Origin of the sequence: Subtercola boreus, assembly GCF_003399635.1 — a bacterium.
Taxonomy (GTDB): Bacteria; Actinomycetota; Actinomycetes; order Actinomycetales; family Microbacteriaceae; genus Subtercola; species Subtercola boreus_B.
The window spans coordinates 287,074-344,145 of the sequence record NZ_NBXB01000011.1; the positions used below are offsets into that span (position 1 = coordinate 287,074).

At 69.5% G+C, this 57,072-nt stretch carries 50 protein-coding genes and 3 pseudogenes (2 of these 53 cut by a window edge); 27 read left to right on the forward strand and 26 right to left on the reverse strand.

Going from position 1 to position 57,072, the window contains the following annotated elements:
* The 4 genes in view from B7R22_RS03875 to B7R22_RS03890 are tightly spaced (at most 50 nt apart) and all read right to left on the reverse strand, a layout consistent with a single transcriptional unit that may run on beyond the window.
* Positions 1-304: the 5' end (the start) of a sulfate/molybdate ABC transporter ATP-binding protein gene (locus tag B7R22_RS03875; protein WP_116410474.1), read on the reverse strand. It extends 737 nt beyond the left edge of the window; only the first 304 of its 1,041 coding nucleotides appear in the window; the start codon lies at positions 302-304; the stop codon falls past the left edge of the window.
* Positions 301-1,119 (reverse strand): ABC transporter permease, encoded by an 819-nt coding sequence (locus B7R22_RS03880; RefSeq protein WP_216363380.1) that lies wholly within the window; start codon positions 1,117-1,119, stop codon positions 301-303. The genes B7R22_RS03875 and B7R22_RS03880 overlap by 4 nt, the downstream gene beginning before the upstream one ends.
* 9 nt (positions 1,120-1,128) lie before the next feature.
* Positions 1,129-1,917 carry a molybdate ABC transporter substrate-binding protein gene (gene modA / locus B7R22_RS03885; RefSeq protein WP_116410475.1) on the reverse strand — a complete coding sequence of 263 codons (789 nt, stop codon included), beginning with the start codon at positions 1,915-1,917 and terminating at the stop codon, positions 1,129-1,131.
* Between the two features lie 50 nt (positions 1,918-1,967).
* A complete protein-coding gene (locus tag B7R22_RS03890) occupies positions 1,968-2,381 on the reverse strand; it encodes a TOBE domain-containing protein (protein ID WP_116410476.1) in 414 nt (137 codons plus the stop codon).
* A 193-nt stretch (positions 2,382-2,574) separates the two neighbouring features.
* On the opposite strand from B7R22_RS03890, the gene B7R22_RS03895 reads away from it, so the two are divergent.
* The 3 genes and pseudogenes from B7R22_RS03895 to B7R22_RS03905 all read left to right on the forward strand — a co-directional run.
* Positions 2,575-2,913: a DUF7882 family protein gene (locus B7R22_RS03895; RefSeq protein WP_116410477.1), complete on the forward strand. Its 339-nt coding sequence runs from the start codon at positions 2,575-2,577 to the stop codon at positions 2,911-2,913.
* The gene (locus B7R22_RS03900; RefSeq protein WP_116410478.1) at positions 2,913-3,173 is read left to right on the forward strand and encodes a hypothetical protein; all 261 of its coding nucleotides are present in this window, start codon (positions 2,913-2,915) and stop codon (positions 3,171-3,173) included. The genes B7R22_RS03895 and B7R22_RS03900 overlap by 1 nt, the downstream gene beginning before the upstream one ends.
* Before the next feature lie 94 nt (positions 3,174-3,267).
* Positions 3,268-3,660, forward strand: a pseudogene (locus tag B7R22_RS03905) (SDR family NAD(P)-dependent oxidoreductase); the annotation flags it as partial.
* A gap of 148 nt (positions 3,661-3,808) precedes the next feature.
* On the opposite strand, the gene B7R22_RS03910 reads toward B7R22_RS03905, so the two are convergent.
* From B7R22_RS03910 to B7R22_RS03925, 3 genes are read right to left on the reverse strand one after another with little or no spacing between them, the layout of a single operon-like run.
* Positions 3,809-5,119 carry a GNAT family N-acetyltransferase gene (locus B7R22_RS03910; RefSeq protein WP_116410480.1) on the reverse strand — a complete coding sequence of 437 codons (1,311 nt, stop codon included), beginning with the start codon at positions 5,117-5,119 and terminating at the stop codon, positions 3,809-3,811.
* 9 nt (positions 5,120-5,128) lie between these two features.
* A complete protein-coding gene (locus B7R22_RS19085) occupies positions 5,129-6,556 on the reverse strand; it encodes a hypothetical protein (RefSeq protein WP_172582193.1) in 1,428 nt (475 codons plus the stop codon).
* On the reverse strand, positions 6,553-7,113 hold the full coding sequence (locus B7R22_RS03925; RefSeq protein WP_147305290.1) for a hypothetical protein: 561 nt from the start codon (positions 7,111-7,113) through the stop codon (positions 6,553-6,555). Before B7R22_RS03925 ends, B7R22_RS19085 begins: the two co-directional genes overlap by 4 nt.
* Positions 7,114-7,355: 242 nt before the next feature.
* Here B7R22_RS03925 and B7R22_RS03930 point away from each other — a divergent pair, with 242 nt between their 5' ends.
* Positions 7,356-7,628 (forward strand): hypothetical protein, encoded by a 273-nt coding sequence (locus B7R22_RS03930; protein WP_116410483.1) that lies wholly within the window; start codon positions 7,356-7,358, stop codon positions 7,626-7,628.
* A 140-nt stretch (positions 7,629-7,768) separates the two neighbouring features.
* On the opposite strand, the gene B7R22_RS03935 is transcribed toward B7R22_RS03930, so the two are convergent.
* Genes B7R22_RS03935 through kdpF form a run of 6 tightly spaced genes read right to left on the reverse strand, consistent with a single transcriptional unit; the run spans position 7,769 to position 15,703 of the window.
* A complete protein-coding gene (locus B7R22_RS03935) occupies positions 7,769-8,557 on the reverse strand; it encodes a response regulator (protein ID WP_116410484.1) in 789 nt (262 codons plus the stop codon).
* Positions 8,554-11,091, reverse strand: coding sequence for a DUF4118 domain-containing protein (locus B7R22_RS03940; RefSeq protein WP_116410485.1), 2,538 nt, complete (start codon positions 11,089-11,091; stop codon positions 8,554-8,556). The genes B7R22_RS03935 and B7R22_RS03940 overlap by 4 nt, the downstream gene beginning before the upstream one ends.
* Before the next feature lie 12 nt (positions 11,092-11,103).
* On the reverse strand, positions 11,104-11,754 hold the full coding sequence (kdpC, locus tag B7R22_RS03945) for a potassium-transporting ATPase subunit KdpC (protein WP_116410486.1): 651 nt from the start codon (positions 11,752-11,754) through the stop codon (positions 11,104-11,106).
* A gap of 11 nt (positions 11,755-11,765) precedes the next feature.
* The gene (gene kdpB / locus B7R22_RS03950) at positions 11,766-13,928 is read right to left on the reverse strand and encodes a potassium-transporting ATPase subunit KdpB (protein WP_116410487.1); all 2,163 of its coding nucleotides are present in this window, start codon (positions 13,926-13,928) and stop codon (positions 11,766-11,768) included.
* Between the two features lie 5 nt (positions 13,929-13,933).
* Positions 13,934-15,607 carry a potassium-transporting ATPase subunit KdpA gene (kdpA, locus tag B7R22_RS03955; RefSeq protein ID WP_116410488.1) on the reverse strand — a complete coding sequence of 558 codons (1,674 nt, stop codon included), beginning with the start codon at positions 15,605-15,607 and terminating at the stop codon, positions 13,934-13,936.
* Positions 15,608-15,613: 6 nt separating this feature from the next.
* Positions 15,614-15,703 (reverse strand): K(+)-transporting ATPase subunit F, encoded by a 90-nt coding sequence (kdpF, locus tag B7R22_RS03960; RefSeq protein ID WP_116410489.1) that lies wholly within the window; start codon positions 15,701-15,703, stop codon positions 15,614-15,616.
* Positions 15,704-16,027: 324 nt separating this feature from the next.
* On the opposite strand from kdpF, the gene B7R22_RS03965 reads away from it, so the two are divergent.
* From B7R22_RS03965 to B7R22_RS04030, 14 genes and pseudogenes are all read left to right on the forward strand, one after another.
* Positions 16,028-16,669, forward strand: a complete 642-nt coding sequence (locus B7R22_RS03965; protein WP_147305291.1) for a hypothetical protein — start codon at positions 16,028-16,030, stop codon at positions 16,667-16,669.
* Between the two features lie 82 nt (positions 16,670-16,751).
* Positions 16,752-17,477: a YcnI family copper-binding membrane protein gene (locus B7R22_RS03970; RefSeq protein ID WP_116410491.1), complete on the forward strand. Its 726-nt coding sequence runs from the start codon at positions 16,752-16,754 to the stop codon at positions 17,475-17,477.
* Between the two features lie 192 nt (positions 17,478-17,669).
* Positions 17,670-18,276 (forward strand): annotated as a pseudogene (locus B7R22_RS03975) (cytochrome c oxidase assembly protein).
* Between the two features lie 101 nt (positions 18,277-18,377).
* Positions 18,378-18,803, forward strand: a complete 426-nt coding sequence (locus B7R22_RS03980; RefSeq protein ID WP_116410492.1) for a YciI family protein — start codon at positions 18,378-18,380, stop codon at positions 18,801-18,803.
* A gap of 3 nt (positions 18,804-18,806) precedes the next feature.
* Entirely contained in the window at positions 18,807-20,228 is a 1,422-nt protein-coding gene (locus B7R22_RS03985) for an RNA polymerase sigma factor (protein ID WP_116410493.1), read from the forward strand.
* Between the two features lie 282 nt (positions 20,229-20,510).
* Positions 20,511-21,035 carry a hypothetical protein gene (locus tag B7R22_RS03990; protein WP_116410494.1) on the forward strand — a complete coding sequence of 175 codons (525 nt, stop codon included), beginning with the start codon at positions 20,511-20,513 and terminating at the stop codon, positions 21,033-21,035.
* 223 nt (positions 21,036-21,258) lie between these two features.
* The gene (locus tag B7R22_RS03995; RefSeq protein WP_172582194.1) at positions 21,259-23,631 is read left to right on the forward strand and encodes a penicillin-binding protein; all 2,373 of its coding nucleotides are present in this window, start codon (positions 21,259-21,261) and stop codon (positions 23,629-23,631) included.
* Positions 23,632-23,718: 87 nt separating this feature from the next.
* Complete coding sequence (locus B7R22_RS04000; RefSeq protein ID WP_116410496.1) at positions 23,719-24,306, forward strand: ArsR/SmtB family transcription factor; 588 nt, start codon at positions 23,719-23,721, stop codon at positions 24,304-24,306.
* Positions 24,306-25,694, forward strand: a complete 1,389-nt coding sequence (locus B7R22_RS04005; protein ID WP_253258861.1) for an MFS transporter — start codon at positions 24,306-24,308, stop codon at positions 25,692-25,694. Before B7R22_RS04000 ends, B7R22_RS04005 begins: the two co-directional genes overlap by 1 nt.
* A 110-nt stretch (positions 25,695-25,804) precedes the next feature.
* On the forward strand, positions 25,805-27,391 hold the full coding sequence (locus B7R22_RS04010) for an ABC transporter substrate-binding protein (protein WP_116410498.1): 1,587 nt from the start codon (positions 25,805-25,807) through the stop codon (positions 27,389-27,391).
* A gap of 86 nt (positions 27,392-27,477) precedes the next feature.
* The gene (locus tag B7R22_RS04015) at positions 27,478-28,530 is read left to right on the forward strand and encodes an ABC transporter permease (protein ID WP_116410499.1); all 1,053 of its coding nucleotides are present in this window, start codon (positions 27,478-27,480) and stop codon (positions 28,528-28,530) included.
* On the forward strand, positions 28,527-29,471 hold the full coding sequence (locus tag B7R22_RS04020) for an ABC transporter permease (RefSeq protein WP_116410500.1): 945 nt from the start codon (positions 28,527-28,529) through the stop codon (positions 29,469-29,471). Before B7R22_RS04015 ends, B7R22_RS04020 begins: the two co-directional genes overlap by 4 nt.
* The gene (locus B7R22_RS04025; RefSeq protein WP_116410501.1) at positions 29,468-30,337 is read left to right on the forward strand and encodes an ABC transporter ATP-binding protein; all 870 of its coding nucleotides are present in this window, start codon (positions 29,468-29,470) and stop codon (positions 30,335-30,337) included. Before B7R22_RS04020 ends, B7R22_RS04025 begins: the two co-directional genes overlap by 4 nt.
* Positions 30,337-31,119 carry an ABC transporter ATP-binding protein gene (locus tag B7R22_RS04030; RefSeq protein WP_116410502.1) on the forward strand — a complete coding sequence of 261 codons (783 nt, stop codon included), beginning with the start codon at positions 30,337-30,339 and terminating at the stop codon, positions 31,117-31,119. The genes B7R22_RS04025 and B7R22_RS04030 overlap by 1 nt, the downstream gene beginning before the upstream one ends.
* Positions 31,120-31,212: 93 nt before the next feature.
* Here B7R22_RS04030 and B7R22_RS04035 read toward each other — a convergent pair whose 3' ends face one another.
* The 3 genes and pseudogenes from B7R22_RS04035 to B7R22_RS04045 all read right to left on the reverse strand — a co-directional run.
* Entirely contained in the window at positions 31,213-32,208 is a 996-nt protein-coding gene (locus B7R22_RS04035; RefSeq protein WP_116410503.1) for an endonuclease domain-containing protein, read from the reverse strand.
* A 169-nt stretch (positions 32,209-32,377) separates the two neighbouring features.
* Positions 32,378-33,532 (reverse strand): dipeptidase, encoded by a 1,155-nt coding sequence (locus B7R22_RS04040; RefSeq protein ID WP_116410504.1) that lies wholly within the window; start codon positions 33,530-33,532, stop codon positions 32,378-32,380.
* A gap of 82 nt (positions 33,533-33,614) precedes the next feature.
* Positions 33,615-33,945: pseudogene (locus B7R22_RS04045) on the reverse strand (DedA family protein); the annotation flags it as partial.
* Between the two features lie 301 nt (positions 33,946-34,246).
* Between B7R22_RS04045 and B7R22_RS04050 the strand changes: the two are divergent.
* The 3 genes from B7R22_RS04050 to B7R22_RS04060 are packed head-to-tail and all read left to right on the forward strand — an operon-like array spanning position 34,247 to position 37,227.
* The gene (locus tag B7R22_RS04050) at positions 34,247-34,516 is read left to right on the forward strand and encodes a GlsB/YeaQ/YmgE family stress response membrane protein (protein WP_116410505.1); all 270 of its coding nucleotides are present in this window, start codon (positions 34,247-34,249) and stop codon (positions 34,514-34,516) included.
* Between the two features lie 51 nt (positions 34,517-34,567).
* On the forward strand, positions 34,568-35,137 hold the full coding sequence (locus B7R22_RS04055) for a nucleoside deaminase (protein WP_116410506.1): 570 nt from the start codon (positions 34,568-34,570) through the stop codon (positions 35,135-35,137).
* Complete coding sequence (locus tag B7R22_RS04060) at positions 35,137-37,227, forward strand: ABC1 kinase family protein (RefSeq protein WP_116410507.1); 2,091 nt, start codon at positions 35,137-35,139, stop codon at positions 37,225-37,227. The genes B7R22_RS04055 and B7R22_RS04060 overlap by 1 nt, the downstream gene beginning before the upstream one ends.
* Here B7R22_RS04060 and B7R22_RS04065 read toward each other — a convergent pair.
* Complete coding sequence (locus B7R22_RS04065; RefSeq protein ID WP_116410508.1) at positions 37,224-38,111, reverse strand: helix-turn-helix transcriptional regulator; 888 nt, start codon at positions 38,109-38,111, stop codon at positions 37,224-37,226. The genes B7R22_RS04060 and B7R22_RS04065 overlap by 4 nt on opposite strands.
* A gap of 122 nt (positions 38,112-38,233) precedes the next feature.
* Here B7R22_RS04065 and B7R22_RS04070 point away from each other — a divergent pair, with 122 nt between their 5' ends.
* On the forward strand, positions 38,234-38,926 hold the full coding sequence (locus B7R22_RS04070; RefSeq protein WP_116410509.1) for an SDR family NAD(P)-dependent oxidoreductase: 693 nt from the start codon (positions 38,234-38,236) through the stop codon (positions 38,924-38,926).
* 83 nt (positions 38,927-39,009) lie between these two features.
* Here the strand turns inward: B7R22_RS04070 and B7R22_RS04075 are convergent, their stop codons facing one another.
* The 4 genes from B7R22_RS04075 to B7R22_RS04090 all read right to left on the reverse strand — a co-directional run bounded on the left by B7R22_RS04075 (position 39,010) and on the right by B7R22_RS04090 (position 42,393).
* Entirely contained in the window at positions 39,010-39,405 is a 396-nt protein-coding gene (locus B7R22_RS04075) for a hypothetical protein (RefSeq protein ID WP_147305292.1), read from the reverse strand.
* Positions 39,406-39,426: 21 nt separating this feature from the next.
* Positions 39,427-40,872 carry an HNH endonuclease signature motif containing protein gene (locus B7R22_RS04080; protein WP_116410511.1) on the reverse strand — a complete coding sequence of 482 codons (1,446 nt, stop codon included), beginning with the start codon at positions 40,870-40,872 and terminating at the stop codon, positions 39,427-39,429.
* 110 nt (positions 40,873-40,982) lie between these two features.
* Positions 40,983-41,540 (reverse strand): RNase H family protein, encoded by a 558-nt coding sequence (locus B7R22_RS04085; RefSeq protein WP_116410512.1) that lies wholly within the window; start codon positions 41,538-41,540, stop codon positions 40,983-40,985.
* Between the two features lie 58 nt (positions 41,541-41,598).
* Positions 41,599-42,393, reverse strand: coding sequence for an alpha/beta hydrolase (locus tag B7R22_RS04090; RefSeq protein WP_253258862.1), 795 nt, complete (start codon positions 42,391-42,393; stop codon positions 41,599-41,601).
* Between the two features lie 124 nt (positions 42,394-42,517).
* Here B7R22_RS04090 and B7R22_RS04095 point away from each other — a divergent pair, with 124 nt between their 5' ends.
* Together B7R22_RS04095 and B7R22_RS04100 are read left to right on the forward strand one after the other, a co-directional pair.
* Positions 42,518-42,991 (forward strand): DNA methylase, encoded by a 474-nt coding sequence (locus tag B7R22_RS04095; protein ID WP_116410514.1) that lies wholly within the window; start codon positions 42,518-42,520, stop codon positions 42,989-42,991.
* Positions 42,992-43,023: 32 nt separating this feature from the next.
* Positions 43,024-43,878: an NAD(P)-dependent oxidoreductase gene (locus B7R22_RS04100; RefSeq protein WP_116410515.1), complete on the forward strand. Its 855-nt coding sequence runs from the start codon at positions 43,024-43,026 to the stop codon at positions 43,876-43,878.
* Positions 43,879-43,963: 85 nt separating this feature from the next.
* Here B7R22_RS04100 and B7R22_RS04105 read toward each other — a convergent pair whose 3' ends face one another.
* The 4 genes from B7R22_RS04105 to nirD are packed head-to-tail and all read right to left on the reverse strand — an operon-like array spanning position 43,964 to position 50,360.
* On the reverse strand, positions 43,964-45,661 hold the full coding sequence (locus B7R22_RS04105) for an FAD-dependent oxidoreductase (protein WP_116410516.1): 1,698 nt from the start codon (positions 45,659-45,661) through the stop codon (positions 43,964-43,966).
* Positions 45,658-47,763: a molybdopterin oxidoreductase family protein gene (locus B7R22_RS04110; RefSeq protein ID WP_116410517.1), complete on the reverse strand. Its 2,106-nt coding sequence runs from the start codon at positions 47,761-47,763 to the stop codon at positions 45,658-45,660. The genes B7R22_RS04105 and B7R22_RS04110 overlap by 4 nt, the downstream gene beginning before the upstream one ends.
* Entirely contained in the window at positions 47,763-49,223 is a 1,461-nt protein-coding gene (locus tag B7R22_RS04115; protein ID WP_116410518.1) for an MFS transporter, read from the reverse strand. Before B7R22_RS04115 ends, B7R22_RS04110 begins: the two co-directional genes overlap by 1 nt.
* A 51-nt stretch (positions 49,224-49,274) precedes the next feature.
* The gene (gene nirD, locus B7R22_RS04120) at positions 49,275-50,360 is read right to left on the reverse strand and encodes a nitrite reductase small subunit NirD (protein ID WP_116410519.1); all 1,086 of its coding nucleotides are present in this window, start codon (positions 50,358-50,360) and stop codon (positions 49,275-49,277) included.
* 200 nt (positions 50,361-50,560) lie between these two features.
* Here nirD and nirB point away from each other — a divergent pair, with 200 nt between their 5' ends.
* From nirB to B7R22_RS04135, 3 genes are read left to right on the forward strand one after another with little or no spacing between them, the layout of a single operon-like run.
* Complete coding sequence (gene nirB / locus B7R22_RS04125) at positions 50,561-53,212, forward strand: nitrite reductase large subunit NirB (protein WP_116410520.1); 2,652 nt, start codon at positions 50,561-50,563, stop codon at positions 53,210-53,212.
* The gene (cobA, locus tag B7R22_RS04130; protein WP_116410521.1) at positions 53,209-54,255 is read left to right on the forward strand and encodes a uroporphyrinogen-III C-methyltransferase; all 1,047 of its coding nucleotides are present in this window, start codon (positions 53,209-53,211) and stop codon (positions 54,253-54,255) included. The genes nirB and cobA overlap by 4 nt, the downstream gene beginning before the upstream one ends.
* Before the next feature lie 45 nt (positions 54,256-54,300).
* The gene (locus B7R22_RS04135) at positions 54,301-55,443 is read left to right on the forward strand and encodes a uroporphyrinogen-III synthase (RefSeq protein WP_253258863.1); all 1,143 of its coding nucleotides are present in this window, start codon (positions 54,301-54,303) and stop codon (positions 55,441-55,443) included.
* A gap of 18 nt (positions 55,444-55,461) precedes the next feature.
* On the opposite strand, the gene B7R22_RS04140 is transcribed toward B7R22_RS04135, so the two are convergent.
* Positions 55,462-57,072, reverse strand: the 3' portion of a protein-coding gene (locus B7R22_RS04140) for a thiamine pyrophosphate-requiring protein (protein WP_116410522.1). 246 nt of this gene lie beyond the right edge of the window; the window shows 1,611 of its 1,857 coding nt (coding positions 247-1,857); its start codon lies beyond the right edge, outside the window; the stop codon is at positions 55,462-55,464.

Sequence of the window (57,072 nt, forward strand, 5' to 3'; positions counted from 1 at the left end):
CGGCGCTGGTCGGGCCAAATGCCACGTTGTTCAGCACGCTGAGATGCGGGAAGAGAAGGGCCTCCTGGGCGAGCAGCGAGATGCCTCGCGCGTGCGGCGGGGTGAAGACGCGACCCCGGAACAGCGTCTCGCCGCCCAGCACCGCCTCGCCAGCATCCGGCGTGATCAGTCCCGCGATGAGGTTCAGCAGCGTCGACTTGCCGGCCCCGTTCGGGCCGAGCACCGCGAGCGTCTCGCCTTCTGCCAGCTCGAACGAGACGTCGAATCCGCGGCGGGCGACGGTCGCGCTGAAGGTGAACCTCACAGCAGCCCACCTCCCGCGCGGGTGCGGGAGCCCGCCTGGTGGGCGAGGCCGACGACGAGAACGGCGACGGCGACCAGCACGAGGGCGAGGGCGACGGCGGTGTCCGGATCGGTCTCCCGCTGCAGATAGATCTCGAGTGGCAGGGTGCGGGTGACGCCCTGCAGGCTGCCGGCGAAGGTGAGGGTGGCCCCGAACTCACCCAGGGCCCGGGCGAACGAGAGCACCGATCCTGAGACGAGCGCGGGCAGCACGAGGGGGAGCGTGATGCGCCGCAGTACCGTCGTCGGGCCGGCCCCGAGCGTGGCAGCGACGGCTTCGTACCGCGTGCCGACCGTACGGAGCGCCCCTTCGAGGCTGAGCACGAGAAAGGGCAGGGCGACGAAGGTCTGGGCGAGCACCACGGCAGTCGTCGAGAAGGCGATCTGGATGCCGAGAACGTTCATCGGCTCACGCAGCAGCCCCTGGCGGCCGAAGGTGTAGAGCAGCGCGATGCCGCCCACCACGGGAGGCAGCACGAGGGGCAGGAGCACCAGGGAGCGCGCGATCCGCTGCCCCGGGAAGGAGGTGCGGGCCAGCACCAGTGCCATCGGCACGCCGAAGACGATGCAGAGTGCTGTCGCGGCCGCGCTCGTCCGGAGGCTGAGCAGCAGGGCATCCACTGACGACTCGGAGGTGATCAGCGGGATGAACTCACCCCAGTTGACACGCACGACCATCGCCACCAGCGGCAGCACCACGAAGAGGGCGCCGATGATGGCGATGGCGAGGATCCAGCGGGGAACGGACCCCGGGCCCGAGGATGCGATGCGCGGCACGGGCAGCCGTTACGGCTTGCCGAACCCGGCAGTGGTGAGCACGGCCTGGCCGTCGGTGCCGGTCACGTAGTCGATGAACGCCTGGGCGAGCTCGGGGCTCTTCGTGGCGCTGAGAGCAGCGATCGGGTACGTGTTCACGGCTGTGCTCGACTCGGCGAAGGGGACGCCCTCGACGGTGTTGCCAGCGCCCTGCACATCGGTCGCGTAGACGAGACCGGCATCGGCCTCGCCCGAGCTGACCTTGCCGAGCACGTCGGTGACGGCCGACTCCTCGCTCACAGCGGGGATGGTGACGCCGGTCGCGGTCTCGATGGTGACCGTCGCCGCACCGCACGGCACGGCCGGAGCGCAGATCACGGTCGTGATGTCGGGGTTCGCAAGATCCTGGAACGTCTTCACCCCGGCCGGGTTGCCGGGTGGGGTCGCGATCTCGAGGATGTTCGTGGCGAAGTTCACCGGGGTGCCGCTCACCAGCGTGGTGGTGGTGAGCTTGGTCATGTTCTTGGTGTCGGCCGAGGCGAACACGTCGGCTGGGGCGCCGCCGGTGATCTGCGTGACGAGGTCGGAGGAGCCGGCGAAGCTGAAGGTCACCGTCGTGCCCGGGTTCGCGGCCTCGAAGTCGGTGCCGAGCTTCGTGAAGGTCGCCTTCAGCGAGGCGGCGGCGAAGACCGTGATGGTGCCGGCGGGTGCGGTCGTCGCGGCGGCGCTCGCCGAAGCACCCGGTGTGCTCGTGCCGGCTGCGGTTCCCGCGGACGTGCCGGCGCAGGCCGCTTCACCTGTCAGAACGGCTGCCGCCATCACGAGGGCTGCGAGGTTTCGCAGGGAGCTTCTTCTCGTCGCTGTGCTTCTCACGTGTTCTGAACCTTCCCTGAGGGGGTTTCAACGATCACCGTGGTGGCTTTCACCACGGCTACAGCAATGGAGCCGAGTTCGAGACCCAATTCCCGGACGGCCTCGCTCGACATGAGCGAGACCACCCGGTGGGGCCCGCACTGGAGCTCCACCTGGGCCATCACCCTGTCCATGGTGATCTCGGTGACGAGACCCACGAAGCGGTTGCGGGCCGAGCGGCCGATGTCGGAGGGGTCTTCGGGCAGCACCGCGTTCTTCCGGGCGAGCTGCGCCAGCTCGAAGCCGTCGACGACGGTGCGCGCCGACTCGTCCCTGCTGCTGGTGAGAACCCCGTTCTCGATCCAGCGGCGAACAGTGTCATCGCTCACCCCGAGGTAGTGGGCGGCATCCCGTATCCGTATCTGCGACATAGAAACCATTCTATTTCCGCAAAGACGGATGGCGGGCCACTTCTCGGGCACGTCTACCGGTCGGCGCCGATCGTGTACACCCCGTGCGCGGATATACGCCCGAACAAAGGACGCAGCTATACTTCTACCGCTCAGCGAACACAACCTGTCTGGGTCATCCGGACGCAGCCGGCACCGTCGAAATGGAGCGTTCATGGGAACCTTCACCTACAACACAGGCCTCAAGGTCGACTTTGACGACCGCGTGCTGGCGCACATCCAGATCGTCGTCGGGGCGAAGCTCCGCCGGGGTGAGCCGCTCTACTTCAGCTGGCGGGATGACGACGGGGTCGGCGACGGACGCACGACGGTGTGGCTCCACCCGTCGATGCCGCTCGTCTACAAGTACTTCGGCAGCAAGATGCCGCGCATCAATCCGTCCTGGGTCGAGATACTCGCGGAATCCGCGAACACCGCAGGCGGGCTGCGGCTGCTGCCCGAACCCGAGGTTCCCTCCGCGGCCGCCTCGCCCCTGAAGGTGCACGCTTCCTGATGAAACGCATCAACATCATCTACGGCGGCGAGACCTACAGCATCGGCGACCGCGAACTCGACGATGTGCTCGCCGACATCGCTTCCGGCCTCGCCGCAACCGAACCCCAGTGGCTGTCAGTGAACTATGGCGAGGGCGTGCCCCGCAAGGCGCTGCTGCTGCTCACGGCGGGCGTCGACATCGCGGTCATCCCGGTTCCCGGGTTCAACGAGGATGCGAACCAGGTCTCCGACGAGCCGCCGCCGCCGCGCGCCCGCTGAGCCCCCCTTCGCTCCTCTCTTACCGCTCCTCTCTTACCGCTCCTCTCTCACTCCTTCTCTTTCTCCCTGTCTCACCCTGTGAGAAGCGCTCGTCGCATTGGCGGTCGAGGCCGGCGGCCAGCTCGACGCCTTCATCGCGAACGCCGGCATCGCCCAGGTCGAGTCGCTGCTCGACTACAGAAGCTCCGACTTCGACACGATCTTCGACGTGAACGTGAAGGGCGCGTTCAACAGCTACCGCGCGGCGGCCCGTCAGCTCATCGCGCAGGGTTCCAGCGGCAAGATCGTGGGCGCGGCATCCATCGTCGCGTTCCGTCCGTTCGCGTTCCTGGGGCCGTACTCGGCCACCAAGTGGGCCGTGCGCGGCCTGACGCAGGCGGCCGCCATGGAGTGGGCCGAGCACAGGATCACGGTGAACGCCTACAGCCCGGGCATCGTCGGTACGGCCATGTGGGACCTCATCGACGGCGGGATCCAGTTCTCGTAGCCGCCCGCCACCTCTTACACGCCCGCCACCTCCTCTTGTGAGACAGTTGCGGACACGTGAGACTCATGTGCGAGTCTCACGTGTCCGCAGCTGTCTCACGAAGGGGGCGAGGGCGAGGGCGGGGGCGGAGGGAGGGGAGCGGCAGGGATCAGAAGTGGGTGATGCCGTAGACGGGGGCGACCGGGGCGAGCAGGGTGCCGAGGCGGCGGGCGGCGCCGGGGGTGTGCTCGGTGAGGCGTCCGGCCGCGAGGAGCGTGAGAGGGTCGACCCCGCCGAGGTACAGCGAGCCGAGTTCCGGGGCGTCGAGCGTGAGGTCGGGGTCGGGGTCGGGGCCGGCGACCCGCGTGACCTCGGCCCGGGCATCCGCGACCCGCAGGCGGAATGTGCCCGCCGCGTACCCGAGCGCATCCGTGACCCGCAGCACGACCTCGCCTGAGGCGCTGGGCAGGTAGCCGCGCGCTTCGAAGGCGGCGGGAACGTCGAGCACGCGGAGCCAGAGCCAGTCCTCGACGAAGGTCTGCGTGACCGAACGCCAGTCGGCGAGGGCCCAGCGGAGGGGATCGTTGGCGGGGGCGGTCTCCCAGTCGACGCGGCCGGAGAGGTCGATGGAGGCGAGGAAGTCCCAGAGGCCGAGGTAGGCGCTGTCGGTGGTCGCGACGAGGTCGAGAACCTCGAGCGTGCGCGGGCTGCCGTTCTCGCGCGACCGGTAGGAGACGTAGCCGTCGGGGTTGCCGGAGTCGTCGTAGTGCGCGGCGGCGTAGACGGAGAGGTCGGGCTGGCCGCTGTCGGTGAGTTCTCCGGAGTTCCGCGGCCAGGTGGCGGCGTGACGGTCGACAGAGCCCGGGTTTGCGGCGTGGAAGCGGGCGAAGACCGCGGGGGCGAGGCGGGCGAGCTCGGGCAGGTCGATGTACTCCGAGCGTCCTGCCGGGGGAACGAGCATCCGGAACCGCTCGTCGGTGCTCACGGTCACGTGGGAGACGGTCGAGGCCACGCCGAAACCGAAACGGCGGTAGATGGTGGCCTCGGAGACGGTGAGCGCGGCGAGCGGGAAGCCGGCGTCGGATGCCCGGCGGAGGTTCTCGGTCATCATCGCGCGCAGCAGGCCGCGGCGGCGGTGCGTCGGCCGCACGGTCACGTTCGAGATGAGGTGGGTGGGCAGCAGGTCGGCCGCGCCGACGTTGAGGGTCGCGGTGTAGGAGGCGAAGGTGGCGACAGGCGAGGGGGTGGCCGCGGCTTCCGTCAGGTCGGCCGGGTGTCCAGCCAGGTACGCGCCGGTGAGCTGTCGCCCGTCGGCCACCAGGCGGGCCGCGGCGGCCGAGGTGCCCGCCGAATCGAGCCTGTTGTCGTGGAAGCCCCGGCGCTCGGCGTCGAGCCAGACAGCCGTGTCGGGTTCGGCCGATCCGTCGGCGGCGACAGCGGCGGGGAAGGTGCGGAACGTGTACTCGTCGGTGGTGCCCATCTCTTCAGGCTAGCGCGCGGGCTTCGCCGCTTTCTGCCCTTCGGCGCGCGTCCGCCGGGTCAGCACGAGCCCGGCCGTGCCCGCCACCGCGGCGACGAGGGCCGAGATACCGAGTTTCGCGAAGTCGGGATGGTCGGCCGGCATGTCGATCGTCATCCAGATGAACAGGATGATCGTGGCCAGGGCCGCGGCCGGCGCGAGCCAGCGCACGAGGTCGCGGAGGATGCCCGGGGTGAACACCCGCGGCCGGCGCGCGATGCCGAACCAGGTGCCCAGTGCGCCGAAGACGAGCGCGAGCGCGGCGAGGAGGAGCACCACGAGCACCGGCACGACCGCGGCGAGCTGGGCCTGGCGGAGGGCGCCGGAATCGGGGCCGGCGAATGTTCCGGCGGGAAAGTCGAGGGTCGCCCCGGTGCCGTCGACGGTGAGGTCGAAGGGGTAGCCGCCCTCGTCGTCTCCGCCCCGCAGGTCGAGGACGTGCGAGACGGTGCCGTCGGCGGCCGTGGTGGTGATGCTCGTCGTGTCGCGAGCGGTGCTGCCTGTGCGGCCTGCGCCGGTTCCGGCGCCAGTTCCGGCCCCGGATGCCGCACCGCCGCCTCCCGCACCAGCACCACCCGCGTACTCCGCCGCATCGAACGGCACCACCGCCGGCGGCCACTCGCGAGGACTGTCGGAGGCATCGGTGTCGAGCGTGTTCCAGCCCGCCGTCGCCGCCAGCGAGGCGAGCTCCCCGGGCACACGCAGCTCGATCCGCAGCGGATCCGGCGCGGGCGCATCACCCCACGCGGAGTCGTAGTCCCAGCCGTCGAGCAGGGTCGTCCAGCGGATCCGGTCGACGACAGCACCGCCACCGCCACCGCCACCGCCACCGCCACCGCCACCGCCACCGCCAGTCCCCGTCTCCGCCCGAACCCCCGCCACGTCGGCCGCCACCGCCGCAGATTCGAGCGCGTAGTTCACCTGCAGGTCGTGCTCGCCGCTCAACACGTCGCCGAGGGTCGTCTTCAGCAGAACGGTCTCCGCCAGCTCCTGGGTGGCGAACGGCACGTCGGCCCCGTCGATCGTGATCGACTGCACGGTGAGCCCGAGGCTCTGCCCGTTCAGGATGCTCGGCCACTCCTGCACGAACTGGGGCACCCGCGAGCCTTCGTCACCGAACATGACCGTGAGCTTCTCGGTCACGGCCAGGCGCGCGTGGCCGTCGGCGGTGCGGGAGACGTCGGCGACAGCATCCAGAGCCGTCACCTTGGTGAAGAGCGTGCCCGGCACGTCGCCCGAGAACGAGAGGAAGTCATTGCCGCGTTCGTACGGATTGGGCAGCACGGCGACCGCCACGATCGTGCCGACGACGAGCAGCACCGAGAGCGCCCGCAGCATCAGTCGCGGCCAGGTGAGGAACGACGGGGTGCGCCAGTCGCCGCCTTCGGCACCCGTCACCCCGCCCTGTTCACCGGAAGCCAGCTCGACGATCTGTTCACCCGCAGCACGGGGCGGGGCGACGGATCCAGTGCGTGGCCCCGGTACTCGGTGGCGAGCACGCGTTGAATGCCCGGCTCGTCGGTTCCGCTCGGGAAGAGCGCGCCGATCCTCTCCTCCACATGCGCCACCAGGGTGCCGTCGGTGGCGCGTTCGACGTGGTAATCGACGGCGAAGCTGCGGGCGATCCAACGGTCGGTCGCCGTGTCGGACGAGCTCGTGATGTCGTCGAGAGTGAGCGGCGGGTTGATCACGGGGCCGAACAGCAGCACGGCGCCGCCGCGGGCGACGATGGCCCAGAAGGCGCGGAGGCCGAGGCGGAGGCGCCTGCCGCCGTGCGAACGGAGCCACACCTCGAGGCCGAGGAGCCAGCGCGACAACCACACCCAGAGCGGCGACGGCGTCGGGTACGGGGCGGGGATCCGATCAGGCCCGCCCGGCCTGCCCGGGCGCGCCCGATCCGTCGCCGCTGCCCGCGCCGCCCACACCCTCTGTACCCATCCAAACCCCCTGCCCATGATAAGTCCCCGTGTTCTCGTCCGCGCAGCGCATCGAGAGGACGCAAAATGCGGCCCCGGCGCCGTCATTCCCGCAGATTGCGTCCTCTCGGCGGCGGCGGCGGCGGGGCGGGCGTGGGGGCGCGGGCGTGGGGCGCGGGCGGCGCGGGGCGCGGGCGGCGCGGGGCAGGCGGCGCGGGCGCGACACCCGGCGTGCGGCTGCGCGCCACCTGCCGTTCGCCTTGGGCGCCTAGCGTGGGGGTGTGCTGAACGGGAATCCCACGCTTTCTGACATCGACCTGCCCGCCGACCTCGACGCCCGGGTCGACTTCTGGACGAACCACCGCAAGTACACCCTGCTGCACCACCGGCAGGACACCTGGTGCCTCTTCGCCGTCGAGAAATCGAGGCCGCAGATGACGCATGTGTTGGATGCCCGCGGCACGGAGTGGGTGGCGTCGCCGATCGATCTCGGCGGCGGCCGCGCCGTGCACGCGCCGGACTGGCGGGGCGCCCTCCGCCGCGTCGTCGTCTGATCCGCAGCCCTGTCGTCGCCCGGGCGCGCCGCGGGCCCCTCACCGGCGGCCAGAGCCCGATCCCGACACCGAATCGGCGGCCACAGGCCGATCCGACGCGAGGAGCACGGCGGATCAGCCGAGGGCCGCCGATTCGGCGATCACGGGGCGGCCGGCGCGGGCGGGGCGGCCGGCGCGGGCGGGGCGGGCGGGGCGGGCGGGGCGGGCGAGGTGGCGTCGTCGCCGGGTGCGGCCGAGGCGACGCGGTCGGGGTTGAAACGGTAGCCCATCCCCGATTCCGTGAGCAGGTAGCGGGGCTGCGAGGGGGAGGGTTCGAGCTTCTTCCGCAGCTGCGCGATGTAGACACGCAGGTAGCCGGTGTCGTTGGTGTGGAAGGGCCCCCACACCTCGGTCAGCAGTGCATCGCGGGTGACGAGCCGGCCGGGGTTCCGCAGCAGCACCTCGAGGATCGCCCACTCGGTGGGCGTGAGCCGGATCGTCTGCGGTTCGGCGGCCGTGCCGTGGTACACGTGTTTGCCGACCAGGTCGACGGTGACCGTTCCGAAGCTGATCACCGGGGCGTCGTCCACGGTGAGCACCCGGCGGGTGAGGGCCCGGATGCGCGCCAGCAGTTCGTCGATGCTGAACGGTTTCGTGACGTAGTCGTCGGCGCCGGCATCCAGAGCCTCGACCTTGTCGGCCTCACCGGTGCGGCCGGAGACCACGAGGATCGGCACCTCGCTCCAGCCGCGGATGCCGTGGATCACGTCGATGCCGTCGAGGTTCGGCATGCCGAGGTCGAGCATCACCAGATCGGGGTGGTGCTCGATGGCCTGGTTCAGGGCTCCCGCACCGTCGGCCGCGGTGACGATGTCGTAGCCCCTGGCGCGGAGGGTGACGGTGAGGGCGCGGATGATCTGGGGATCGTCGTCGGCGACGAGAATCTTCACGGGGCTGTCTCCGGCATCGGTTCGGGGGTGGGGGAGGGTTCGGGGATGGATGCTGCGGGAAGCGCGATGACCATGGTCAGGCCGCCGCCGGGGGTGTCGTCGGCCTCAAGGGTGCCGCCCATGCCTTCGACGAACCCCTTCGAGAGGGCGAGCCCGAGGCCGAGGCCGGTGAGGTTGTCGGTGTCGCCGAGGCGCTGGAAGGGCACGAAGATCTCTTCGCGGCGGCCTGGGGCGACACCGGGGCCCCGGTCGGCGATGCGGATCTCGACGGTGCCCGCGAATTCGCTCGTGGAGATCAGCACGCGGGCACCGGGGGGTGAGAAGCGCACGGCGTTCGAGAGCAGGTTGACGATGACCCGTTCGAGCAGGCCGTGGTCTGCCGTGACCGGGCGGGTCGACTCCGGCAGGTCGAGTTCGATGGTGTCGGGGCCGAGTCCGAGCTCATCGATGGCCGGCAGCACGATGTCCTCCACGTCGACGGGGCTGAGGAAGACGGCCAGGGCGCCGGCCTGCAACCGGGTGACGTCGAGCAGGTTCGTGACCAGTAGGGAGAGGGTGTCGAGGCTCTCGCCGGCGGTGGCCAGAAGCTCATCGCGGTCGGCCGCCGAGAGGGTGACGTCGGTGGCGCGGAGCCCGCCGACGGCGGCCGTGGCAGCGGTGAGGGGTCGCCGGAGGTCGTGGCCGACCGCGGCGAGCAGGGCGCTCCGCACCCGGTCGGCCTGGGCGAGCGGCCCGACCTCCCCCGCGGTCTCGGCGAGGTCGCTGTACTCGAGGGCGGCGTCGAGCTGGCTGGCGATGACGGCGAGCAGCCGGCGCTCCGAGGCGGCGAGGTCGCCGCCGTGCAGCTCGAGTTCGGCATGATCGCCCACGGGGATGCGCGTGATGCGCTCGGACGAGGAAGGGGAGGAGTCATCCACGGCCCCGGCGGTGTTCGTCACTGCGCCATCGACGACCAGCCGCACCGCCGACAGCGTGAACGCCTCACGCGTGCGGTCGACGAGCGCCTGCAGGGCATCCTGGCCGCGCACCACGCTGCCCGCGACCGTGGCGAGCAGCTCCGACTCGCCGGTGGCGCGGGCCGCCCGGCGCGAACGCCTCGCCGCCTGGTCGACGACCACGCTGACGAGCACGGCGTTCAGAACGTAGAGCCCCAGCGCGAAGAGGTGGATGGGCTCCGTCACCGTGATCGTGTAGAAGGGGGCCACGAAGAAGAAGTCGAGCGTGAGCCCGGAGAGGAGGGCGGCGAACAGCGCCGGCCCGAAACCGCCGATCAGGGCCACGACCACCACGAGCAGCTGGTAGGTCAGCACGTCAGTGGTGATCGAGTCGTCGGAGCGCAGCGCGACGAGCAGCCAGGTGACGAGGGGGCCGCCGACGAGCGCTACGGCGAGGCCGAGCATCCGGCGCCGGAGCGAGAGCGCCCCGCCGAGTCTCGGCAGCGCGAACCGGCCGCCGGCCGCGGCATGGGTGACGATGTGCACGTCGATGTCACCGGATTCACGGATGACCGTGGCACCGATTCCCGGTCCGGTGAGTGCCGCGCTCAACCGGCTGCGGCGACTGACACCGATCACCAGCTGGGTGGCGTTCTCGGCACGGGCGAACTCGACGAGCCCGTGCGGGATGTCGTCGCTGATGACCTGGTGGTACGAGCCACCGAGCGAGTCGACGAGTTTCCGCTGGGCGAGGAGTGCCCCGGGGTTGGCATTCCGCAGCCCGTCGTTGCTCGAGACGTGCACGGCCAGCAGCTGGCCGCCGGACGATCGCGCGGCGATGCGGGCCCCGCGGCGGATGAGCGTCTCGCCCTCGGAGCCCCCGGTCAGGGCGACGACGACCCTTTCCCGGGCCTCCCACTTGTTCTGGATGCCGTGCTCACGCCGGTAGTCCTTCAGGGCGCTGTCGACCTCGTCGGCCAGCCAGAGCAGCGCGAGTTCCCGGAGCGCAGTGAGGTTTCCGAGGCGGAAGTAGTTCGAGAGGGCCGCGTCGATGCGCGTCGCCGGGTAGACGAACCCGCCCGCAAGACGGTCGCGGAGGGCCTGCGGAGCGAGGTCGACGACCTCTATCTGCTCGGCGGAGCGGAGCACGCTGTCGGGCACGGTCTCCCGTTGGGGTGCGCCGGTGATCTGTTCGACCACATCGGTGAGGGAGTCGATGTGCTGGATGTTGACGGTCGAGATGACGCTGATGCCGGCATCCAGCAGCGTCTCGACGTCCTGCCAGCGCTTCTCGTTCTGCGAGCCGGGGGCGTTGGTGTGGGCGAGCTCGTCGACCAGGGCGATCATCGGGCGCCGGGCGAGAACGGCGGCGAGATCCATCTCCTCCAGCTCGACCCCGCGGTGCACGGTGACAGTGCGGGGAACGGTCTCGAGACCCAGCAGCATGCTCGCCGTACCGCGCCGACCGTGGGTCTCGACGACCGCGACGACAACGTCTTTGCCCTCACCCTTCAGCCGGCGGCCCTCTTCGAGCATGGTGTAGGTCTTGCCGACCCCGGGCGCTGCACCCAGCAGCACCCGGAACGTTCCCCGCTTCATCCGGTGCGTCGCCTATCCGGCAGCCGGGGACGACCCGGCAGCCGCGGCACCCGACGAGCCCAGCCCGGCCAGCGCGATGTTCAGCTGCAGTACGTTCACCGTCGGTTCGCCGAGGTAGCCGAGGTCACGCGACTGCGTGGCGTTGTCGACCAATCTCTGTACCTCTTCTGTGGAGAGCCCGCGGGTCGTGGCGATCCGTTCGACCTGAAGCTGAGCGTACTCGGGACCGATGTGCGGATCGAGTCCCGACGCAGAGGCGGTGACGGCATCGGCCGGGATCTGGTCGGGGCTCACGCCGTCGGATTCCGCGATGGCGGCCTTCCGCTCGTCGATCGCGGCGAGCAGGTCGGCGTTCTCCGGCCCCCAGTTGCTGCCGCTGGAGGCCGCAGCGTCGTACCCGTCGCCCGCCGCGGAGGGCCGCGACTGGAACCACTCGGGCAGGGCATTGCCGTCGGCATCGGTGAACGACTGGCCGATGAGGGCCGAACCGACCACGGCATCGCCGGACTTCACCAGCGAGCCGTTCGCCTGGGCGGGGAAGGCGAGCTGCCCGATCCCGGTGATGAGCAGGGTGTAGGCGACGCCGAGAACGGCGGTGAAGACGATCATCGCGCGGAGGGCGACCCAGTACTGGCGCCCTGCGGTGCGTGAGGTGGTTGTCATGATGGGCCTTTCTAGAAACCGGGGATGAGCGTGACGAACAGGTCGATGATCTTGATGCCGATGAACGGAGCGATGACGCCGCCGAGCCCGTAGACGAGCAGGTTGCGGCTCAGTACCTTCGACGCGCTGAGCGGGCGGTACTTCACCCCGCGGAGGGCGAGCGGGATCAGGATCACGATGATGATCGCGTTGAAGATGATGGCCGACAGGATGGCCGAGGCCGGCGAGTGCAGCTGCATGATGTTCAGCACCTGCAGCCCCGGGAAGATCCCGGCGAACATCGCCGGGATGATCGCGAAGTACTTCGCCACGTCGTTGGCGATCGAGAACGTGGTGAGCGCACCGCGGGTGATGAGCAGCTGCTTGCCGATCCGCACGATGTCGATCAGCTTCGTCGGGTCGCTGTCGAGGTCGACCATGTTGCCGGCCTCCTTCGCGGCCGACGTTCCGGTGTTCATCGCCACGCCGACGTCGGCCTGCGCGAGCGCCGGAGCGTCGTTCGTGCCGTCGCCGGTCATGGCGACGAGGTTGCCGCCCTCCTGCTCCCGCTTGATCAGCGCGAGCTTCTGCTCGGGGGTCGCCTCGGCGAGGAAGTCGTCGACGCCGGCTTCGGCCGCGATGGCCGCGGCGGTCAGCGGGTTGTCACCGGTCACCATGACGGTGCGGATGCCCATCGAGCGGAGCTCGGCGAAGCGGTCGGCGATGCCCTCCTTGACGACGTCTTTGAGGTAGATGACGCCGAGCACCCGGGCGACTCCGCCTGAGTTCTTGCCGGCCACGACCAGCGGAGTGCCGCCGGCCTTCGAGATGCGTTCGATGCTCTCTTCGAGCTCGGCGTGCTCGGTGCTGGCGATCCGCCCCGACTCCTCGACCCAGGCGGTCACCGACGAGCCGGCACCCTTGCGGATCTGCGAGCCGTCGGGCAGGTCGAGCCCCGACATGCGGGTCTGGGCGGTGAAGGGCACGATCTCGCCCGCGACCGTGATGTTGCGGTTGAACCCGTGCTTCACGGCGAGGTCGACGATCGACTTGCCCTCGGGGGTCGGGTCGGCGAGGGAGGACACAGCGGCGGAGTACCGCAGGTCATCCGTCGACACACCCGTCAGGGGCGTGAACTCGGCGGCCTGGCGATTGCCGTAGGTGATGGTGCCGGTCTTGTCGAGCAGCAGGGTGGTGACGTCTCCGGCGGCCTCGACGGCACGGCCCGACATGGCGAGCACATTCCGTTGCACGAGGCGGTCCATGCCGGCGATGCCGATGGCCGAGAGGAGGCCGCCGATGGTCGTCGGGATGAGGCAGACCAGCAGGGCGATCAGCACGGGCAGGCTCACCTGCGCGGCCGCATAGCTCGCGATCGGATTGAGCGTGAGGCAGACGATCACGAAGACGATGGTGAGGCTGGCAAGCAGGATGTTCAGGGCGATCTCGTTCGGCGTCTTCTGCCTCGACGCGCCTTCGACCAGTGCGATCATCCGGTCGACGAACGTCTCGCCGGGCTTCGACGTGATCTTCACGATGATGCGGTCGGAGAGCACCCGCGTGCCACCGGTGACGGCGCTGCGGTCGCCGCCGGATTCCCGCACGACCGGGGCGGACTCGCCCGTGATCGCCGATTCGTCGACCGAAGCGATGCCGTCGACGATGTCGCCGTCACCCGGGATGAGCTCCCCGGCGGTGACCACGACCACGTCGCCGAGGGTCAGGTCGGCCGAGGAGACGACGGTCACCGAGCTGTTGTCGGCGCTCGGGTCGGCCTTCGCATCGTAGCTGTCGACCCGGTTGGCGGACGTGCTGGTGCGCGTCTTCCGCAGACTGTCGGCCTGCGCCTTGCCGCGGCCCTCGGCAACGGACTCGGCGAGGTTCGCGAAGACGACGGTCAGCCAGAGCCAGACGGCGATGCCCGCCGTGAAAGAGGCGGGGACGGCGGCCCCGCCGGACTCTTCAGCGCCTCCGATGAAGGGCTCGGCGATGGCGAGGGCCGTCGTGAGCACGGCGCCGATCTCGACGACGAACATGACGGGATTCCGCCACATCTCGCGCGGGTCAAGCTTGCGGAACGCGCCGGGTGTGGCGGCGACGAGCTGGCCGAGGCTGAACGCCCCGCCCTTCTTCGGCGTGGCCTGGGTCTCAGTGGGCTGGGGTTCTGACGGTCTGGTGGGTGTGAGTGTGGACATGAGTGTTACTGCAGCCCTTCGGCGAGCGGCCCGAGCGTGATGACCGGGAAGTAGGTGAGCGCGGTGATGATGACGGTGACGCCGACCAGCAGCCCGATGAACTGCGGGCGGTGGGTGGGCAGCGTGCCGGCGGTGGCGGGGATCTTGTCCTGGGCGGCGAGCGAGCCGGCGAGGGCCAGCACGAGCACGATCGGCAGGAACCGGCCGAGCAGCATGGCGACGCCGAGCGCGGTGTTCAGCCAGGGGGTGTTCGCGGTGATGCCGGCGAAGGCCGATCCGTTGTTGTTCGCCGCGGAGGTGAACGCGTAGAGCACCTCGCTGAGGCCGTGCACGCCCGGGTTCCAGATCGACGTGGTCGTCACGTCGTCACGGATGCCCGGAATCGCGAAGCTCGCGGCGATGCCGAGCAGCACGATCGTCGGCGTGACGAGGATGTAGAGGCTCGCCAGCTTGATCTCCCGCGGCCCGAGCTTCTTACCGAGGTACTCGGGCGTACGGCCCACCAGGAGACCGGCGATGAAGACGGCGATCACGGCGAGGATCAGCATTCCGTAGAGACCCGATCCGACGCCTCCCGGGGCGACCTCGCCGAGCATCATGTTCAGCATCGGCATCATGCCGCCGAGGGCGGTGAACGAGTCGTGCATCGAGTTGACGGCGCCCGTCGAGGTGAGCGTGGAGGTCGTGGCGAACAGCGTCGATCCGAAGATCCCGAACCGGTCCTCTTTGCCTTCCATCGCCGAGCCCGCCGCCTGCGCGGCGGAACCGGCACCCGAGCTCTCGAAGAGCGTCAGGGCGGTGAACGACACGACGAAGATGGTCGACATGACCGCCAGGATCGCGTAACCCTGGCGGTTGTCGCCGACCATGCGGCCGAAGGTGCGGGGCAGGCTGAACGGGATGGCGAGCATCAGCACGATCTCGATCAGGTTCGTCCAGGCGGTCGGGTTCTCGAACGGATGCGACGAGTTCGCGTTGAAGAAGCCGCCACCGTTCGTGCCGAGCATCTTGATGGCCTCCTGCGAGGCGACCGGCCCGCCCGGGATCGACTGCGTGCCACCGGTGAGGGTGGTTACGTCGGTGAAGCCGTTGAAGTTCTGGATGACGCCGCCGGCGATGAGGACGATCGCGGTGAGGATCGCGAACGGAAGGAGCAGACGGAGGATGCCGCGGGTGAGGTCGACCCAGAAGTTGCCGATCGTGCCCTCACGACGGCGGGCGAAGCCGCGCACCAGCGCGATGGCGACAGCGATGCCGACGGCGGCAGACACGAAGTTCTGCACGGCGAGGCCGGCCAGCTGCACGCTGTAGCCCATCGTCACGTCGGGGGAGTACGACTGCCAGTTCGTGTTGGTGACGAACGAGATCGCCGTGTTGAAGCTCAGGCCCTCGGGGATGGCGGGCATGCCGAGCGACTGGGGCAGCACCGCCTGCAGGCGCTGGATGGCATACAGGATGAGCACGCCGACGAGGGAGAACGCGAGCACGCTCCGGAGGTAGGCGCGCCAGGTCTGCTCGCTCTGGGAGTCGACCCCGATGACGCGGTAGAAGCCGCGTTCGACGCGGAGGTCTCGCTTCCCGGTGTAGATCATGGCCATGTAGTCGCCGAGCGGGCGGTGGATGAGCACGAGCAGAAGCACCAGGGAGGCGACCTGGAGGATGGCGAGGAAAGTGTCCATGGGGGGTTAGAAACGCTCCGGTTTCACGAGGGCGTACACGAGGTAGCCGAGGGCGGCGACGGCGAGGACAGCCGCGATGATGCTGAAGACGATCACAGTTTCTCGACCCCCCTGGCCACGAGGGCAACGATCGCGAACAGCACGATGATGCCGGCTACGTAAAAGACGTCAAGCACGGGAGGCTCCATCCGGGTGGTGGTGATGTGAGGTGGTGGCAGGACTGCTACAGCACACGATTAGACACCTCGGAATGCGTCGTCTTCACGCTCTTCACGGTTCCCTAACGCTCCGGAGCGGGATCCTTACGCTTCTCCTACGCCACGGCAGAATTGCCCCGTCGACGGCGGGCTGCGGGCGGCGCGGCGCGCCTGTTCTACGCTCTGTAGACTGACCACCGGCGGACGATCTGCGGGAGGCCCCATGAGCGACAGGATGGCGCGCACACTGCGCGGCCTCGTCGCGGCCTGCTTCGCGACCTTCGTCGCCGCCTTCTCGCACGTCGCCGTCGGTGGAACCGCCCCCGGCATCGTCGGCCTCGCACTCGGGATCGCCTTCGCGGTGCTGGCCTGTGTCGCTCTGGCCGGCCGCACGCTCTCCGTGCTGAGGATCAGCGTCGCCGTCGGCCTCAGCCAGCTCGTGTTCCACCTCGTGTTCAGCCTCGGCGGGCCGTCGGCCACGACCGCGGTGATGTCGGGCCACCACGGGGGCGCGGTGTCTTTCGTCACCGACTCCTCTGCGTCGCTGGCTGGCGGCGGCAGCGTCTCCATGGCCGGCGACGCTCTGATGCAGGGCCACTCGTGGATGTGGGCGGCGCACGCTGCGGCCGCGCTCCTCACCGTGCTGGCGCTCGTGCGCGGGGAGTCGAGCGTCCGCGGGCTCATCCGGAGTGCGACGCTCCGGCTCAGGATGCTCGTTGCCCTGCCTTTCGCCGAACCCCGCCCGGCGGGCGCCTCCGTCGAAGGGCGCATCCTGCCGGAGCCCTCGCACCTCCGCGATCTCGGCGTCTTCCTCGGTGCGATGCGGCACCGGGGGCCGCCGGCCCTGATCCCCGCCCCGGCCTGACGCTCCGCTTCGTGCGTTCGGTGTCGGTGGCGGTCTTTCTCACACCTGTTTCTTCACCCCCACCGTCAAGGACACCTTCACCATGCAGAAACGCACCCTCATCCGCTACGCCACCGCTCTCACCGCGGCCGGCCTGCTCGCCCTCACCGCACCGCTCTCGGCCAGCGCGCACGTCAGGGTCACCCCCGACCAGGCCGTCGCCGGCAGCTACTCCACGCTCACCTTCAAGGTTCCGACCGAGTCGGCGACGGCATCCACCACCAAGCTCGAAGTCGACCTGCCGACCAACACCCCGTTCGGCAGCGTCTCCTACCAGCCCCTCCCGGGCTGGAGCGTCGAGGTCATCACCTCGACCCTGCCGACCCCGGTCGTGACCGACGACGGAACCGTGACGGAGGCTCCCACGAAGATCGTGTGGACGGCAGACGCCGGCTCGGCCGTCTCACCGGGCGCCTTCCAGGTGTTCTCGATCTCGGCGGGCCCCGTTCCCGACACGGGCAGCATCGTGCTGCCGGCCCACCAGACGTACTCCGACGGGAGTGTCGTCGACTGGACAGAGGCGACACCGGCGTCGGGCGTGGAGCCGGAGTCGCCGGCCCCGACGCTCTACATCAACGACGCGCCGCCGGCCGAGACGGGTGCGGCAGGGGCGTCGGTGTCGGCGACCTCCGTGCCCACAACCGACGCGGCATCCGGCAGCACCGTGGCCATCGCGACCGGTGTCGGCATCGGCGGGCTCGCGGTCGGCGCGATCGCCCTCGTCGTGGCCGTCGTGGCGCTGACCCGCAAGCGCCCCGCCGGCCGGTAGCCGCCCGACTCCCGACGCACCACGGTGAGCGGGCGTGCATCCCTCGACGCCCGCGCACCCTGCGCGCCCCTCTGTGAATCCGTACCCCGGTTCGGGAAGAAGGACCCGCGTGACCCACCGCGCCGACCCCGAGTTCCCCGAACAGCGACACCTCACCTTCACCACCCACATGATCCAGCACAGGGGCTGATGATGTTCGTGCCTCCGCTGCTCGTGCTGGGGGCGCCGATCCTGCTCGCCCTCCGTGCCCTGCCGAAGCGGCACGACCACAGCAGAGGGCTTCGCGAATGGATGCTCGTCGTCGTGCACTCCCGGTTCTTCAAGGTGATCTCCTTTCCCGCACGTCTTCATGTGCCTGCACTTCCTGGCCACCGGGTACCTGTTCTTCTGGGTGATCATCGGAGTCGACCCCGGACCCCAGCGGCCGAGCTACCCGCTCCGCATCATCCTGCTGCTGGCGACGCTGGCCTTCCACGCCTTCTTCGGGCTCGCCATCATGTCGTCGGACACGATCTTCGCCATCGACTGGTGGCACGCCCTCGGCTACACCGACGACGCGGCCCTCCTCGCCGACCAGCACGTCGGCGGCGGCATCGCCTGGGGCGCGGGGGAGCTGCCGGTGCTCTTCGTGACGCTCGCCGTCGTGCGGCAGTGGATCACCTCGGAGGAACGCGAGGCGAAACGCTACGACCGGAACGCCGCACGCACCGGCGATGCCGAGCTGCTCGCGTACAACGAGCGCCTCAGCATCCTTGCGGCGCGGGACCGCGAGCGTGACGTCGAGCGCGACGTGTCCTGAGGCGACGACCACCTTTCCGGCCCGTGTCGATTTCGCCGCAAGCCGTTCGACGTCATAGTAGGAGGACGCATACTGCGGCCCGCACCGAAACGGAGAACCCCATGAAGTACATGCTGATTATGCGAGCGACGGACGAAGCCAAGGCCGCCTACGAGCAGGTCGACTTCGCTCAGGTCATCGAGAAGATGGGCGCCTACAACGAGACGCTCATCAAGGCGGGCGTGCTGCTCGCCGGCGAGGGTCTCGCCGACAGCATGGCCGACAATTTCGTCGTCGACTTCGCTGGTGAGACCCCCGTCGTGACCGATGGTCCGTACGGCGAGACCCACGAACTGTTCAGCGGTTTCTGGATCCTGGAGGTCGGCTCGAAGGAAGAGGCCGCGGCGTGGGCGTCCCGGGCACCACTCGGCGAGGGCTCGAAGCTCGAGGTGCGCCGGGTGACCGACATGAGCGACTTCGCCGAGTTCGCCGACACCGACGCGATGAAGAACGAGGCGGCCTGGCGCGAAGTGAACGGCCAGGCCTGAACCATGCCGCGGGCTGAGGCGCGGCCGGCGGCCGGCGGGGCCGTGGATGCCGCAGCCGCGACCGCCGCCGCACAGCCAGCGCCCGGCGGCCCCGTCGACGCTGCTGCTGCCTCTTCCGCTGCCGCTGCCGCCGCGGCCCGCACGATCGATGCCGTGTGGCGCATCGAGAGCGCCCACATCGTGGGAACCCTCGCCCGCCTCACCGGCGACATCGGGCTCGCCGAAGACCTCGCGCATGAGGCAGTGGTCGACGCACTGTCCCAGTGGCCGGCGGCGGGCATCCCCGTGAATCCCGCCGCCTGGCTCACAGCGGTAGCGAAGCGCAAGGCGATCGACAGCTGGCGCCGACGGGAACGGTTGGATGACCGCTACCAGGCGATCGCCCACGACCTCCGTTCCGGGACCACTGCCGCATCCGGCGTCGCAACCGGTGCCGGTGCTGGCGGCGATCCCTCCGCTGGTGATCCGGCCGACGATCCCGCGTGGCAGCCGATCGGCGACGACGTGCTGCGCCTCGTCTTCACCGCCTGCCACCCCGTGCTCGGGCGTGAGGCGCAGATCGCCTTGACCCTCCGCCTCGTCGGCGGTCTCACGACAGCGGAGATCGCGCGGCTGTTCCTCGTGCCGGTCGCGACCGTGCAGGCGCGCATCACCCGCGCCAAGAAGACCCTCTCGGCGGCACGGGTACCGTTCGAGGTTCCCGATCAGAGCGAATGGAAAGAGCGCCTCGGCTCGGTGCTCACCGTGCTGTACCTCATCTTCAGCGAAGGATATGCGGCGACATCCGGAGAGCACTGGATGCGCGTCGACCTCGCCAACGAGGCCCTCCGCCTCGGCCGTGTGCTCGCCGGTCTCGTGCCTCGGGAGCCCGAGGTACTGGCCCTCCTCGCGCTGATGGAACTGCAGGCCTCGCGCTTCGGGTCGCGGGTTCGCCGGGACGGCACTCCGGTGCTGCTCGCCGACCAGGACCGCGGCCGCTGGGACCGCACCCAGATCACACGGGGTCGGGCTGCGCTGGCGCGGTCGGATGCCCTCGGCCGGAGTCGTGGCAGCTACGCCCTGCAGGCCGCCATCGCTGAGTGCCACGCCACGGCGCCGAGCGTCTCCGACACGGACTGGTCCGGAATCGTGCTGCTGTACGAGGCGCTCGGGCAGCTCGCCCCGAACCCGGTTGTCGAGCTGAACCGCGCGGTCGCGGTCTCGATGGCGACCGGACCGGCGTCCGCGCTGCTGATCGTCGACGGGCTCGCCCGGGCCGGGGCGCTTGCCGGTTCGCATCTGCTGCCGAGCGTGCGCGGCGAGCTCCTCTCCCAGCTCGGACGCACCGACGAGGCCCACGCAGAGCTCACCGCGGCGGCGGCGCTCGCCACCAACACGCGCGAGCGCGCCGTCCTCCTGGCGAAGGCCGCCGCTCTCGCCCCCTGACCCCTCCCGCCCCTCGCCCTCGCCCCACCCCCACGCCCCCCACCCCCCACCCGCGAACCGAATCGATAGGACGCAAACTGCTGCACCAGCGCGGTATTCCCGCAGTTCGGGTCCCATCGAATCCGTTCGATGCAGCGGCGGGGGTCGGCAGGGGTGCGGAGCGCGGGAGGGGAGGGCGACGCGGGAGTGTTCCGCACCGGATTCCCATGTTCGGATGGTTTGCTGGGCAGAGCGTGTGCCACCGCAGAGCGCACACCGAACGGCGACTGCCGGGGGGAGACCGTGAACGCCTCGAGCCAGCAAGCGCTCCGCCGGCCGGCGCCACGCCGCGTCGTCGTGCTGTTGGTGATGCTCGTCGCGTTCCTGTTCGCGGGGCTGATGGCGCGGCCGGCGGGTAGTGCACTGCAGCTTCCGGATGCCGCGACCTCCGCCGCAGCCGTCTCCAGCGCCGCGGCCACCGCGGCCGTCTCCGCAGCCGCCGCCGCACCCGTCTCCAGCGCCGAAACCTCCGACCGCTCGCTGACCGCAGCGCCCGATCGCGCGGCAAGCCCGACCCCAGACCACACCGTCCGCGCCGCGGCCGACCGCACCCACGTGCAGTCGCCGTGGCTCCGCGACGCGCGGGCCCGCCACCCCGCCGGCCCGGAGGCCGCCGCTGCCGCACCCGCGATCGCATCGGGCACGGTGTCAACCCTCGACGCGCACGCGGCTCTCCGAGCATCCGCCGCCGCAGCCGCAGCCAACACCGATGGCGAGCGCCCCGCGGGCCGCACCGTCACACTCCTCCTCTCGATCAACCGCACCTGACCCGGGCACGGGGCCGCCCAGCGGCCGGAACGGAGCGGCCGCCGAGCGGCCGGCATCCGTCACCCCCCACTCACCCCAGCACCGATGCATCCGAGAGTCCGAGCACATGTCAGTGAACCCCAGTCCAGTGAACCCCAGGCCAGAGAACCCCAGGCCAGAGCACCGCGGGAACACGGCCCCCCGCACCTCCCCGACCTCCCGCGGCTCGGAGATCGGCCGCGCCGTGGGCACGAAAATCGGCGCCGCCGTCGGCCTCGTCGGCCTCAGTGCGATCGCCGGCCTGCTCGTGACCGCCATGGTCACGCCGGTGGTCGCCGTCGCGGGGGTGGGCGCGACCAGCACGCTGGGGGTGTTCGCGAGCCTGCCCGACTACATCCGGCCCGACCAGCTTCCGCAGAAGAGCAACATCTACGCGGTCGACGGCACCGGGGCGAACGTGCTGCTCGCCTCCGTCTTCGAGCAGGACAGGGAGGAGGTCGCCTGGACCCAGATCTCCCCGTTCGCGAAGGATGCCGTGGTCTCCACCGAGGATCCGCGCTTCTACCAGCACGGCGGCGTCGACGCGGCGGCGACCGTGCGAGCGGCGCTCGGCAACGCGGCATCCGGCGGCGTCGAATCGGGGGCGTCGACGATCTCGATGCAGTACGTGAAGAACATCCTGGTGCAGCGCGCGGAGGCGATCACCGACGAGGCCGAGCGTACCCTCGCCTACCAGCAGGCCACGCAGACCTCGATCGACCGCAAGCTCAAGGAGATGAAGCTCGCGATCGGCCTCGAGAAACAGTTCTCGAAGAGCGACATCCTGCTCGGCTACCTGAACATCGCGAGCTTCGGCGGGGTGACGTACGGCATCCAGTCCGCCGCGAAACGCTACTACGGTGTGGATGCCGCGAACCTCAGCCTCGCGCAGGCCGCCAGCCTCATCGCCATCGTGAACGAGCCGAACGGGTTGCGGCTCGACGACCCCGACAACATCGCCTCGAACCAGGCGCGTCGGGACCTCGACATCCTGCCGGCGATGCTGAAGGCCAACACGATCACCCAGGCACAGTACGAGGAGGCTCTCGCCACGCCGGTCGCGCCGCAGATCACGGAGGTGTCGACCGGATGCTCGACCGCCAACAGCCTCGGAGCCGGTTTCTTCTGCGACTATGTCGGCCGCCAGATCGTCAACAAAGCCCTGCTCGGAACAGACGAGGCGGGCGTCGCCAAGAACCTCGACCGCGGCGGTTACGACGTGTACACCACGCTCGATGTGGACCTGCAGACCGCCGCCCACGCGCAGCTCGACGAATACGTTCCGCGCTCGAGCGGCACGCTCGACCTCGGGGCCTCGCTGGTGACCGTCGAGCCCGGCACCGGCAAGGTGCTCGCGATGGCCCAGAACAAGGAGTACAACACCGACCCCGGCGCGGCGACTCCCGAGAGCACGGCAGTGAACTACGGCACCCGGTTCGACGACGGCGGATCAACCGGCTTCCAGGTCGGCTCGACCTACAAGATCTTCACGCTCGCCGAGTGGCTGAAGCAGGGCAACGCTCTGAACGACCGGGTCAACGGCAATCAGCGCACGTTCACCATCTCGGACTTCGAGAACAGTTGCCAGGGCCCCGGGCCCGGCACCTATTCGTCGAAGAACGACGGCGGCGGCAACCCGGGCACGATCAGCGTGCTGAGCGCGACCGCGTCGAGTGTGAACAACGCCTACCTGACGATGGCCGAGCGCCTCGACCAGTGCGAGATCCGCAAGACCGCTGAGGCGTTCGGGGTGGCGCGGGCCGACGGCGACGAGCTGACCTCGTACCCCTCGGATGTGCTCGGCACCAACGAGATCGCCCCGCTCGACATGGCGGCGGCGTTCGCTGCCGTCGCCAACGAGGGCGTCTACTGCGCGCCCGTCCCGATCGCCCGCATCGTGGACTCCACGGGCGCCGAGCTCACGCTCCCGCCGGCCGCCTGCACCCCGGCCGTCTCGCCCGAGATCGCCGCGACCATGGCCTACGCGCTCACCAGCGTCGTCACGAGTGGCACGGCCACGGCATCCAACCCTCGGAACGGCATCCCGCACTTCGGCAAGACGGGAACCACCAACTCGGAGAAGGACACCTGGTTCGTCGGCTCGACGACCAACCTGACGACGGCGGTCTGGGTGGGCAACGTGGTCGGTGAGGTGTCGCTTCGCAACACGTCGATCGACGGCACCAACGGGGCCAGCCTCCGGCACCTCGTCTGGCGCGGATACATGCTCGCCGCCGACGGCAAGTACGGCGGCGACGCGTTCCCGGCTCCCGACCGCGCCCTGATGCAGGGCGTGCAGGTGTCGATCCCGTCGGTCGTCGGCCAGTCGTTCTCTGCGGCGCGCGCGGCCATCGAGGGTGCGGGCTTCGAGTTCCAGGACGGTGGATCCACGGCCTCCGACCAGCGTGCCGGCGCCGTCGCGCGCACCAACCCCTCGGGTTCGGCGGGCCACGGTTCGACGGTCACGGTCTACACGAGCGACGGCAGCCAGGTGCCGGCCCCCGCGCCGGCCCCCGCCCCCGGCCAGGCGGCAGCGCCCCGCCCGGGCGCCACGGCGGGCCCAGCCCCCGCCGACTGACGCCGACGTGCACCGCCCGGCGCACGGATCTCGCAAACTGCGTGCAGAATAGTTGTGCATAGGAAGTGTGCATGCGATACTCGGGGCATGACGCCTGAAGCCCCGTACACCGGCATGCAGCTCGACGAGCGGGCGGTGCGGGTGCTCGCGCATCCGCTCCGCTCGCGGATCCTCGGGCGCCTGCGCGTCGACGGGCCGCTCACCGCGACCGAGCTGGCGGGCATCCTCACGACCAACACGGGCGCCACGAGCTACCATCTCCGCGCGCTCGAGTCGGTCGGACTGGTCGCCGACACCGGGGAGGGCGCGGGCCGGAGGCGGCTCTGGCGGGCATCCACCGACTTCCACAGCTGGAACAACTCCGATTTCGAGGGGAATGAGGATGCCCGCACAGCTCTCGGCTGGCTGCAGCGCGACTACGTGCGCCAGTTCGCGGCCCGGGCTGAGCAGTGGCTCGATGCCTCTGAGGGCTGGCCCGCTGAATGGGTCGACCAGCTGGGCCTTGCCGACACCTTCGTCGAGGCGACGCCCGAGCAGGCTGCCGCGCTGAAGGCCGACCTCGACGCCCTGTTCGAGCGGTACCGCATGATCGGCCGGGGCGATCCGCGGGCCCGCCGCATTCATCTGCACACGTTCGCGAGCCCCGTCGACCTGGCGGCTCCGGGCGCGGACTGATGGATGCCCGGCTGATGGATGCCCGGCCGTTGTCGGCTCGGCAGGCCGAACGTAGATTCGTGCTGCTCACCGCCACGCGCTGGCTGCCGGTCGGAGTCGTCTTCGGACTCACCGTGCTGCTGCCGCTCGAACGCGGGCTCAGTGTGGCCGAGGTCGGGGTGCTGCTCTCGATCCAGGGCTTCGTCGTGCTCGGCCTCGAGCTGCCGACCGGCGGGCTCGCCGACACCATCGGACGGCGGCCGCTCCTCATCGTGTCGGGCCTTCTCGCCGTGGCGTCAACCGGACTGATGGTCGTCGCCAGCGGGTTCGGGATGTTCGCGCTCGCGCTCGCGCTGCAGGGGGTGTTCCGCGCACTCGACTCCGGCCCGCTCGAGGCCTGGTACGTCGACACGGTGCACGGTCACGACGCAGCGCACGACACAGTGCACGGTCACGACGCAGTGCACGCGGCCGACGGCCGGAACATCGAGCACGGCCTCGCCCGCGCCGCCACCACCCTCGGGGTCGCTATCGCAGCGGGCGCCGTCGTCTCGGGGCTGCTGGTCGCGTGGCATCCACTCGGCTCGGGCTCCGCCCTCGTGCTGCCATTCGTGGTCGCGGGAACCCTGTACGCGGTGCACACCGTGCTGCTCTCCGCGCTAGTGCGCGAACGGCGGCCTGCACGCCCGGATCGGCCTGAACGCTCCGAGCCGTCTGCACGCCCGGAGCGCTCGCCCGCTCACCCGTTCCGCCGCGATCTCCGCGACGTGCCTCGCACGATCATCCAGAGCGTCGCCCTCCTCCGCACCCGCCCGGTGCTCCGTTCCCTCGTGCTCGTCGAGGTGTTCTGGAGCGTCGCGATGATCGCGTTCGAGACGCTCACGCCGGTTCAGCTCTCCGACACGCTGGGCGGTGAGGATGCCGCGGCGGCGGTGTTCGGGCCGGCCTCCGCCGCCGCGTGGGCACTGTTCGCCCTCGGCGCCGTGGTGGCGGGCCGGACGAGCCGGCGTTTCGGGGTGGTGCCGGTCGCCATCGCCGCGCGCCTCGCCAACGGCGCGTTCGTCGTGCTGATGGGCATCCTGGCCGGCCCTGTCGGCCTACTGGTCGGATACGGCTTCGCCTACCTGACCCACGGCGCTGCCGGGCCGATGCACAACGCTCTGCTGCACCGCGAGGCGGAGCCGGGCAACCGGGCTGCTGTGCTGTCGATCAACTCGATGGTGTCGGGGGGCAGCTACAGCCTCGGGCTCCTCGCGCTCGGGCCTCTCGCTTCGGCCACCTCCCCGGCGGTCGCGTTCATCGTGGCGGGCGCCTTCAGTCTGGTGGGCGCACTGTTCTACTTGCCGGCACGGCGTTCGACTCCACGGCGCGGTTCGGCTGCGACGCGCCAATCGAAACGCAAGTGCTGACCGAAGAAATACAATCGAAATGTCCGAGGCGTATAACGGGTAATACAGCACGCACCACAGCACGCACCACACCATCACATCACCTGCACTCTGCACGAGAGGTTCTCCCCGTGAAACTACCCACCAGGCCCGCCAGGGTCACCGCTCTCGTGGCCATCGGCCTCGCCTCGGTGCTCGCCGTCTCGGCCTGCACCGACAACTCGGTGTCGACGTCGTCGACGGGCGCCGCCGACAAGACGCTCGTCATCGACAAGTCGTTCGACCTCAAGACGAGTGACCCGGCCCGGGCGTTCGAACTCACCGGCAGCATCGTCGACAAGGCGATCTACGAGACGGTTCTCGACTTCAACGGCAGCGACGTCACAAAGGTCGTCCCCGGCATCGCCACGTTCGAGGAGAACGCCGACAACACGGTGCTCACCCTCACAATGGATGGCACCCACACCTTCTCCGACGGCACCCCCGTCACGGCCGACGACATCGTCTTCTCGCTGCAGCGTGTGCAGGGCATCGCGGGCAACCCGTCGTTCCTGCTCGACGGCGTCACCGTCGCCAAGGTCGACGACAAGACCATCACGCTCACCAGCGCCACCTCGAACCCGGCCCTGCCGTTCATCCTGCCGAATCCGTCGCTCGGAATCGTGAACTCGAAGGTCCTGAAGGCCAACGGTGGTACGACCGGAGCGGATGACGCGGCCGAAGCCTTTCTCAACACGACGTCGGCCGGGTCGGGCCCGTACCAGCTCGAGTCGTACGACGTCACGACGAAGGTCGCGTTCGCGCTGAACCCGAACTACGCAGGCACCAAGCCGGCCTACAGCCGCGTCGTGCTCGAGAACGTCGAAGGCCCCACGCAGAAGATCAACGTGCAGGCCGGTTCGGCTCAGGTCGCCCTCGACCTGAACGCCGACCAGGTGCAGGGCATGGACAGCTCCGTCAAGGTGCTGAAGAACGCCTCGCCGTACCTGATCTACAGCTGGTACAACCAGGACCCGGCCGTCGGTGCCGGTGTCACGGACAATGCCGACTTCGTGAAGGCCGTCCGCCAGGGCATCGACTACAGCAAGCTGCTGTCGATCGCCGGTGAAGGTTCGACGCAGCCCGGCGGCATGGTTCCGTCGATGTTCCTCGGCGCGATCACGAGCGACCCGGCCAACGTGTTCGACCTCACGGCAGCCAAGGCGTCGCTGGCGGCATCCGGATACTCGGGCGAGCCGGTCACGTTCTCGTACCCGAACGACATCACGGTCAACGGCCTGCAGATGCAGACCCTCGCCGAGGCCATCCAGTCGCAGCTGAAGGATGTCGGCATCACGCTGACGCTCGCTCCGTCGCCGATCTCGACCTTCCTCGACGCGTTCCGCGCGGGCAAGCTCCAGTCGGGCATCATGTACTGGGGCCCGGACTACCCGGACCCGGCCGACTACCTCGTCTTCAACCCGGGTGAGTCGCTCGGCCTCCGCGCCGGCTGGGCTGCGGGAAGCGACGCCACCGTCACGGCTGCCGCCGACGCCGCTTCGGCTGCGAGCGGTGACGACGCACGCAAGACCGCATACGAGGCCTGGCAGAACGCCGCGAACGCAACGGGACCGTTCATCCCGGTCATCCAGCCCGGGCAGTACGCCGTCACGACCTCGGAGATCAGCACCCTCGATCTCAACCCGGTCTGGACCGTCGACATCGCCGACATCAAGTAACCGCCGAGATCAAATAACCGCCGACACACGCAATCCCCGACACAGTAAGAGAACAGCTCATCAGCACCACAACACCCAGCGCCCAGGTGCTGGTCACGCTCCGTCGTGGCCCGCGCCTGGGGCCGCTGGCCCGCTACATCCTGATCCGGTTCGGCATCAGCGTCCTGCTCATCTTCGGCGTCACGCTGGTGACGTTCACGCTCGCCAACCTCGTGCCCGCCGACCCGGCGCAGGCCGCGCTCGGTGAGCGCGCGGCATCCGATCCGGCGATCGTGGCCGCATTCCGCGAGGCGCAGGGGCTCGACAAGCCGGTCGTCACGCAGTACCTCGTCTACATCGGGCACCTCTTCCAGGGCAACCTCGGCACGTCGACGCAGTCACACAACCCGGTCACCCAGGATCTTTCGGTCGCCTTCCCGGCGACCGCGGAGCTTGCGCTGTTCGTCATCGTCTTCTCGATCATCATCGGTGTGGGGCTCGGAACGTGGGCAGCCCTTCGGCAGAACCGTTTCGTCGACCAGCTCTTCCGGGTGGTGAGCCTGATCGGCATCTCGATTCCGACGTTCTGGCTCGCGCTCGCCGCGTTCTACGTCTTCTTCTACCAACTGCACTGGGCGCCGGGAACCGGCCGTCTCAGCGCCTCGCTCCAGGCGCCGCCGAAGGTCACCGGCCTGTACACGATCGACGCGCTGGTCGCCGGCCAGTACACGACGTTCTGGAATGCGCTCTCGCACCTGATCCTGCCGGGGCTCGTGCTCGTGCTCTTCACGGTCGGCCTCCTCGTGCGGTTCTCCCGCTCGGCGGTGCTCGACGTTCTGAACCAGGAGTACGTGCTCGCCGCCCGGGCCAAGGGGCTGAGTCCGGCGGGCGTGATCTTCCGCTATGTGCTCCGCGGGGCATCCCTGCCGATCCTCACGATCGTGGGCCTCGCCTTCGGCTCGCTGCTCTCGGGCACGGTGCTCACCGAGCAGGTGTTCGGCTGGGGCGGCATCGGCCAGTACGCCTACAAGTCGGCGACGACTCTGGATCTGCCCGCCGTCATGGGCGTCGGGCTCGTGGTCGGTGTCGTGTACATTCTGACCAACTTCATCATCGACGTCGTCTACGGCGTCATCGACCCCCGGGTGCGTGTGCAATGACCAGCCCTGACCTTCGAGATCCCGCCCTTCGAGATCCAGCTCTGGATGCTCCCACCGCCGGTGCCGCGACGCGCCTCCGTTTCGCGGCCGTCCGCTCCAGGCTCCGCCTGCCCTCTGCCTATCGCCGGCCGATGGCGATCGTCGGTTTCACGATCATCGCGCTCTGGTTCATCGTCGCGATCTTCGTGCCGTGGATCGCGCCCTTCGATCCGCTCGCCCAGCAGTTCGACAGGCTGCAGCCGCCCGGGCCGGTCAACTGGTTCGGCACGGACTCGCTCGGCCGCGATGTGCTCAGCCGCACCCTCTACGGAGCCCGGATCTCGCTGCCGCTGGCACTCATCCTCGTCGTTGCGTCGGCCATCATCGGGTCCGTGCTCGGCGCCATCGCGGGGTACTTCGGCCGCGCTGTCGATGAGGTCATCATGCGGGTCGCAGACCTGGTGTTCGCGTTTCCCACGATCATCCTGGCCATGATCGTGACGGCCGCCCTCGGGCCGAGCCTCACGAATGCGGTAATCGCGCTGCTGTTCGTGTCGTGGCCGAGCTACGCCCGCGTGATGCGGTCGATGGTGCTCGGGGCGCGCTCGCGCGAATACGTGGTCGCCGGGCGGCTGCTCGGGTTCAGCCCGTTCCGGTCGTTGCAGCGCGACATCCTGCCGAACGTCGCGGCGCCCGTGCTGGTGCTCGCGACGCTCGACTTCGGCAACGCCATCCTGCTGCTGTCGGGGCTGTCGTTCCTCGGGCTCGGGGCGACGCCGCCGACTCCAGAGTGGGGCGCGATGGTCGCCGACGGCGTGCAGAACTTCAGCGACTGGTGGCTTGCAGCCTTTCCCGGGCTCGCGATCTTCACCGTTGTCGTCGCGTTCAATCTCGTGGGCGACGCGCTCCGCGATTCGCTCGACCCGCGCACCGCGGGCGCTGTGCAGGGGGTGAAGATTTGAGCGACACCACGCCGCACGGGCTCAGCCTCCGCGGCCTGACCCTCGAACTCGGCTCGAAGGGGTCTGCCACGCAGATCCTCCGCGGAATCGACCTCGACATTCCGGCCGGCTCGATCACGGGGCTTGCCGGTGAGTCGGGTTCGGGCAAGACGATGACGGGCCTCGCGATCTGCGGACTGCAGCCGGCCGGATCCCGTCTCGGCGGCACCATCTCCTACACAGGTCCCCGCGGCTCGGCACCGAACCTGCTCGCGCTGAAGCCGCGGGCGATGAACGCGCTCCGGGGTCGCGAGATCGCGATGATCTTCCAGGACCCGACAGCGAGCCTGCACCCGATGATCACCATCGAGGCGCAACTCACCGACGGGATGCGGCACCACCTCCACGTTTCGCGGTCGGAGGCGCGCACGCGGGCTCTTGCGCTGCTGTCCCGTGTCCGTGTTCCCGACCCGGAGACGGCGCTGAAGAAGTACCCGCACCAGTTCTCGGGTGGACAGCTGCAGCGCATCGCGATCGCCATCGCCCTGGCCTCGGAGCCCAGCGTGCTCATCGCGGACGAACCCACGACGGCGCTCGACGTGACCGTACAGGCGGGCATCCTTCGCCTGCTGCGGGAACTCTGCGACACCCTCGACCTCGCGATCCTGCTGGTGACGCACGACCTCGGCGTGATGAGCGCACTCGCCGACACCGTGACCGTGATGCGGTACGGCGAGGTCGTGGAGCACGGCTCGCGCTACCAGGTGATCCGCGAGCCGCAGAGCGCGTACACGAAGTCGCTCATCGATGCGCTCCCGCACCCGCCGGCTGCTGTTCCGGATGCCGCAGCCGCAGCCGCACCCGTTCTCGGAAAGGACGCCCTCTGATGGCCGGCCACCTCACCGTGCGCGACGCCCACGTCACCTACAAGCTCCCCGGGCGGCGCCTGCTCGCGGCCGTTGACGGCGTGAGTTTCGACCTCGCACCCGGCGAAGTGCTCGGGCTCGTGGGGGAGTCGGGGTGCGGAAAGTCCACCCTCGCCCGCGCCATCTGCGGCCTCGAGCCGCTCTCGTCGGGAACGGTCACCTTCGACGGGCAGTCGATTCCGACGCTCGGGCTTCGGCGACGCCCGGCGCACCTGCTCCGCATCCAGATGGTGTTCCAGAACCCGTACAGCTCACTGAACCCGCGCCGCCGGGTCGGGGACCAGATCGCGGATGGCCTCGCCATCGCTCCGGCTTCGGAACGGTCATCCGTCGCCCAGCTGCTCGACGACGTCGAACTCGACCGGAACGCCGCGGGGATGTTCCCGCACCAGTTCTCGGGCGGACAACGGCAGCGCATCGCGATCGCCCGCGCGATGGGCGCACGGCCGGACATCCTCGTCGGCGACGAACCCATCGCCTCCCTCGACGCCTCCCTGCAGGCCAAGGTGGCGACGTTGATGCGGGACGTCGCGCTGAAGAACGGCGCCTCGCTGCTGTTCATCAGTCACGACCTGTCGGTCGTGCGCGTCGTGGCCGACCGGGTGGCCGTCATGCAGGCCGGCCGGATCGTCGAGACCGGCCCCGTCGCGTCCGTCTGGTCGGCCCCCGCCGACCCGTACACGCAGCGCCTGCTCGCCGCCATCCCCACAGCCGACGGCCTCGGCCGCCTCCCCGCCGCCTGACCGGACCCGCTGCCCCCGCCCGCCCCCTGCCCCCGCCCGCGCCTGCCCCCCGCCCCGCAGCGCCACGGAATGCCCTGAGCGGATCCGCTACCACTACCGTGTTGGTTCGGCTGGGCGCATTCCGCGTGCGCCCGTGCTCTCAGACCAGGTGTTCTCGAATCCGCAGCCGTCCCGGCGTTGCCGGCTGCTCCAACGGTGCTCGCGTCGGCGAACGTGGCCGCGGATGACCGCCTCGATACGATCCCATTCGTACATAACCTGCGCGTAGCTGTAGCGCATCGGGAGATATGCGGCTTCATGGAGGGTGAGATTCCGACCGCGATCGCGTGTGAACGCCTGCTCCGAGCTGTGCCACTTCCTGCCGTCGAGTTCGATCACCAACCGGTCGCCGATCAGCAGATCCACACGGCCGACGCCCCGGATCGGGACCTGGCTGCGAAAGGGAATACCGAGTGCTCTGAGACGCAGTCGCGCTTTGGTCTCGAGTCCGGATTCCGAGTTCGCATCCGACAGGGCGACCGCTTCCCGGTGCTTCAGTGTGAGGCTCTCCGCCATGGTTTCCAGGCGGTGCCGAGTCACCAGCTTCTTCACGAGCGCTGAATCGATTGCGGCGATGGCGTGATCCCTGGGCTGGCAGGTGATCATCTGCATGAGGGCAACCGCCACCGAATCCGAGGCTCGTAACGCGGGCTGGGCTGCCTGTGACCGAGTATCAGGCGACGGTATGAGGCCAGACAGCGTCCTGTGGATCTTCACCCGGTGTACTTCGCGGTCGAGAGGAACCCGGCGCGACTGCGGCGATGCGAAGTGGCTCGTGTTGCGATCGGCGCGAACGTGAAGATCTCCGTCTTCTGCGCACCACACGGAACGGGCTCGCAGGAGCGAGAGACACGTCAGGCTGCCGCCCACACGCACCGCGGCCACGGCGTCCGAGTCGTTGCCAGTCCTGGCCACCCAGCTCTTGCGGATTCGCATGAGCCGCCCGGCGGAGACAGCCGCACGGGCATCCACCGGGGTGAAGCCGAGTTCTGCCAGAGCGGTCTGGTGGGCCACACCACCGAGCCTGTCGATCGCGCGTTCGATATTCATGCGGAACAGTCTCGCGCCGCCCGTGGATCGGGAATGGCTCCCAGACGAATCTGTGGATAACCTCGGGCGGTATGCGGATGGAATGCAGGGGGACGATCCGCTGTCCTGGGAGCGGGGCTTTGGCTCAGCGCATTCCGTTGGGCCGGGGGCGGCGGGGGGCTGGCAGCGGCTACAGCTCGAGGGCGGGCGTGCCCGCGCCGCCGGCCAGGTGGGCGGCGTCGGTCTCCCGCAGCACGCGCAGGATGTTGCCGCCGGCCAGTGCCGCGAGGGATGCCGCGCTCCAGCCGCGGCGGGCGAGTTCCTCGAGCAGCACGGGGTAGCCGTCGACGCCCTCGAGTCCCGCCGGGAACTCGTCGGTGCCGTCGAAGTCGCCGCCGAGGCCGATGTGCAGTGGCCCCGCGACATCCCGGGCATGCTCGACGTGGTCCGCGACATCCGAGACCGTCACCCGAGGCGCCGGCCCCGTGCGCGGCCCGTCGAACCAGTCCGAGTAGGCGGCGCTCAGGAACTGCGGCACGAACGTCACCATCAGCACGCCGCCGTTCGCCGCGAGCCGCGCGAGCACGTCGTCGGGCACGTTCCGCGGGTGCGGCGAGAGCGCCTGGCAGGAGCTGTGGCTGAAGATCACGGGGGCGGATGTCGCGTCGAGCGCCTGGTGCATCGTCGCCGGTGAGACGTGCGAGAGGTCGACGAGCATCCCGAGCCGGTTCATTTCGCGGATGTACTCGACACCCCGTGGTGACAGCCCGTCGTGCTCCGGGATGTCCGTTCCCGAGTCAGACCAGCTCGTGTTGTGCACGTGCGTGAGTGTCAGGTAACGCACCCCCAGCCGAGCGAGCATCCGAAGCACGGCGGGCGAGTCGTTCAGGCTGTGGGCGCCCTCGGCTCCGAGGAGCGACGCGATGCGGCCGGAGGCCACGGCGGCCTCGACCTCTTCGGCGGTGCGGACGACCCGGAAGTCGTCGGGGTAGCGGGCGGCAAGCCGGTACACCCAGTCGATCTGCTCGAGGGTGGCCTGCACGGCGGCGGCGCTTCCCGCGACGGAACCGGCGCCCTCACCGGTGCCGCCCTCACCGGCACCCCTCTCCGCGAGACCTGTCGAGTCCTCGACGTACACCGACCAGAACTGGCCGCCCACGCCGCCCGCGCGGAGCCGTGCGATGTCGGTGTCGGTGGCGAGCCCCGCCTCGAGACCGTCGACCGAGTACCCGCGGTGCAGTCGGCACTCGTAGGCCCAGTCGTTGTGCCCGTCGATCACCGGAGTGAGAGCGAGAGCCTCCCGCACAGTCGCGCGGGCAGTGGCCAGGGTGTCAGGCTCGGTCATGTTCCAACGCTACGGCATCCGCCCGGCGCGCTCAGCGCCCTCGAGCCGACCCCGCCGCACCCGCCGCGCCCGCAGCCTCACGCAGCCCGTTCCAGAGCAGGCTGCCGGCCAGCGTGAAGGCGCTGAACGTGGCGAGCGGCATCCGTTCGGCGCCCGCCGGCAGCGAGATCAGGCTCCGGATGCCCGGTACGGGCCGCCCGAAGAACACCGACGTGCGGCCGTGCCTGCCAAACCACTCGGCCGCCTTTGTGAAGTCCGCGGTCGACGAGAGGCAGTCTCGACAGCCACCGGATTGAGCGTTCCAGCCCGAGCGCCGCCCCGAGCGCATAGAGCAGCAGTGCTCCGAGGTAGGCACCGAGCGTGCTGAGCGCCACCACGAGCACCATGTTCAGGCGCCCGAGCTGCGCGGGGTACGTCCGCCCTTTCGCCCTCGTGGGCGATCGGCTCGGTTACGTGCACATCGGCGAGAACCACCGTGACTCTCGACAGATCTCTCGATCTGGCGCAGCCTCTGGAACGACGGGCCCGCGCTCGCGAAGCACGCCCACACCTTCATCACGAATGCGCTGGAATCGAACGAAGTCCACTGAGAATCCACTGCTTCTAAGCATGTTTTCGGGTGCATCGCCAGTCCCCGCACAGAAAACACCGAACTTCTAGGCTGGGTGCGCGCTCCACAACAGGTGCGCGCATTCACAGCAAAGGAAGCACACAATGCTCGGTCTCATCATCAGCCTCATCGTCATCGGCCTCATCGCCGGTGCCCTCGCCCGCCTGATCATCCCTGGCAAGCAGAGCATGTCGATCCTCATGACGATCGTCCTCGGCATCGTCGGATCGTTCGTGGGCGGGTTCCTCGGATTCCTGATCTTCCAGCACGACCCGATGGACGGCTTCTTCCAGCCCGCAGGCATCATCGGCTCCATCATCGGCGCGATCATCGTGCTGTTCATCTACACCCGCGTGAAGGCCCGTCGCGCGTAGTCCCTCTCAGACGGCCCGCGCGGCATGCCGGGTTCTCGCTATTCTGGCGGAATGACCTCGCTTCCCGAGCCGTCCCAGGGCGACCCGTCCCAGCCCGACCCGTCCGTCACCGGTGTCGATCTCGATCTGCTGCACCGCACGATCGCGATCGCCTCCGATGCCGTGGCCCACGGCAACCATCCGTTCGGCGCCCTGCTGACCGATGCGGATGGTGCCGTGGTGCTGACCGCCGAGAACTCGGCGACCACGGATTCGGATGTCACGGCCCACGCCGAGATGAACCTGGTGCGCTTGGCGAGCACCGCCTTCTCCGCTGCCGAGCTTTCCGCGTACACCCTCTACACGAGCTGTGAGCCGTGCGCGATGTGCTCGGGCGCGATCTTCTGGTCGGGCATCGGCCGCGTCGTGTTCGCCCTCGACGAGATCGGCCTGCTCGCTGTGGTCGGCCCGGAGTCGGATGCCCCCACGCTCCTGCTCCCGTGCCGCGAGGTCTTCGCGCGCGGCAATCGGGCGGTGGATGTCGCGGGCCCGGCCCTCCTCGATGAGGCCCGCCGCCCCCACGTAGGCTTCTGGGCCCCGCTCGCTGCCTCGCCCCCCGCCTCGCCGGTCGTCGACGGCTGATGTCGACCATGCTTGCAGACGTCGTCATCGTCCTTGTCGGAATCGTCTCCGCAGTGCTCGTCGGGCTCGTCTCGAGACGGGTGCTCGGCGGGCCGGTCGGCTGGCCGCGGAGCATCATCGTGGGCATCCTCGTCTTCGTCTCGGGGCTCCCGTTCGCCTTCTGGGTTGGCGAGCGCACCGGCACGGTGACCGGAGACAGCCACACGTTCCAGACGTCGAACACGGTCGGCATCATCGTGCTCGTCCTGAGTGTCGCGTGGATCTTCGCACTCGGCGTCGCCGTGCTGGTCGGCCTCGAGGCCCTGGTGCCCACCAGGCCGATGGCCAACCCGATCGACGTCGTGCGCGGTGCCCTCGCGCAGCGGCGCCGAACCCGTCGCTACCTCCAGATCCTCGAGATCGCGTCTCGGCACGGAGCCGGCTTCATCTTCTCGGGCCGGGCTCGCCGGTCATCCGATCTCAGCACGGCCCAGCAGCGCGCGAACGCCGTGATCTCGACGATCAACGCTTCGGGCGTCACGTTCGTGAAGATCGGGCAGGTGCTCTCCACCCGGCGCGACCTCATTCCCGAGCCATATCTCAGCGCCCTCGCCTCGCTGCAGTCGGGCGCGACGACCCTGCCATGGCCGGAGATCCGCACCGCCATCGAGAGCGACCTCGGCCGCCCGATCGACGCGGTCTTCGCGCACATCGACCCCACCCCGCTCGCCGCAGCCTCCGTCGCCCAGGTGCACACGGCGACCCTGCTCGACGGCACCAAGGTGGTCGTCAAAGTGCAGCGCCCGACCGCCCGCGCGCAGGTCGAAGCAGATGTCGACATCATTCTGCGCCTCGCCCGCCGCGCCGAACTGCAGACCCAGCAGGGCCGGGACCTGCGTGCCGAGTCGGTGGCGCGAGGCTTCACGACCACACTGCTCGACGAGCTCGACTACACGATCGAGTACAACAACACCGAGATGATCCGATCGACGCTGCGACGGATCGCGGAGGCCGGCTCGCACCCGCAGCCCGGCTCGGAGACGGCTCCACTCAGCGTTCCCGTGGTCTACCCCGACGCGAGCAGCCGGCGCATGATCACGATGGACCTCGTCGACGGCACGCCGCTCAGCCGGTCATCCGATCGCCTCGCCCTGCTGAGTGCCGACGAACGGAACACGCTCGCGACCGGGCTGATGAACACAGTGCTCGAGCAGATCCTCGCGTATGGGGTGTTCCACGCAGACCTCCACCCCGGCAACGTCATCCTGAGGGAGGACGGATCGCTCGGACTGATCGACTTCGGTGCCATCGGCATCATTGAGCGGAGCCAGCGCGAGCGTCTCGCCACCCTGCTGCTCGCAGCGTCGAACGAAGACGACATCGCGGCGACGGATGCCCTGCTGCTCATCGTCGATGTGCCGCCGGAGACCGACATCGACTCGTTCCGGCACGACATCGGGATCATGCTGACGACCGTGCGGCACCGGAACGGTGGGGCGGGCGGATCCATCTTCACGCTGATGCTCGACGTGATCCGGCAGCATCACATCGCCCTGCCGTCCACCCTCGCGTCGGCGTTCCGGAGTTTCGCCACCCTCGAGGGTTGCGTGCACGTGCTGGTGCCCGACTTCGACATGATGGGGGCGGCGCTCGACCGGGTGCCGAACCTCCTCCTCCGCATGCTCAGCCTGAAACGTCTCGCCGCCTCGGCCCAGGCCGAAGCCTCGAATTCGGCCGCCATCCTCCGCACGCTGCCTCGGCGCGCCGATGCTCTCCTCACGCAACTCGAGAAGGGCACGCTCGGCGTGAAGGTGCGGCACTTCGCGGCAGCGGATGACCGGGGGTTCATCGACGGGATCGTCGGGGAGATCGTAGGGGCCTTCGTGTCGATCGCCGCCGTCGTCGTGGCGATCGTTCTCATCGTCGCCGGCACGGGGCCTCTGCTCGCCCCGAACCTGCACCTGTTCGACCTGCTCGGTGCCGTCATCGGGTTCTTCGGATTCCTCGGGGTGATGCGCGTCGTGCGGAACGCGCTCGTGCGCCGCGGGGGTGGCGGGGCCGACCGCGGCCCGGGCGGCCGGGGTGGGCCGGGTGGTCCGGCCGGCACCTAGCGCGTCGCGGCCCCGACCGCCGACACCCGCAGGAAGTCGAGCTTCGCTGCGGCGTCCGATCCCGTGGCCGCTGTGTAGGCGACGATGCGCACATCACTGCCGGCCACGCTGAACACATCGCAGTCGAGTTCCACGTCACCCACGACAGCGTTGTGCACGACTTTCCGCTCAGACTGGTGCTCGCCCACCGCTCCGCTCTCCCAGAGTCGACGGAACTCGGGGCTCGCGCCGAGCAGTTCGGTGACGAGCGCGCTGACGCCCCGATCATCCGGATACCGGCCGTGCACCCTGCGGAGGTCGCCGACGAGCGAGGCGCCGAAACGCGCGAGGCTGCCGGACCGGCTGACGATGCCGTTCTCTCCCTCGTGGAGGGGCTCGCCGGTGAAGAGCGAGCGGATCAGGTTGGGCCGGGAACCCGAACCGCGAGCCGGACCCGAACCCCGACCCGGAACCGGCTCGCCGAGCAGCGCAGCCCAGAGCGGGCTCCAGGAGATCAGGTCCCACGACGCGGTGAAGACGGCCAGAGGCACTTCGCCGAGGCGGGCGACGAGGCGCTGCACCCCCGGCGGGATATGGGCGGGCACCTCGCGCGGCGAGGGGGGAAGGAGCCCCGCCACGATGAACAGGTGGTCGCGCTCCGCCTCGCTCAGCTGGAGGGCCCGGGCAAGGGCCGCGGCGACCTGTCCCGAAGGCCGTCGGGCCCGGCCCTGTTCGAGTCGCACCACATAGTCGACGCTCAACCCTGCGAGGGCGGCGAGCTCTTCGCGCCGGAGCCCCGCCGCCCGGCGGGAATCGCCCGCTGCGAGACCGACGTCGACGGGCGAGAGGCGATCGCGCCAGGAACGGAGGAGCGCCCCGAGGTCGCCGTGCGGATCATCCTGCATCACCCCAGTCTGCGCCCTCAGGGGCCGCTCTGCCCGTCGATCGGACGATACGGGGTGGTACCGCCAGTCCGTATGCTCCGCCGGGCCACGACACCGCGGCATCCACGATCAAGACTGGTCACATGACAACAACACTGATCTCCGGGGCCAACAAGGGCCTCGGCTACGAAACCGCCCGCCGCCTCATCGCCGAAGGACACACCGTCTGGATCGGCTCCCGCGACGAGACCAGGGGCCAGGCCGCTGCCGACGCGCTCGGGGCCCGCTTCGTGCAGCTCGACGTGACCGACGACGCCTCTGTGGATGCCGCGGTCGCCACCCTCACGGAGGCCGGCGGACTCGACGTACTCATTAACAACGCCGGCATCGCCGGCCCGTACGTCGCAGCTCTCGACCAGACTGCCGCCGACGCGGAACGGGTCTTCGGCACCAACGTGATCGGGATCGTCCGTGTGACCCGGGCCTTCGCGCCGCTCCTCAGCGCTTCGGATGCGCCGACCATCGTCAACGTCACGAGCGGCCTCGGCTCCTTCGGGGCCGTGCACGACACCACGCGCATCGAATCGACGATCATCGCGCCCCTCTACACCGCCTCGAAGTCGGCCGTCACCATGCTCACGGTGCAGTACGCGAAGGCGCTCCCGGAGCTCCGTATCAACGCTGCCGACCCCGGCTACACCTCGACTGACCTGAACGGCCACAGCGGCCACCAGACGGTGACGGAGGGCACAGACGCCGTCGTCGAACTCGCCACCCGCAACGGTTCGGGCCCCACCGGCACCTTCATCGACCGCTCGGGCCTCGCGCCGTTCTGACCGGCGCGCTCGGCCCTGTCGCGCTGCCAGCTCGACTGGGGCCAGCTCGACTGGGGCCAGCCCGGCTGCGGCCAGCTCTGCGGTCAGTCGTCGTCGCTCGAGCCGAAGTCGGGTCGGACGTCCCAGCCGGTCTGTCGACGGAGCGTCGCCACCAGTGTCAACGCCTGCAGCCGCGCCTGGTCGGTGCTCACGCTGCTGTAGACGTCGATCGCGAGGGGCGGCGGTTCGCCGAGCTTCGGAAGCTCCACCTCCACCCACGCCCCCTCGGCCAGTGGGATCATCGGACGCCCCAGCTTCGCGTTCTCGACAGGCCGATCGACGGCCAGGGAGATCACCGCAAGCGTGTCGAGCTTCGAGATCGCCTGGCACAGGATGACCGTGGCGCAGTATTCGGGCGCCGCTTCCCGCTGGCGTCTCCACCGTGACAAGCCCCGCCCGAACATGCCCCGCCCGAACATCCCTCGCCCGAACCGATCCATGGCTTCAGGCTACCGTCGGGGTCAGAAAGGTGGGTGCATGGCCGCTCCGTCCTCGAAGCGCGGCACGTGCTGCGGCAGGGGTGTCGGTTCGACGATGTACTCGAAGCCAGCCGGTGACGTCCAGGTGATCGTGCCGTCAGCGGCCTGTTCGACAGACCACTCCGTGTGGTGTTTCACTTCATGGTGCCGTGAGCACAGCGGGCTGATGTTGCGGAGTTCGGTGTGACCGCCGTCACTCCAGGCGACGGTGTGGTCGAGGTCTGAGGTCGCCGAGGACTCGCAACTCAGCGGGAAGGTGCACTCGGCATAGGTGAGGCGGATGAGTTCGTCGAGATCGGCGGGTGGCCGGTACCTCGCGCGACCGTAGGCCAGCGCGCACCCTGTGATGGGGTCGGTGAGCACGCGCGTGACACTCGGCGCGTCGCGGGTCAGGCGGAGGGCGGTGAGCCGGTCGATCGGCCCATACCCCTCGAGATGCGCGAACCCTGAGGCGGGAGCGCGCCCTCCCTGCGGCGATCCGATCGGCGACCCGCAGGGGCCGTGATCGAGGCCGTTGGCAGTGCTGTCGCGCCTGCTGCTGCGGGCCGTGGGTGGTGCTGGGGGAGAGGCCGCACCTGGTGCGGGGGGAGGGTCGAGGAGGGTGAGGGCAGGGACTGTCACGTGGATGCGGGCACGGATGCCTCTCGTGACGCCGTCGAAGCTCGTCTCGCCGTTGAGGAGCAGGTCGCTGAGGGTGTCGACGCGGAGTTGGGCGATGGTGCGGGGGTCGCCGTTGTTCTTCGCGGATCGCGCCAGTTCGTGGGCGCGGTTGTAGATGGCGACCGCTTCGACGGCGGGCAGGTAGTGCGTCAGGTAGGTCATGCCGTCGGAGGCGGGATCGATGTCGAGACGTCTTCTCGCGGCTGCGTCGAGGTGCCGCTGGACGGCGGTCGTCGGCTGCGCCTCCTCGACCGCCGCTCGCGCCAGCCGGTCGAGCCGCTGGACGGTGACGGTGCGTGCACGGGGAAGAATGGCGCGCTCGTAGTCCGCGACGCACGACGGCGCAAGGGCGGTGCTGTGCTGCACGATTTTCTCGGCGTGGCGATAGGAGATCGCACCAGCCTCGAGGGCCGCCCGGGTGGCGGCGAACGGGCCGGTCAGGCCTTCGCTGGTGTGGAGGAGCCGACGGGCGTCGTTCTCGCTCTGGTGGAGCGCGACGGCGAGTTCCGTGATGAGCTGGCGCTCGACAACCATGTCGCTCGACCACTGCGGGCCACCCGTGAACGAGTCCGTCGTGTGAAGGGCGGTGCCGGCGAGGCGGGCCTCCTCAACGAGTTCTGTCAGAACGGCATACGTGGCCGCGATGGCCTTGTGCTGCGAGACGACAGCGCTGACGGCCGCCGCGAACCGCTGCCGTTTCGAGGGCCCGACAGAGACCAGGGCGGGTGCTCCGACCGGCTTGTCGATGGTGAGTGATCCTCGTGTCATGGGTCAAGCCAACCACGTCCCGCCGACATCCGCGGCCGAATCCCGATACTGGTGGAGAACTCGCACAACGACCCTCCTGTGGACGAGAAGAGGCCCCCGCGCCGAGTCTTCTAGAAGAGCATTGCGGTCCCGGAGGACCGGGTGGTGGGCGCCGAAACGGGAGCCGATGAGGAATCGGCGACAGCCACTGCGCTCATCTGCGCGGCCCCCGGGTACCCCGGCCCCGCATCGGGCGCACGACCGCACGAGTACGCCTCTGCGGCACCGCGGGCGCGGGCATCCGCTGCTTCATTCAGCGTGTGTCCGACGTGACCCTTGACCCATTCGAAGCGGTAGCGCCGCCCGGCGATCGCGTCGTCGATCTCCTTGATGAGGTCGAGGTTCATGACAGGTTTGCCGTCGCCCTTCCGCCAGCCCTTGCGCTTCCAGCCGGCCATCCACTTGGTGATCGTATTGATGACGTACTGGCTGTCGCAGAGGATGTGCAGGTCGTCGTCGACATGCGCCGTCGCGCGGAAGAGCTCGAGCACCGCCTTGAGCTCACCCATGTTGTTGGTGCCGTGCGGCCAGCCGCCGGCCCCCCAGGTGTTGTCGTCGATGTACCAGGCCCAGCCCGCCGGGCCGGGGTTACCGAGTGCTGAGCCGTCGGCGGATGCGGTGATAGTCATTGCACCAAGGGTAGCGTCCGGGCGGCGGACCAGTGTCTGGCGGCGGAAGGTGATCCGTTCACGACCGGTCGAGCAGCGCCTCGATCTCGGCCACGACGAGATCGGGACGCGTGATGAACGGGTGATGCCCGGTGGGCACCTCGACCGAGCGGGTCGCCCGGGCGGCGTGGAAGCGCTGCAGCCCGATCGAGGTGCTCCGGTCGTCGGCGCACACGAGATACGTCGAGTCGACACCCTGCCAGCCCGCGGCTGTGGTCGGCGTGATGAAGGATCCGACGGCCTGCGCGGTCACCCGCGACCAGGCCTCATTCTGCGTGCCCGTATCGGCGTCCTGCAGGAAACGGGCGCCGAACGAGGACGCGTCGTACCCCGTGACGCTGAGCGTGCCGTCACCGTTGTCGCTGATGGAGACGGGGTCGCTCTCGCCGCTCATGATCATGCCCTGCGCCTGCCCGATGTCGGGGAGGTACGACGACACGTAGAGAAGGCTCCGCACGGCAGGATGCGTGCCGGCTTCGGCGATGACCGTGCCGCCGTAGGAGTGCCCGACGACGATCGCCGAACCCGGGTCGTCGAGGCTGTCGAGTTCGGCGCGGAGCGCTGCGGCGTCAGCCACCAGCCCCGGGGCGGCAGGCTGCGCGGCGCCAGGCTGCGCTGCGACCGACTGCTCTGCGACCCGCTGCGCCGCCACCGGCTGCGGCGAGCCGTCACCGCAGGACGGCAGCTCGAGCGCGCGGCTCCGGATGCCCGTGCGGGCGAGGAGCAGGTCGGCAGTGCGCTGCCACCACCACTGGCCGTCGCGAACCAGGGCGCCGTGCACGAAGATCAGGTCCATCTGTGTTGCTCCCGTCACCCGGCGCAGGTGCGCTGCCGGTGGATCCGATCGTACGGATACCGGGGCCGCCGACGGTGCGGGTTCGCTCACAGCATCGGGGAGTGCGGTCAACCCCTGGGTCAGCGGGGCAGGTGCGGGTTTGATGGGAGACGACCCGACGGATGAGACGGAGAAGACGATGGCCAATACGACAGCCGAGGATCTCGGGCTCGACCCGGCGTCTGGCGCGGCCGACCAGCTCTACGGGTGGTTCCTCGCGAGCCTGCTGTTCGGTCGCCCGGTGCAGCAGAGCGTCGCGGCCGCGACCTGGCGCGTTCTCCTGAAGCACGGGCTGACGAGTCCCGGCCGGTTCGCTGACTATGACCGGGAAGGGCTCCGGGCCCTGCTCGACGAAGGGCACTATGCGCGCATCGACTATGTGATGACCGATGAACTCCACGCCGTGATGGCGTCCGTCAAGCGTGAACATGGTTCTGTGAGCGAGCTCGTGAAGCACGCCACATCCAGAGCCGACCTCCGGGCGACTCTGCTTGACTGGAAGGGCATCGGCCCGAAGACAACTGACATCTTTCTCGGGGAGATTCCCGACCGGGTGATCGGAAGCGCCGTCAGTTGACGAGCGCACAGAAAGAAAAAGAAGGAGTCACCATGCACATCACACTGCTCGGAACAGGAACCATGGGCGCCGGGATGGCCCGCTCGATGCTCCGAGCGGGCCTCACGGTCACCGTCTGGAACAGGCACAGCGAGAAGGCGGAGCCACTGGCCGAGGATGGCGCGACCGTCGCATCCTCGTCAGCGGCTGCCGTCGCCGGGGCAGATGTGGTGCTGACGATGCTGTTCGACGAGCAGGCCGTGACCGAGACAGCCGCCGAGTTCCTCCCGCACCTGGCCGACGGGGCGATCTGGATGCAGAGCGCCACCGTCGGGGTCGCCGGCACAGCGCGTCTCGCGAAGCTGGCCGCCCTGCACGGTGTGCCGTTCGTCGATGCGCCCATGGTCGGCACGAAGAAGCCGGCCGAGGAGGGCGCGCTCGTCGTGCTTGTGTCGGGGGAGAGGGCGAGCATCCAGAGCCTCGGGCCGGTGCTCGACGCAATCGGTTCGAAGACAGTCGAGGCGGGCGACGAGCTCGGTGCGGCGAGCGCGCTGAAGCTGGCCTGCAACGCGTGGGTGGCCTCGCTCACCGCGGCGACCGCGCAGTCGATCCAGATGTGCCGGGCCCTGGGGGTGGATCCGGCGTTGTTCCTGCACGCCATCGACGGCGGGCCCTCGAACACGCCCTATGCGCAGCTGAAGGGCGGCATGATGATCGACGGCGACTTCACGGCATCGTTCGCGGTCGACGGTCTCACGAAGGACCTCGGGCTGATGCAGGAGGCGGCGACCGGGACGGCTCTGTCGGCCGCGCTCCTCGAACCGCTTCACGCGGTGTTCGCGCGAGCGGGTGGCGAGGGGCATGGTTCCGAGGACATCGCCGCAGTGTTCGAGGCGTTCCGGGCCTGACGGGCCTGACGGGCCTGACGGGCCTGACGCGCGGGACGGGCTGCGACGGTGGGCACAGGGATAGGCACAGGGGCGGCGTCGTGCCTCAGATCGCTGCGACGGGGGCTGCCAGTGCGATGATCTCGGCGATACGGCCCTTGCAGCCGCCGCAGCCCGTACCGGCCCGGGTGGCCTTCCCGACGCACTCGACGGTGCGCTGGCCTTCGGCGACGACCTCGGTGATGCGCCCGACGGTGACGCCGTTGCACCAGCAGACGGTAGCGTGCGGTGCGAGCGGATCGGAGCCGACTGACTCGGCCGCGCCGGTTCCGTCAAGGTGGAGCAGTGAGGAGCGGTCGGCGGGCAGTTCACCCCGGCTCTCGAAGAGCAGTGTCAGCTCTGCGCCCAACCGGGGGCAACCCGCTGAGACGAAGCCGGTGAGAACGCCGCCTTCCGTGACCAGCTTGACGTAACTTCCGCGGGCCGGGTCGGCCCACTGGGTGACCTCGTGCGCGTCATCCCAGAGGTCGGCCGAGTAGTCGCCGCCCGAGACGATGTCGACACCTTCCGCCTTCAGCATGACCACGGAGGGGCGTTCGGCGGCGAGCACAGAAGGCAAGGCCGCGGATGTTGCAGCGGCAGCATCGGCAGCACCCGCAGCAGCAGCAGGCCCGGCGAGGGTCGTGGCCTCTCTGACGAGCGACGCTGCGAGCCAGTCGGCCTGCCGCCAGCCCGGGCCGATCAGACCGGACGGGGCTCCAAAGATCCGCGCGGCAGGGGCGCGCTCGCTACTCGGGCGCTCGCCGGGGCCGCGTCGGGCCGCATCACCGTCGGTCCGCTCCACGATGTGTGCGCAGTCGCCGATAGCGAAGACGTTCACATCGTCCCACGAGCGGAGCATGCTGTCGACGACGATCCCGGCTGACACCGTAAGCTGGGCGGCCGCGGCGAGTTCGGTTCGCGCGCTGACGCCGCAAGAGAGAACCAGAAGGTCGCCGCCGATCTGCTTGCCGTCGGCGCAGACCAGAGCGTCGAAGTGGGCCCGGCCCGTGTTGTCGTGCCGCAGCAGCACGCTCTCGGCGCGTGAGTGCGGTGCCATCACGACGCCGGCGCGGCGGGCGGCGCTCGCCAGCACCCGGCCGCCGCCGGTGTCGAGATTGCGGGCCATCGGGATGTCGCCGTGGTAGACGGCAACGACCTCTGCGCCCTGCTCGGCGGCTGCGAGGGCGAGTTCGATCCCGAGCACGCCTGCTCCGAGAACGACAAGCCGGGCGCGCGATTCGATGGCCGTTCGAAGGGCTGCGGCATCCCGCAGGTCACGGAGCGCGATCACCCCGTCGGGCAGGGGTGCGGTGCCGCGGTCCATGCGCTCGGCGGAGGGCGACACTTCCAGCCGCGATCGACGCGAACGTTCCAGTCCCTCGAGGGTCGGAATGTTCGCGCGTGCGCCGGTCGCGAAGACGAGCCGGTCGTAGGGGAGGAGATCTCCGGTGTCGAGGCGCACGGTCTGGCGCACCCGATCGAGACCCACGGCCGCTTCGCCGAGCCGGATGCTCACACCAGCGACGCGCGCGGCAGCAGTGTCGGTGGTCTCGAGGCGGTCGCGGGTCGAACGCCCGACGGCGAATTCCGCGAGGAGCACGCGGTTGTAGGCGTCATCGGTCTCCGCCCCGACCACGGTGAGGGCGACCGTGCCACCTTCCACTGTGTCGAGCAGGCCTTCGACGAACCGGGCACCGACGGGACCGTAGCCAACCAGCACCACGCGGAGCGGCTGCGCGGAGCGGAGCGGCTGCGCGGTCATCCGGTCACCTCCAGAACCCCTGCCCTGGTCACACTGACGATGGTGCGTTTGAATTCGGGCATCGCCGAGATCGGGTCGACTGCTCTTTCGGTGAGCAGGTTCGCGCACTCGTCACCGGCATAGTGAAAGGGCAGGAAGACGCAGTCGTGCCGCATTGCGGAGGTCAGTTCGGCGTTCACCCGCACCGTGCCCCGGGTGTTCGAGACGAGCACCGCGTCGTTCTCGGCAATTCCCAGCCGCGACGCCGTCGCGGGATGGATCTGCAGCCGGGCAGCCGGCCGGGCATCCTGCAGCTCGGGCACCCGGCGGGTCTGGGCGCCCGACTGGTAGTGCTCGAGCAGACGGCCGGTGAGGAGGGTGAGCGTGTTGCCGACCAGCGGCTCGCTGACAGCGCGGCGCGGCCGAACGGCGACGAGCCGGGCCAGCCCATCGGGATGGGCGAACGTCTTGAGGAACAGCCGCGGGGTGCCTGCCGAGCCCGGTGTGAAGGGCCAGTATGCGGCGATGCCGGTGTCGAGCAACGTGTGGCTGAGCCCGGAGTAGTCGGCGATCCCGCCGGCCGAAGCGCGAGCGAGCTCGTCGAAGACCTCTGCGGGTGAGACGGCGAAGGTCGAGGGTGCGCCGAGTCGCACTGCCAGCTCGTGCAGGATCCACAGTTCGCTCCTCACCCCGGGTGGAGGCTCGATCGCTTGTCGGCGTCGGAGCACCCGGCCCTCGAGCGAGGTCATCGTGCCCTCCTCCTCCGCCCATTGCGTGACCGGCAGGATCACGTCGGCGAACCGAGCGGTCTCGCTGAAGAAGAAGTCGCACACCACGAGGAGATCGAGTGTCGTGAGACCTGCCCGCACCGCGGTGACGTCGGGCGCCGAGACAACCACATTCGAACCGTGCACCAGCAGGCAGCGCACGCCGCCCGGCTGGCCGAGCTCGCCGAGCAGCTCGACGGCGGGAACTCCCGGCCCGGGAATCACGGCGGGGTCGACACCCCAGACCGCGGCGACGTGGGCCCGGGCATCCGGATCGCTGATCTTCCGGTACCCCGGCAACTGGTCGCACTTCTGGCCGTGTTCGCGGCCGCCCTGACCGTTCCCCTGGCCGGTCATTGTGCCGTAGCCCGAATGGGAGGAGCCGGGCAGACCGAGCACGAGAGCGAGGTTGATCGCGGCGGTGGCGGTGTCGGTACCGTCGACGTGCTGTTCGACGCCCCGGCCGGTGAGGATGTAGCTGCCGCCCGCGCCCGCGAGCCGCCTGGCGACCTCCCGCAGCTGGGCCACCGGCACGCCGGTCGTTGCCTGCACCCGCTCGGGCCACCAGGCGTTCGTCGAGGTGCGGACGGCGTCGTAGCCCGAGGTGCGGGAGCGGAGGTACTGCTCGTCGGCGAGACCCTCCGAGATCACGATGTGCGTGAGCCCGAGCAGCAGCACGAGGTCGGTGCCGGGGGTGGGCTGCAGGTGGATGCCGCCCCCGTCGTCGGTGAGCCGGGCCGTCGCCGAGCGGCGAGGGTCGACGACGATGAGCCCACCGGCCTGCCGCGCGCCTGCGAGATGGGCGATGAACGGGGGCATGGTCTCGGCGACGTTCGAGCCGAGGACCAGGATCGTCGAGGCGCTGTCCAGGTCTTCGACGGCGAACGGCAGGCCACGGTCGAGCCCGAAGGCCCGGTTGCCTGCCGCGGCCGCTGACGACATGCAGAACCGTCCGTTGTAGTCGATGCGTGAGGTCCCGAGCGCCAGACGGGCGAATTTGCCGAGCTGGTACGCCTTCTCGTTCGTGAGCCCACCGCCGCCGAACACCCCCACCGAGTCGGCTCCGAACCGCCGTCGACTGTCGGCGAGCCGGTCGGCGACCTGGTCGAGGGCCTCTGTCCAGCTCGCTTCGGCGAATGTGCCGTCGGGCTGCCTGAGCAGCGGATGCACGATGCGGTCGCCCGCGTCGAGGAGTTCCGCCGCAGTCCAGCCCTTCTTGCAGAGCCCGCCCCGGTTGGTCGGGAACATCCGGCCCTCGATGGTGACGGATGCCGGGCGACCCGTGGGCGCGCCGGCCAGAGTCATCGCGCACTGCAGTGCGCAGTACGGGCAGTGGCTCGGAGTCGTCTGCACGATCAGATCCGAACCCCGCCGCGCTTCTTCAGGTAGAAGAACCCCGTCACGGCGAGCATCACCGCGTAGGCCATCACGAACCAGCCGAGACCGTTGGTGTAGGTGCCGAACGACGTCTTCGAGAGGCTCAGCAGCTGGGGGATGGCGAACCCGCCGTACGCACCGACGGCGGAGATGATGCCGAGTGCGGCTGCGGCCTTGCGCTGCGTCGAGACGTCGGAACCGGCGCCGGAATCCTTCGCACCGGCCCGCAGCGCGAACACGGTCGGGATCATCCGGTAGGTCGATCCGTTTCCCGCACCGCTGGCGGCGAAGAGCACCAGGAACGCCACCAGGAACAACCAGAAGTTGCCGAGCGGCAGGGTCAGGATGACCACGAGTGCGCCAGCTCCCATGACGACGAAGGCGATCATCGTGATGACCGAACCGCCGAACCGGTCAGCGAGCCGGCCCCCCAAGGGTCGGACGAGTGAGCCGACGAGCGCGCCCAGGAAGGCGAGCGACAGGCTGGCGCTGCCGACACCGAACGTCGAGAACGTGGGGAAGGTGTCGGCGATCAGCTTCGGGAAGACGCTGGCGAAGCCGATGAACGAACCGAAGGTGCCGATGTAGAGGAAGGCGAGCACCCAGAGGTGCGGCTCACGCACCGCCGCGAGCGAGGCCTTCACGTCGCCCTTTGCGCTGGAGAGGTTGTCCATCCGCTTGTAGGCGCCGAAGACGGCGACGAGGATGAGCGGAACCCAGATCCAGCCGGCCAGGGGCAGGTTCAGGGTAGCGGCCGCTCCGATCGTGATGACGATCGGAACCACGAACTGGGCGACGGATGCTCCCAGGTTGCCTCCCGCGGCATTCAGCCCGAGCGCCCAACCCTTCTGGCTCTGCGGGTAGAAGTAGGTGATGTTGGCCATGGAGCTGGCGAAGTTGCCCCCGCCGAAGCCGGCGAGCGCTGCAACGAACAGCATCACGCCGAATGGCGTTCCCGGGTTGCTGACGCAGACTGCGAGAGCGATGCTCGGGATGAGCAGCAGGCCCGCGGAGATCATCGTCCAGTTGCGGCCGCCGAACTTCGGCACCATGAAGGTGTATGGAAAGCGGAGGGTCGCACCCACCAGGCTCGGCATCGAGATCAGCCAGAAGATCTGGCCGGTGTCGAAGGTGAAACCGCCCCTCGGCAGCGACACGACCACGATGCTCCAGAGCTGCCAGATGACGAAGCCGAGGAATTCGGCGAAGATCGACCAGCGGAGGTTGCGGGCGGCGATGTCCTTGCCGCCGCGTGCCCACTGCTCGGCGTCCTCCGGGTTCCAGCCGTCGATGACCCGGCCGCGACGGAAGCTGAGCCCGGGCGGGGTCGTGCTGGCTGCGGCAGGTGTGCCGCCGGGCTGCAGATCAGGTGTGGACGGGGCCGCCGCCGTGGAGGTGCGTTCTTCGGTGACGGGCGCTGAGGTGATCGGTGAGTTCATCGGTTTCTCCTGTGAGAGGCAGAGCAGTAGCCGGGAAGGGGTGTGGCTTGGTCAGCGGAGCGCTGAAGCGTACAGGTCTGCCACGACGGCGACGAGTTCGGGCGGTGGAGGTTCGCCTTCCCTCAGCAGGGGAGCGCTCGTGGCGTCTGCGGAGGTCCGGGTGGCGAGAGTACTGAAGTAGCCGGGTGCGAGCAGGTAGGTCGAGACCAGTACGCGGTCATCTGGATGGTCGCGCTGTACGGCGGCGACAGCATCCGGTACCCGCGGGAACGCCGCAGAGATGAACGAGACCGTCACCTCGGCGTCGAGCGTGTCGGCGAGCATCCGGCCCATCAGGTGGCAGTCCGCGACGGCCGAGGCGTTGCTCGACCCCGCTGCGGCCAGCACGACCCGGTCGCCGGCCCGGAAGCCGGCTTCGGTGAGGCGCTGGGCCAGCACCTCTGCGAGGCGTGGATCGGGCCCGAGCGCACCCGTCACCGTGATGCCGGGGCGGACGGCCGCGTGCTCGGCCAGGTCGACGTGCACGTGGTAGCCGGCCGAGAGCAGCAATGGCACGAGGATCACGGGCGAGCCGTCGTCGAGCGCGCCGAGAACGGTGGGCACGTCGGGCTGCTGCACGTCGACGAAAGAGTCGGCCACGGTGAGCTCCGGGTGTGCGGCGCGGACGGCCTCGACCAGGGCGGCGATGGCCGACTGGCCGGCCGTGTCGGAGGTTCCGTGCGAAGCCGCAACGAGCACGGGCCGCCTGGCCACCTCCAGCATGCCGTCGGTGATCCGGCTCCGCCAGGTCGGCAGATGGAGCCGATCGTTGGTGAAGCAGCGGCCGGTCTCGAGGTCGAACACGTCTTTGTGCAGCGGCGACGCGATCGTGGTGCGGTCGCCCCTGGAACCGATGATGCCCCGCGACATCACGAAGGCGCCCGTGGCAGGGTCGGCGTTCGAGACGACGGAGAAGCGGTCGCCCGGGAGGCGGAAGAGGGCGAGCTGTTCCCCGTCGAGGAGGGCGGCCTCGCCCCAGAGCGGTTCGAGCTGGTCGACGGCGCAGATCGCGTGCCACGGGCTGAGGGCTTCCGGCAGTGCCGCCTGCTGGGGCGCTGCCGTGGTGAGTGGGGCTGCCGCTGCCTGGGTGATCGTCATCGTTACTCCTTCCTTCTGGTGCGTCCCACCCTAGGCAGCCCAGATTTCGCCGGATCGCCTCTCGGGAGTCGGGCTGGTAACAAACACCTCACACTCGCCGGAACGTGTCGAGAGGGTTCGGTCACAAGACGTTACGCGGCCGCAACAGGGTCGAAACCGCCCCTTTGTAGCGTGTGAGTACACCCGAGAGAGGCGTATCCATGTTCGAACCAGACCAGGCCGATGCGGCCTCGGCCACCCGCCACGTCGTCGTGGTGGGCGCAGGCCCTGCGGCCCATCGGTTCACGGAGTCGCTGGCGTCCCGGCTGGGCGCAGGCGCGTCGGATGCTGCTGCAGCCGGACTCCGCATCACGGTGTTCGGCGACGAACCCCACCGCCCCTACGACAGGGTCGCCCTGTCGAAGCGGCTCGACGGAGCCCTCGACCTCTCGCTCGGTGACGAGTCTCTCTGGCAGCCCGGCCGCGTGGAACACCGGTCGAACGCGCTCGTTGCGGCGATCGATCCCGGTGCCCGCACCCTCACTCTCTCGAGCGGTGAGAATGTCGACTACGACGAGCTCGTGCTGGCCACCGGTTCGTGGGCGACCGTGCCGCCGATTCCGAACGCCGCTGCCGGGCGGGTGTACCGCACCCTCGAAGACGTCGATGGGCTGGCGGGCGAACTGAAAGAACTGACAGCGAGACTCGCTCGACCCGTCGACGTGGTCGTCGTGGGCGGCGGACTGCTCGGCCTCGAGGCCGCGGGCGGCCTCAACCGTCTGGGAGCACGCGCGGCCCTCGTGCACTCGGGGCGCTGGCTCATGTCGTCACAGCTCGACGAGGGCGCGGGCCAGGCCCTCGGGCGACTCATCCGGCAGCAGGGGATCAGCCTGAACCTCGCCGTGCGGCCCTCCGAAGTGCTGCTCGGCGATGATGGGGAAGTGGTGGGCGTGCTCCTGGCCGATGGACGCCGGCTCGCCGCCGACATCGTGGTCTTCTCGATCGGGATCACCCCGCGCGACGAACTCGCGAGAAACGCCGGCCTCGCCATCGGAGATCGCGGCGGAATCGTCGTCTCTGAGAGTTGCGCGACGTCGGCCGACCACATCTGGGCCATCGGCGAGGTGGCGAGCATCGGCGGATTCTGCGTGGGACTGGTCGCACCGGCCAACGCCATGGCCGAGGTGGTCGCCGACCGTCTCTGGGGCGGCCTCGCGGTCTTCCCGGGTATCGACGACGCGACGAGGCTCAAGCTCTCCGGCGTCGAGGTCGCGAGCTTCGGCGACGCCCTGGGTGCCACGGAGCACTCGATCGAAGTGGTCTATGCCGACCCGGCGCGCGGGCTCTACCAGAAGATCGTCGTCAGCGACGACGCGAAGACGCTCCTCGGCGGTATCTTCGTCGGCGACGCGGGGCCCTACACCAGCCTCCGTCCGCTGCTCGGTCGTGAGCTGCCGGCCGAGCCCGGCGCCTACCTCTCCTCAGCGGGTGGTGAACCACCGGCGAGTGCCGACCTGCCCGACGACGTGCAGCTCTGCTCGTGCAACAACGTCTCTGTCGGCGAGGTGCGGCACGCGATCCACGGCGGGGAGGGGGACTCCCTCGGCTGCACCGACCTCGGCGAGCTGAAGAAGTGCAGCCGCGCCGGCACCCAGTGCGGGTCGTGCGTACCGCTGCTGAAGAAGATCCTCGAGACCGAGCTGACCGCGGCCGGTGTTGCCGTCTCGAAGGCGCTCTGCGAGCACGTCAGCCTGAGCCGCAGCGAGCTCTTCGAGTCCGTGCGGATCCTCGGCCTGCACTCGGCCGAAGAGGTCATGGCGCGCTTCGGATCCGGTCTCGGTTGCGACATCTGCAAGCCCGTGATCGCCTCGGTCCTCGCGACGCAGACCTCGGCGTACATCCTCGACAACGGGGCAGGCCCCATGCAGGACACGAACGACCGGGCCCTCGCCAACATGCAGAAGGACGGCACGTACTCGGTCGTGCCGCGCATCCCGGGGGGCGAGATCACCCCGGCGAAGCTCAAGGTGATCGCCGAGGTCGCTGCCGAATACGACCTTTACACGAAGATCACGGGCGGCCAGCGCATCGACATGTTCGGCGCCCGCCTCGAGCAGCTGCCCGAGATCTGGAAGGTGCTGGTGGAGGCAGGATTCGAGTCGGGCCAGGCCTACGGCAAGTCGCTCCGCACGGTGAAGTCGTGCGTCGGGTCGACGTGGTGCCGCTACGGCGTGCAGGATGCCGTCGCCATGGCCGTGCGTCTCGAACTCCGCTACCGGGGGCTCCGGTCGCCGCACAAGTTCAAGCTGGGCGTGTCGGGCTGTGCCCGCGAATGCGCGGAGGCCCGCGGCAAGGACATCGGCATCATCGCCAGCGAGAACGGCTGGAACCTCTACGTGGGCGGCAACGGCGGCTATCAGCCGGCCCACGCCCAGCTCCTCGCGCAGGACCTCGATGACGACACCCTGATCAGGTACATCGACCGTTACGTCATGTACTACATCCGTACCGCGGAGCGTCTGCAGCGTACGGCGCGTTGGCAGGAGGAACTGCCGGGCGGTCTCGCCCATGTGCGGGAGGTCGTCTGCGAGGACTCCCTCGGCATCGCGGCGGACCTCGAAGAGGCGATGGCGCTGCACGTGGAGAACTACGAAGACGAGTGGGCGGCGACGCTGAAGGATCCGGAGCGGCTCCGACGGTTCCGCTCATTCGTCAACGCGCCGAACACTCCGGATCCCGGGATCGTGAAGGTCTCGGAGCGCGGCCAGAACCGGCCGGCGTTCCCCGACGAGAAAGCAGACGGGCGGGTGCTGCTCTCTGGATCGTCGATTCCGGTGAGAGCCGCCGCGCCGGAACGAGGAGAGAACGCATGAACGTCACCGTCGACCTCGAAGGGCGCGCCGTCATCGTCGTCGGCCACCAGCCGGCGACCCGCCGGGTCGAAACGCGCTACCGCGCGGCCGGAGCATTCGTCGAGGTGATGTCGGCGGGCAGGGCACGGGTCGCCCTGGCTGCGGCGCGCACGCCGCCCCACCTCCTGGTCTGGGTCGACGGACGCGAGTCGCAGCGCGCCGACCTGGCCGCTGTCGCCCGCAGCCTCGGCATCTGGCTGACAGATGAGCAACCGGCCGCCGACCTGCCCCGCGGCTCCGTCACGCTCGTCGGAGGTGGCCCCGGCGACCTCGGCCTGGTCACCGTCGCCGGACGGCAGGCTCTCCTCGAGGCGGATGTCGTGCTCTACGACAGGCTCGCTCCGACCGAGACCTTGGAGGCCTGGGCGCCGGCCGCAGAACTCATCGATGTCGGCAAGACCCCCGGCCACCACGCGACCCCCCAGCACGAGATCGAGCGGATCCTCGTCGAGCGGGCGCTTCGCGGCCTCGCCGTTGTGCGCCTCAAGGGCGGCGATCCGTTCGTCTTCGGCCGGGGCGGCGAAGAGGTCATCGCCTGCCGCGAGAACCGCATCCCCGTCACCGTCGTGCCCGGCGTCACAAGCGCCATCTCGGTGCCGGCGGCTGCGGGCATCCCGGTCACCCACCGCGACATCAGCCGCACCTTCACCGTGATCTCGGGCCACGCACCGCTCACCGAGAGCGAACTCACCCACCTCACCGGGCTCGACGGCACGATCGTCATCCTGATGGGCGCAGGCACCCTCGTGCAGACCATCGCCGGGCTCCTCCAGCGCGGGATGCGCCCGGGGATGCCGCTGGCCATCGTCGAACGCGGGTACAGCATCCACCAGCGCACCACCTTCAGCACGGTCGGCGAGATCACGTCGGGCCTCGGCCGACTCGGTCTCCGCTCGCCGGCCGTCATCGTCATCGGCGAAGTCGTTCGGGTAGCCTCGGATGACGCGGCCGCGCGGGGCTGCGTACAGGACATCGTCGAGTCGCTGCCCGTGCCGTCGCAGTGAGCGCGGTAGTTGCAGGAAGCGCGGAGCAAGGGGGGTGATCGCGGGGTGAGTGACAGTGCGCTGCCGGATGCCGCGGGGCCCGGCTTTCGCAGCGATCAGCTCGACGGCTTCCGCATCGGAGTGACCTCCGACCGGCGTTCCGAAGATCTCATCGCGGCTTTCGAACGCCGCGGGGCCGACGTGACGCATGCGCCCACGATCCGCATGACCGGGGTGAGCAACGACGGGGCGCTCGAGGCAGAAACCCGCGCGATCATCGCTGCGAAGCCCGACATCCTGCTGGCCACCACCTCCTACGGCATCCGGCGCTGGTTCGAAGCCGCCGACGCCGCGGGGGTCGGGGATGCCCTGGCCGCCCAGCTCGAACACACACGGATACTGGTGCGGGGGCCGAAAGCGCGCGGTGCCATCCGGGCCGCCGGGCTCGACGACGACGGCATGAGCGAGCGCGAGACGACGACGTCGCTCGTCGACCTCGTGCTCCGCAGCTCCGTCATGGGTCAGACCGTCGCCGTCCAGCTGCACGGCTTCACCGACCCCGTGCAGCTCGCACGCCTGACAGCCGCGGGTGCCGGCCTCTTCACCGCCGCGCCGTACCGCTGGGAGCAGCACGAGGACTCCGGCCGGGTTCTCCGCCTCATCGATTCGATCTGCCAGTCGTCGGTCGACGCGGTCACCTTCACGAGCGCCCCGGCCGTCGAATCGCTGTTCACGACGGCAGAGTCAGCCGGCAAACTCGGCGAACTGCAGGCTGCGTTCCGGGAGAACGTGGTTGCGGCTGCTGTCGGCCCCGTCACCGCTGCGCCGCTCGTCGAGGCGGGCATCCTGCCGATCGTCCCCGACCGGTTCCGTATGGGCGCGCTCATCCGGTTGCTCTGCGAGCACCTCGAGGAGACCCAGATCAGACGGCTCGACTTCGAGCACGGCCAGATCGAGTTGCGCGGCCGCTCGGTGTCAGTCAACGGGGTGAAGGCCACGCTCAGCCCGGTGTCGCTCGCGATCTTCCGCGCCCTGCTGGATGCCCGGGGTGCGACGGTCTCGCGCCAACAGCTCGCGGGCGCCGTCCCGGAGGCGCTCGACGATCACGGTGTCGACGTGGCGATCAGTCGGCTCCGGCAGAGCCTGCCGAATCCCGCCGCGATCACGACGGTGGTCAAGCGCGGCTACCGCATCGCGACACCCGTCTGAGCGCCAGGCGCGGCGGCGTCAGTCGTCTTCGCGTCCTGCCTCACCATCGCGGCGATGCCCGCGCCCGCCGAGGTGCAGCGCGCCCTTCACCCGCTCGACCTGCTCGGCCGCCAGGGCCTCGGCCGAGTCGACGATCACCGCGAGCTCGGAGGGGTCGCCCTTCAGCAGCGCCTTGGCCGTGTTCAGCGCGAACTCCGCAGTGATGTGCGGCGGCAGGGGAGGCACGTTCTTCGACACGTGGGCGTCGATGAGCGTCACCCCGTCGAACGCGAACGCCTCGTCGAAGACGGCTCCGGCATCCTCGTCCCGGGTCAGCGTGACGCCACGGAAGCCGAGCAGCGAGGCCCAGCCGGCGTAGTCGACCGATTCGACGTCCTGCGAGGTGTTCCAGAGCGGGTTGCCGTCTTCGGTGCGCATCTCCCACGACACCTGCGTCAGGTCGTCGTTGTGCATCACGACGATGACGAACGTCTTGGTCTTCCACGTCGACAGGTACTTCTTGATGGTGATGAGTTCATTCATCCCGAGCATCTGGAAGGCTCCGTCGCCGATGGTGCAGACGACGGGCCGGTCGGAGTGTGCGAACTTCGCCGCGACCGCGTAGGGCATGGCAGCGAGCATGGTCGCGAGGCGCCCCGACATGTCGCCGAGCATCCCGCGCCGCAGCCGGATGTGGGCGCCGTACCAGTCGGCCGTCGTGCCGGCGTCGCAGGTGACGATCGCTCCGGCGGGCAGCCGCTTGTTGAGTTCGTGGATGACGCGGCGGGGGTTGCCGCCATCGGGGTAGCTGAGCATGGCCTGGGCTTCCATCTCGTGCTCCCAGCCGCGCATCTCGTCGGCGATCCCCTCCTGCCAGCTGAGGTCCGTCTTCGGCTCGAGCAGCGGGATGAGCGCCTCGAGCGTCGCCCGCACGTCACCCCACAGGTTCAGCTCGTTCGGGTAGCGCACGCCCAGCTGCTCGGGCTTCAGGTCGATCTGGATGCCGCGGGCCTGGCCGGTCTTCGGCAGGAACTGGCCGTAGGGGTAGTTGGTGCCGAGGAAGACGATGGTGTCGCACTTCTCGGCCTGATGGAGGCTCGGCAGCGAGCCGAGGAGGCCCAGTTGCTGCGTGTGGAACGGGATCTCCGACGGCACGACATGCTTGCCCCGGAGCGCGGTGATGATGCCGGCGCCGGCGAGTGTTGCCGCCTCGATCACCTCGTCGGTTGCGCCGGTCGCGCCCGCGCCGACCAGGAACGTCACCTTCTTCCCCGCGTTGATGATGTCGGCGGCCTTCTGCAGCTCGGATTCCGGGGGCACGATCGCCGTCGATGGCGCTGAGGCCGACGAACGCGCGACCCAGTTCTCGGGTTCCGGCTCCTTCCAGTCCATGCCCTGGATGTCGTGCGGCAGGATGATCACGGCCGGCGCGAGCCGCAGCTTCGCCGTGCGGAAGGCGGTGTCGACCACGGCCTGGGCCTGGTCGGGGCTGACGATCGTCTGCACGTAGCACGCGACATCCGAGAAGACCCGTTCGAGGTTCGACTCCTGCATCACGAACGTGCCGAGCGAGGCGAGACCCTGCTGGCCGACGATCGCGACGACCGGCTGGTTGTCCATCGCCGCGTCGTACAACCCGTTCAGCAGGTG

Coding starts and splice junctions, on each gene's coding strand:
- modA (WP_116410475.1), bottom strand. CDS start 1,917: ATGGCGGCAGCCGTTCTGACAGGTGAAGCGGCCTGCGCCGGCACGTCC.
- B7R22_RS03890 (WP_116410476.1), bottom strand. CDS start 2,381: ATGTCGCAGATACGGATACGGGATGCCGCCCACTACCTCGGGGTGAGC.
- B7R22_RS03895 (WP_116410477.1), top strand. CDS start 2,575: ATGGGAACCTTCACCTACAACACAGGCCTCAAGGTCGACTTTGACGAC.
- B7R22_RS03900 (WP_116410478.1), top strand. CDS start 2,913: ATGAAACGCATCAACATCATCTACGGCGGCGAGACCTACAGCATCGGC.
- B7R22_RS03910 (WP_116410480.1), bottom strand. CDS start 5,119: ATGGGCACCACCGACGAGTACACGTTCCGCACCTTCCCCGCCGCTGTC.
- B7R22_RS03925 (WP_147305290.1), bottom strand. CDS start 7,113: ATGGGCAGGGGGTTTGGATGGGTACAGAGGGTGTGGGCGGCGCGGGCA.
- B7R22_RS03940 (WP_116410485.1), bottom strand. CDS start 11,091: ATGAAGCGGGGAACGTTCCGGGTGCTGCTGGGTGCAGCGCCCGGGGTC.
- kdpC (WP_116410486.1), bottom strand. CDS start 11,754: ATGACAACCACCTCACGCACCGCAGGGCGCCAGTACTGGGTCGCCCTC.
- kdpB (WP_116410487.1), bottom strand. CDS start 13,928: ATGTCCACACTCACACCCACCAGACCGTCAGAACCCCAGCCCACTGAG.
- kdpA (WP_116410488.1), bottom strand. CDS start 15,607: ATGGACACTTTCCTCGCCATCCTCCAGGTCGCCTCCCTGGTGCTTCTG.
- B7R22_RS03965 (WP_147305291.1), top strand. CDS start 16,028: ATGAGCGACAGGATGGCGCGCACACTGCGCGGCCTCGTCGCGGCCTGC.
- B7R22_RS03970 (WP_116410491.1), top strand. CDS start 16,752: ATGCAGAAACGCACCCTCATCCGCTACGCCACCGCTCTCACCGCGGCC.
- B7R22_RS03980 (WP_116410492.1), top strand. CDS start 18,378: ATGAAGTACATGCTGATTATGCGAGCGACGGACGAAGCCAAGGCCGCC.
- B7R22_RS03985 (WP_116410493.1), top strand. CDS start 18,807: ATGCCGCGGGCTGAGGCGCGGCCGGCGGCCGGCGGGGCCGTGGATGCC.
- B7R22_RS04000 (WP_116410496.1), top strand. CDS start 23,719: ATGACGCCTGAAGCCCCGTACACCGGCATGCAGCTCGACGAGCGGGCG.
- B7R22_RS04005 (WP_253258861.1), top strand. CDS start 24,306: ATGGATGCCCGGCTGATGGATGCCCGGCCGTTGTCGGCTCGGCAGGCC.
- B7R22_RS04020 (WP_116410500.1), top strand. CDS start 28,527: ATGACCAGCCCTGACCTTCGAGATCCCGCCCTTCGAGATCCAGCTCTG.
- B7R22_RS04030 (WP_116410502.1), top strand. CDS start 30,337: ATGGCCGGCCACCTCACCGTGCGCGACGCCCACGTCACCTACAAGCTC.
- B7R22_RS04035 (WP_116410503.1), bottom strand. CDS start 32,208: ATGAATATCGAACGCGCGATCGACAGGCTCGGTGGTGTGGCCCACCAG.
- B7R22_RS04040 (WP_116410504.1), bottom strand. CDS start 33,532: ATGACCGAGCCTGACACCCTGGCCACTGCCCGCGCGACTGTGCGGGAG.
- B7R22_RS04050 (WP_116410505.1), top strand. CDS start 34,247: ATGCTCGGTCTCATCATCAGCCTCATCGTCATCGGCCTCATCGCCGGT.
- B7R22_RS04055 (WP_116410506.1), top strand. CDS start 34,568: ATGACCTCGCTTCCCGAGCCGTCCCAGGGCGACCCGTCCCAGCCCGAC.
- B7R22_RS04060 (WP_116410507.1), top strand. CDS start 35,137: ATGTCGACCATGCTTGCAGACGTCGTCATCGTCCTTGTCGGAATCGTC.
- B7R22_RS04065 (WP_116410508.1), bottom strand. CDS start 38,111: ATGCAGGATGATCCGCACGGCGACCTCGGGGCGCTCCTCCGTTCCTGG.
- B7R22_RS04070 (WP_116410509.1), top strand. CDS start 38,234: ATGACAACAACACTGATCTCCGGGGCCAACAAGGGCCTCGGCTACGAA.
- B7R22_RS04075 (WP_147305292.1), bottom strand. CDS start 39,405: ATGGATCGGTTCGGGCGAGGGATGTTCGGGCGGGGCATGTTCGGGCGG.
- B7R22_RS04080 (WP_116410511.1), bottom strand. CDS start 40,872: ATGACACGAGGATCACTCACCATCGACAAGCCGGTCGGAGCACCCGCC.
- B7R22_RS04085 (WP_116410512.1), bottom strand. CDS start 41,540: ATGACTATCACCGCATCCGCCGACGGCTCAGCACTCGGTAACCCCGGC.
- B7R22_RS04095 (WP_116410514.1), top strand. CDS start 42,518: ATGGGAGACGACCCGACGGATGAGACGGAGAAGACGATGGCCAATACG.
- B7R22_RS04100 (WP_116410515.1), top strand. CDS start 43,024: ATGCACATCACACTGCTCGGAACAGGAACCATGGGCGCCGGGATGGCC.
- B7R22_RS04105 (WP_116410516.1), bottom strand. CDS start 45,661: ATGACCGCGCAGCCGCTCCGCTCCGCGCAGCCGCTCCGCGTGGTGCTG.
- B7R22_RS04115 (WP_116410518.1), bottom strand. CDS start 49,223: ATGAACTCACCGATCACCTCAGCGCCCGTCACCGAAGAACGCACCTCC.
- nirD (WP_116410519.1), bottom strand. CDS start 50,360: ATGACGATCACCCAGGCAGCGGCAGCCCCACTCACCACGGCAGCGCCC.
- nirB (WP_116410520.1), top strand. CDS start 50,561: ATGTTCGAACCAGACCAGGCCGATGCGGCCTCGGCCACCCGCCACGTC.
- cobA (WP_116410521.1), top strand. CDS start 53,209: ATGAACGTCACCGTCGACCTCGAAGGGCGCGCCGTCATCGTCGTCGGC.